Source organism: Streptomyces javensis (genome assembly GCF_039525925.1).
GTDB classification, from domain to species: Bacteria; Actinomycetota; Actinomycetes; order Streptomycetales; family Streptomycetaceae; genus Streptomyces; species Streptomyces asiaticus.
The window spans coordinates 1-46824 of sequence record NZ_BAAAIF010000078.1; the positions used below are offsets into that span (position 1 = coordinate 1).

General features: G+C 72.7%; 30 protein-coding genes. 16 read left to right on the top strand and 14 right to left on the bottom strand.

Translation table 11 applies throughout. The annotated features are described in order from the left end of the window. Positions 1 to 428: 428 nt before the first annotated feature. On the top strand, positions 429 to 875 hold the full coding sequence (locus ABD329_RS40765) for a PTS sugar transporter subunit IIA (RefSeq protein WP_044579320.1): 447 nt from the start codon (positions 429 to 431) through the stop codon (positions 873 to 875). A gap of 105 nt (positions 876 to 980) precedes the next feature. Next, a complete protein-coding gene (ptsP, locus tag ABD329_RS40770) occupies positions 981 to 2651 on the top strand; it encodes a phosphoenolpyruvate--protein phosphotransferase (protein ID WP_198281568.1) in 1671 nt (556 codons plus the stop codon). 100 nt (positions 2652 to 2751) lie between these two features. Here ptsP and ABD329_RS40775 read toward each other — a convergent pair whose 3' ends face one another. After that, a complete protein-coding gene (locus ABD329_RS40775) occupies positions 2752 to 3729 on the bottom strand; it encodes a hypothetical protein (protein ID WP_198281567.1) in 978 nt (325 codons plus the stop codon). A 22-nt stretch (positions 3730 to 3751) separates the two neighbouring features. Further along, positions 3752 to 5107 carry an MFS transporter gene (locus ABD329_RS40780; RefSeq protein ID WP_344317733.1) on the bottom strand — a complete coding sequence of 452 codons (1356 nt, stop codon included), beginning with the start codon at positions 5105 to 5107 and terminating at the stop codon, positions 3752 to 3754. Positions 5108 to 5155: 48 nt separating this feature from the next. Here ABD329_RS40780 and ABD329_RS40785 point away from each other — a divergent pair, with 48 nt between their 5' ends. Beyond that, positions 5156 to 6514, top strand: coding sequence for an aminotransferase class I/II-fold pyridoxal phosphate-dependent enzyme (locus tag ABD329_RS40785; protein ID WP_344317734.1), 1359 nt, complete (start codon positions 5156 to 5158; stop codon positions 6512 to 6514). Positions 6515 to 6743: 229 nt separating this feature from the next. On the opposite strand, the gene ABD329_RS40790 is transcribed toward ABD329_RS40785, so the two are convergent. Further along, a complete protein-coding gene (locus tag ABD329_RS40790; RefSeq protein WP_198280520.1) occupies positions 6744 to 8762 on the bottom strand; it encodes an acetoacetate--CoA ligase in 2019 nt (672 codons plus the stop codon). Positions 8763 to 8971: 209 nt separating this feature from the next. Here ABD329_RS40790 and ABD329_RS40795 point away from each other — a divergent pair, with 209 nt between their 5' ends. Next, the gene (locus tag ABD329_RS40795) at positions 8972 to 11605 is read left to right on the top strand and encodes a TIM-barrel domain-containing protein (RefSeq protein WP_344317736.1); all 2634 of its coding nucleotides are present in this window, start codon (positions 8972 to 8974) and stop codon (positions 11603 to 11605) included. 154 nt (positions 11606 to 11759) lie between these two features. After that, complete coding sequence (locus tag ABD329_RS40800; protein ID WP_198275396.1) at positions 11760 to 12560, top strand: M15 family metallopeptidase; 801 nt, start codon at positions 11760 to 11762, stop codon at positions 12558 to 12560. 6 nt (positions 12561 to 12566) lie between these two features. Here ABD329_RS40800 and ABD329_RS40805 read toward each other — a convergent pair whose 3' ends face one another. The 4 genes from ABD329_RS40805 to ABD329_RS40820 form a co-directional block, all read right to left on the bottom strand. Next, entirely contained in the window at positions 12567 to 13379 is an 813-nt protein-coding gene (locus ABD329_RS40805; protein WP_198275397.1) for an ABC transporter permease, read from the bottom strand. A gap of 59 nt (positions 13380 to 13438) precedes the next feature. Next, positions 13439 to 14284: an ABC transporter permease gene (locus ABD329_RS40810; RefSeq protein ID WP_198275398.1), complete on the bottom strand. Its 846-nt coding sequence runs from the start codon at positions 14282 to 14284 to the stop codon at positions 13439 to 13441. A 1-nt stretch (position 14285) separates the two neighbouring features. Beyond that, on the bottom strand, positions 14286 to 15467 hold the full coding sequence (locus ABD329_RS40815; RefSeq protein WP_198275399.1) for an ABC transporter substrate-binding protein: 1182 nt from the start codon (positions 15465 to 15467) through the stop codon (positions 14286 to 14288). A 91-nt stretch (positions 15468 to 15558) separates the two neighbouring features. Next, entirely contained in the window at positions 15559 to 16662 is a 1104-nt protein-coding gene (locus tag ABD329_RS40820) for an ABC transporter ATP-binding protein (protein WP_198275400.1), read from the bottom strand. Between the two features lie 140 nt (positions 16663 to 16802). On the opposite strand from ABD329_RS40820, the gene ABD329_RS40825 reads away from it, so the two are divergent. The 4 genes from ABD329_RS40825 to glpK all read left to right on the top strand — a co-directional run bounded on the left by ABD329_RS40825 (position 16803) and on the right by glpK (position 21117). Then, on the top strand, positions 16803 to 17306 hold the full coding sequence (locus tag ABD329_RS40825; RefSeq protein ID WP_309142613.1) for a Zn-ribbon domain-containing OB-fold protein: 504 nt from the start codon (positions 16803 to 16805) through the stop codon (positions 17304 to 17306). Next, positions 17303 to 18493, top strand: coding sequence for a lipid-transfer protein (locus ABD329_RS40830; protein ID WP_198275401.1), 1191 nt, complete (start codon positions 17303 to 17305; stop codon positions 18491 to 18493). The genes ABD329_RS40825 and ABD329_RS40830 overlap by 4 nt, the downstream gene beginning before the upstream one ends. A 312-nt stretch (positions 18494 to 18805) precedes the next feature. Next, the gene (locus ABD329_RS40835; protein WP_198275402.1) at positions 18806 to 19570 is read left to right on the top strand and encodes an MIP/aquaporin family protein; all 765 of its coding nucleotides are present in this window, start codon (positions 18806 to 18808) and stop codon (positions 19568 to 19570) included. 14 nt (positions 19571 to 19584) lie between these two features. Further along, positions 19585 to 21117, top strand: a complete 1533-nt coding sequence (glpK, locus tag ABD329_RS40840; protein ID WP_198275403.1) for a glycerol kinase GlpK — start codon at positions 19585 to 19587, stop codon at positions 21115 to 21117. A 65-nt stretch (positions 21118 to 21182) separates the two neighbouring features. Here the strand turns inward: glpK and ABD329_RS40845 are convergent, their stop codons facing one another. Genes ABD329_RS40845 through ABD329_RS40860 form a run of 4 tightly spaced genes read right to left on the bottom strand, consistent with a single transcriptional unit; the run spans position 21183 to position 25292 of the window. Continuing rightward, entirely contained in the window at positions 21183 to 21773 is a 591-nt protein-coding gene (locus ABD329_RS40845; RefSeq protein WP_198275404.1) for a GTP-binding protein, read from the bottom strand. Beyond that, positions 21754 to 22149 (bottom strand): DUF742 domain-containing protein, encoded by a 396-nt coding sequence (locus tag ABD329_RS40850; protein ID WP_198275405.1) that lies wholly within the window; start codon positions 22147 to 22149, stop codon positions 21754 to 21756. Before ABD329_RS40850 ends, ABD329_RS40845 begins: the two co-directional genes overlap by 20 nt. 15 nt (positions 22150 to 22164) lie before the next feature. After that, entirely contained in the window at positions 22165 to 22593 is a 429-nt protein-coding gene (locus tag ABD329_RS40855; protein ID WP_198275406.1) for a roadblock/LC7 domain-containing protein, read from the bottom strand. After that, positions 22590 to 25292 (bottom strand): nitrate- and nitrite sensing domain-containing protein, encoded by a 2703-nt coding sequence (locus tag ABD329_RS40860; RefSeq protein WP_198275407.1) that lies wholly within the window; start codon positions 25290 to 25292, stop codon positions 22590 to 22592. Before ABD329_RS40860 ends, ABD329_RS40855 begins: the two co-directional genes overlap by 4 nt. Positions 25293 to 25635: 343 nt before the next feature. On the opposite strand from ABD329_RS40860, the gene ABD329_RS40865 reads away from it, so the two are divergent. Beyond that, on the top strand, positions 25636 to 26085 hold the full coding sequence (locus tag ABD329_RS40865) for a hypothetical protein (protein WP_281062813.1): 450 nt from the start codon (positions 25636 to 25638) through the stop codon (positions 26083 to 26085). On the opposite strand, the gene ABD329_RS40870 is transcribed toward ABD329_RS40865, so the two are convergent. Together ABD329_RS40870 and ABD329_RS40875 are read right to left on the bottom strand one after the other, a co-directional pair. After that, positions 26033 to 27235, bottom strand: coding sequence for an NAD(P)/FAD-dependent oxidoreductase (locus ABD329_RS40870; RefSeq protein ID WP_198275408.1), 1203 nt, complete (start codon positions 27233 to 27235; stop codon positions 26033 to 26035). The genes ABD329_RS40865 and ABD329_RS40870 overlap by 53 nt on opposite strands. Then, positions 27232 to 27594: a bifunctional 3-phenylpropionate/cinnamic acid dioxygenase ferredoxin subunit gene (locus ABD329_RS40875; RefSeq protein ID WP_086880347.1), complete on the bottom strand. Its 363-nt coding sequence runs from the start codon at positions 27592 to 27594 to the stop codon at positions 27232 to 27234. The genes ABD329_RS40870 and ABD329_RS40875 overlap by 4 nt, the downstream gene beginning before the upstream one ends. A gap of 151 nt (positions 27595 to 27745) precedes the next feature. Between ABD329_RS40875 and ABD329_RS40880 the strand changes: the two genes are divergently transcribed. From ABD329_RS40880 to ABD329_RS40905, 6 genes are all read left to right on the top strand, one after another. Continuing rightward, complete coding sequence (locus tag ABD329_RS40880) at positions 27746 to 28543, top strand: IclR family transcriptional regulator (protein WP_044579287.1); 798 nt, start codon at positions 27746 to 27748, stop codon at positions 28541 to 28543. A gap of 323 nt (positions 28544 to 28866) precedes the next feature. Then, a complete protein-coding gene (locus tag ABD329_RS40885; RefSeq protein WP_198275409.1) occupies positions 28867 to 29952 on the top strand; it encodes an S-(hydroxymethyl)mycothiol dehydrogenase in 1086 nt (361 codons plus the stop codon). A 5-nt stretch (positions 29953 to 29957) separates the two neighbouring features. Beyond that, positions 29958 to 32396: a GcvT family protein gene (locus ABD329_RS40890; protein ID WP_309142614.1), complete on the top strand. Its 2439-nt coding sequence runs from the start codon at positions 29958 to 29960 to the stop codon at positions 32394 to 32396. A 127-nt stretch (positions 32397 to 32523) separates the two neighbouring features. Next, positions 32524 to 33681, top strand: a complete 1158-nt coding sequence (locus ABD329_RS40895) for an aromatic ring-hydroxylating oxygenase subunit alpha (RefSeq protein WP_198275411.1) — start codon at positions 32524 to 32526, stop codon at positions 33679 to 33681. Then, positions 33678 to 35144 carry an aldehyde dehydrogenase family protein gene (locus ABD329_RS40900; protein ID WP_198275412.1) on the top strand — a complete coding sequence of 489 codons (1467 nt, stop codon included), beginning with the start codon at positions 33678 to 33680 and terminating at the stop codon, positions 35142 to 35144. Before ABD329_RS40895 ends, ABD329_RS40900 begins: the two co-directional genes overlap by 4 nt. 243 nt (positions 35145 to 35387) lie before the next feature. Beyond that, positions 35388 to 45011, top strand: a complete 9624-nt coding sequence (locus tag ABD329_RS40905; protein WP_246618190.1) for an Ig-like domain repeat protein — start codon at positions 35388 to 35390, stop codon at positions 45009 to 45011. 10 nt (positions 45012 to 45021) lie between these two features. On the opposite strand, the gene ABD329_RS40910 is transcribed toward ABD329_RS40905, so the two are convergent. After that, positions 45022 to 46824 (bottom strand): coiled-coil domain-containing protein (locus ABD329_RS40910; protein WP_486388710.1); only part of this gene is annotated, 1803 nt, incomplete at its 5' end.

Consider the following 46824-nt stretch of genomic DNA (forward strand, 5'->3'; position numbering starts at 1 on the left):
GGCGTTGACTTTTGGCACGCTGTTGAGTTCTCAAGGAACGGACGCTTCCTTCGAAACCGTTTCACCGGTTTCTCCGGGCGCTTCCCTTCGGTGTTTCACACGCTATCAGACTATTTCCGGCTCTCCGTACCCGTGTCTCTCGCAAGGCATGCGAAAGCGGACCCGAGATTTGGATCAAGTAGCTGATGGCGCCGCCCTGAACCTTGATGTGCACGCAGATGTCCGCAGTGCTTCATCCGGTGGGCAGGGATACGACAGTACAGCGCCCCGCGCGGCCGTGGCAAATCGATTCCCGGCCCGGGCACCCCCTCCTGCCTGCGCCACGTGTGCGGAATCCGTAGTTCCTATGACTTACTCTTCTGGGCAGTGCGCTGTCCGGGACAGGTGGTGACGGCGCGTGATGAATCTTCACCTCCCGGGAGGCTCCCATGACCAGCGTGACCTCACCGGTCGCCGGCCGCGTGATCGGACTCGAAGCGGTGCCCGATCCGGTGTTCTCCGGCGCCATGGTCGGTCCGGGCACGGCGATCGACCCAGTACTCGAGCCCTTCGTGGCCGTGGCCCCGGTCGACGGCATCGTCGTCTCCCTGCACCCTCACGCGTTCGTCGTCGTGGACGGGGAGGGGCACGGTGTGCTCACCCACCTCGGCATCGACACCGTGCAGCTGAACGGTGAGGGCTTCGAGGTCCTCATCAACAAGGGGGACACCGTCAAGCGCGGTGACGCGATCGTGCGCTGGGACCCGGCCACCGCCGTGGCCGCGGGCAAGTCGCCGATCTGCCCGATCGTGGCGCTCGAGGCCACGGCCGATGCCCTGTCCGACGTCAAGGAGGACGTCGATGTGAAGACGGGCGACACACTCTTCAACTGGTGAGCCGGGCGTGCGCCCGGCGGACGATGGGGACCGGGCCGGGCGGCGCACCGCGGGTACGACATCCACCATGGCGGGGTTCCGCCGTATCGACCGGGGACGGGTGACATGGAGACAACGCTGCGAGGCGTCGGCGTGAGCCACGGGGTGGCCATCGGCGAGGTGCGCCATATGGGGACGGCGGTCCTGGAGCCGCCGGCGAAGCAGATTCCGGCCGATGAGGCGCCGCGTGAGCAGGGGCGGGCGCGCCAGGCGGTGGAGGCCGTGGCGGCCGATCTGGTCGCGCGCGGCAATCTGGCGGGCGGCGAGGCCCAGGCCGTGCTCGAGGCGCAGGCCATGATGGCGCAGGACCCGGAGCTGATGGCCGATGTCGAGCGGCGCATCACCGTGGGCAGCACCGCCGAGCGCGCGGTGTACGACGCCTTCGCCGCCTACCGGGCGCTGCTGGCGGGGGCCGGTGACTATCTGGCGGGCCGGGTGGCCGACCTCGACGACGTCCGGAACCGGATTGTGGCCCGGCTGCTGGGTGTGCCGATGCCGGGTGTGCCGGACAGCGATGAGCCGTATGTGCTGATCGCCCGGGACCTCGCCCCGGCCGACACCGCGCTGCTCGACCCGACGCTGGTGCTGGGGTTCGTGACCGAGGAGGGCGGGCCGACGAGCCACAGCGCGATCCTCGCCCGTGCCCTGGGGGTACCGGCCGTGGTCGCGCTGCCCGGTGCCGGAGATCTGGTCGAGGGAACCCTGATCGCCGTCGACGGCAGCACGGGCGAGATCTTCGTGTCCCCGAGCGAGGAGAAGCGGGCCGAGCTGACGCGCGCCGCCGAGGAGCGCCGGGCCGCGCTGGCCGCCTCCTCCGGTCCGGGTGCGACGTCGGACGGGCACAAGGTGCCGCTGCTGGCGAACGTCGGCGGACCGGCCGATGTGCCGGCGGCGGTCGAGGCGGGCGCCGAGGGTGTGGGGCTGTTCCGCACGGAGTTCCTCTTCCTCGACGACAGCACTCAGGCGCCGTCGGAGGAGAAGCAGGTCACGGCGTACCGGCAGGTGCTGGAGGCGTTCCCCGAGGGCCGGGTGGTGGTGCGGGTCCTGGACGCGGGCGCGGACAAGCCGCTGGACTTCCTCACCCCGGCCGATGAGCCCAACCCGGCGCTGGGCGTGCGCGGTCTGCGCACCCTGCTGGACCACCCCGAGGTGCTGCGGACGCAGCTCACGGCGCTGGCCAAGGCGTCGGAGGGGCTGCCGGTCTACCTCGAGGTGATGGCCCCGATGGTGGCCGACCGGCTGGACGCCAAGGCGTTCGCGGACGCGTGCCGCGAGGCGGGGCTGCGGGCCAAGTTCGGCGCGATGGTGGAGATTCCGTCCGCCGCGCTGCGGGCTCGCTCGATCCTCCAGGAGGTCGAGTTCCTCTCGCTGGGCACCAACGACCTGGCGCAGTACACCTTCGCGGCCGACCGTCAGGTCGGTGCGGTGTCGCGGCTCCAGGACCCGTGGCAGCCCGCGCTGCTCGACCTGGTGGCGGCGTCGGCGGAGGCCGCGCAGGCCGAGGGCAAGAGCTGTGGTGTCTGCGGTGAGGCCGCCTCCGATCCGCTGCTGGCGTGTGTGCTGGCCGGTCTGGGTGTCACCAGCCTCTCCATGGGTGCGGCCTCCATTCCGTATGTGCGCGCGACGCTGGCCAAGCACACGCTGGCGCAGTGCGAGCGGGCCGCCTCCGCGGCGCGCGCGGCGGACACCGCGGAGGATGCCCGCCGGGCGGCGCAGGCGGTGCTGTCCGGCGAATGAGCCGGTGAGCCGTCAGCCTTGAGCCTCGGGTGCTGAAATGTGAGCTTTGGGTTCTGAGCTGTTGATGAAGGCGTCCCGCCGCGTGGCGGGACGCCTTCGGTCATTCCGGGCGGCTGAGCGGGATGCCCGCCCGGTATTCGACGCCGTGCTCCGGAGGGATGGGTTCACCGGTCTCGGCGTCGGTGCAGTACGCGGTGAACACCTCCGCCTCGCTCAGCGGGCGCAGCCAGCCGTCCTGGAGCGCCCAGCCGCGGACCGTCTCCGGGGAATCCGCCACGATGGTGCGCAGCACCAGGCCGCCGGGGCTACGCAGGGCGAAACCACAGGCCAGGACGGTACGGAAGACCAGCCCCGAGGGCTCGGCCAGCTTCGGCGGGCCCGCTTCCCGGGCGTCGGCGTGGACCACGGCGACCAGTGAGGTTTCGTCCGCCGGGACGCTACAGACCAGATGGTGGACGCCCGGCCCGACCGCCTCGACGACGGCGCGCAGCGCGGCCCCGGCGCGGTCGAACGCGGCACGGGCGGTGGTGTCGTCGCGGCACTCCCCGTCGTGGCCGGCGCGGGAGAGCAGCGCCGTGGCGTACTCCCAGGTGGCCTGCTCCTCGGCCACGCCGATGAGCCGTGGCACCAGGCGGGCGATCGGCTGGCCCTCGTAGGTGACGGTGCCGCCCCCGGCGGCCAGCTCCGCCGTATAGCGCGTGCGGCTCGCGGCGGTGTCCGGGTCGAGCCGGGTGTCCGCGCAGAACTCCTCGTAGGCGACGGGGTCGAAGAGGGCGACGGTGGTGTGGACGCCCTTGGCGGCGAGCGCCTTCAGCAGCCCCTCCATCTCCCGTAGATACGCTCCGTGGTCGTCGAACGCGAATGACGCGTAGTGCCGCATGGCCGCGAAGTCCCGCTCGTCGGCGAGCAGGGCCACGGTGCTCGGCACCTCTCTGCGGAGGGCGCGCCGGGTGGTCTGCCTGCTCCTCGTACGCTGCCGCGTCGTCGGCTTCTGTGTCCTCGGCTTCTGTGTCTTCGGCTTCCTGTGGCCCCCCGGGCTGTTCCGGTTCCGGTGGCTTCTGCGTCCGGTGTGCGCCATGACTCCCCCTCAGCGCGGATGTTCAGTGCTCACTCACCGTAACCGGGGCCACTGACAACGCTCCGTCACCACGGTCCCGTACCAGGTGGCGCTGGGCGCCGCACATCGCGGCGAGCCCGGCGCCGAGGCCGAGCCAGCCGAGGGGGCCCGCCGCGATCGCCGCCGTCACCGCGAGCGGACCCACACTACGCTGGACGGCCTGGGCCAGGCCGTGCACGCCGAGGTAGGCGCCCTGTGCGGTGGACGGGGCGAGGACCACGGACAGCTCCCAGGAGATCGTGGCGTGCAGCATCTCCGCGACGGTGAAGGCGGTGGCCGCCAGCACCAGTGTGGTGGCCGCGAACCAGGGCGCGCCGACGGCCGAGGCGGCCAGCGCGGCCCCGCCGGCGAGGAAGGCGGCGGCCAGCGGCCACAGCGAGGTGCGTGCGGTGTGCGGGGTGGCGCCGAAGCGGGCGAACGGGACCTGGAAGAGCACCACGAGCAGGTTGTTGAGGACGAGCAGTAGGGGGACGAGTTGGTGCGGTGTGCTGGTGGCCGTCACGGCCCACAGCGGCAGGCCGACCTTGAAGACGGAGTCGTCGAGGAAGAGGACGGCCTCGCTGGCGGTGTAGGCGAGATAGCGGCGGTCGCGCCAGGGGTTGGGGGCGGTGGTCCTCCGGGGCGCGGACGCGGATTCCGCGGGGGCGGGTGCGGACTCGGAGGGAGCGGATTCACCGGGTTCCGCGGGGGCTGATCGGCCGGGTTCCGCGGATGCGGATGTGGCCGCGATACGGGAGGCCGAGGGCGGTTCGGCGCAGCCGAGGGTGAACAGTGCGGAGGCGACGAAGGAGAGCGCGTCGCCGATCAGCAGCCAGCGGTAGACGGTGACCGTGCCGCCGGTGAGTGCCGCGGCCGCCGCGAGGCCGCCGACGGCCCAGCCGACGTTCATGGCGGTGCGGCTGATGGCCTGGTAGCGGACGCGTTCGGGGCCCGCGACCCGGGTCGCGTACAGCTTGGTCAGTACGGAGGCCGCGCGGTCGCCGAGGCTGCCCACCGAGGCGATGGCGAGCAGGAGCCGGAGGTCGGTGGTGGTGAGGAGGGCCAATGAGGCGGCGGCGCGCACCAGTTGGACGGTGATGAGGAGCGGGCGCAGTCTGACGTGGTCGGCGAGGAGGCCGCCGAGGGGCGGCCCCGCGATGCCGATCGCTCCGGATACGGAGAGCAGTACGCCGATCTCGGCGGTGCTGAGCCCGGCGGCGAAGGTGAAGTAGAGCGTCGCGGTCGCGCCCCACAGACCCGAGCCGATCCGGTCGACGAAGGTGACGATCAGCATGCGTCGGCCGTCCCGGCCGCCGGGGATGCGGTCGTTGAGCGCGGTGCGGCGCGTTGGCTTGCCCACCCTGGTCCCCCTTGACATTCTCTTTTGTATTGATACAGAGTTACTTCTGTGGCGACACAATATGAGATCACCGGTGCGTCGGCCAAGGGGATTGCCGCGTCCGTCGAACAGGGCGTGGTGGAGGGGGCGTTGGCGCCCGGTACCGCGCTGCCCCCGGTGCGGCGGTTGGCCGAGCGGCTGGGCGTCAGCCCCGGCACCGTCGCGACCGCCTACAAGGAGCTGCGGCGGCGCGGGATCGTGGTGACCCAGGGGCGGGGCGGCACGGTGGTCGCCCCGACACCCGCCGTCGCCTCGCGTCGCCCGCCGCCGGTGCCGGACGGGGTGCGCGATCTGGCGGGCGGTCATCCCGATCCGGCCTTCCTGCCCGCTCTGCTGCCGACCGCCCGGCTCTCCCCCGGAGTGCGGTCGCACCGCGCCCAGCCCCGGCTGGCCGGTCTGGAGGAGCTGACCCGCGCCTGGTACGAGCGCGACGGCGTACCGACCGAGCACCTGACCTTCGCCCATGGCGCGCTCGACTGCGTGGCCCGGCTGCTGTCCGTCGAGCTCAGGCCCGGTGACGCCGTGGCGATGGAGGACCCCGGCTACCACCATCTGCTGGACCTCGTCCCGGCGCTGGGGCTGCGGAGCGTGCCGGTGGCCGTGGACGACGAGGGGATCCGGCCGGACGCGCTGCGGGCTGCGCTGCGGGCGGGGGCGCGTGCGCTGATCTGTAGCCCGCGTGGGCAGAACCCTTACGGCGGCTGGTTCTCGGCGGGGCGGCGGGATGCGCTGCTGAAGGTTTTGGGTGAGGCGGCGGGTGAGGTGCTGGTGATCGAGGACGATCATGCGGCGGATGTCGCGGGGGTGCCGTTGTACAGCCTCACGGCGGGGGGTGGTGGTACGGCCGGTGGCTTGGGGGGCTCGGGTCGTCCGGCGCGGTGGGCGCAGGTGCGTACTGTCTCCAAGCACCTGGGGACCGATCTGCGGTGGGGCGCGCTCGCCTGCGACCGTACGACGCTGGCGCGCCATGACGGCCGCATGCTGCTGACATCGGGCTGGGTCAGCCATGTGCTCCAGGAGACGGTCGCCCGGCTGATGACCGACCCGGAGACCCAGGGTCTGGTGGCCGCGGCGCGGTCCGCCTACGCCCGGCGGCGTGAGGCCCTGCTGGCGGCGCTGTCGGCCCGGGGGATCGCAGCGCACGGGGCGAGCGGAATGAATGTGTGGGTGCCGGTGCGGGACGAGGCGGCGGTGGTCAACGGGTTGCGGACGCGGGGGTGGTGGGTGGCGGCCGGTGCGAGGTTTCGGCTGGCGGCGGGGGCGGGGGTGCGGATTACGACGGCGGGGTTGGGGGAGGTGGACGCGGGGGTGTTGGCGGGGGATTTGGCGGGGGTGTTGGGGGAGGCGCAGGCGACGTATGGGGGGTAGGCGGGGTTGTTCCCCCACCCCGCCCCTTCCCGAAACCGGGGCTCCGCCCCGGGCCCCGCCGGGGCTCCGCCCCTGGACCCCGCTCCTCAAACGCCGGAGGGGCTGGAATATGGGCCGATCCACTCCCTCGGCCCGAGCAAGGCTCAACCCCTCGGCCCCGCTCGTCGAACGCCGGAGGGGCTGGGAAGCACGTCGGAGAAGCTGGGAAGTACGCCCGTGCGGCTGAAGGCTACGCCCCCGCCCCGCCCCTCTCCCGGGCCAAGCGCTCGTAGTACCGCAGCAGTTCCACATCATCCACCGACCCCGGGTTCACCGCCTTGTCCAAGGACGTGCCCTGGAGGAGGCGCTTGACCGGGACCTCGATGCGTTTTCCGGTGAGGGTGTGGGGGACGCCGGGGACCTCGATGACCTCGTCGGGGACGTGGCGGGGGGAGAGTTGGGTGCGGATGGTGGTTTTGATGCGGGTCAGGAGTTCCTCGTTCAGGGTGGCGCCGGGGGCCAGGTGGACGAAGAGGGGCATCCAGTAGCCGCCGTCGGGTTGTTCGACGCCGATGACGAGGGATTCGCGGATCTCGGGGAGGCGTTCGACCGCCTCGTAGATGTCGGCGGAGCCCATGCGGACGCCCTGGCGGTTGAGGGTGGAGTCGGAGCGGCCGTGGATGATCACGGTGCCTCGGGAGGTCAGGGTGATCCAGTCGCCGTGGCGCCAGGCGCCGGGGAACATCTCGAAGTAGCTGTCGCGGTAGCGGAGGCCGTCGGGGTCGTTCCAGAAGCGGACGGGCATCGACGGCATGGGGCGGGCCACGATCAGCTCGCCGACCTCGTCGACCACCGGTTCGCCCCGCGGGTCCCACGCCTGGAGGTCGGTGCCGAGGCCGGGGGCCTGGAGCTCGCCGATGTAGACGGGGAGGGTGGGCACGGCGCCCGCGAAGCAGCTGCACACGTCGGTGCCGCCGCTGACGGAGGCGATCCACATGTCCTCGGCCACCTCGTCGTGGATCCACCGGAAGCCGTCCGGCGGCAGGGGCGAGCCGGTGGTGGCCACGCATTTCACGGTGGAGAGGTCGAAGTCGCGGCCCGGGTGGACGTCGGCCTTGCGGCAGGCCATGACGTACGCGGCGGAGGTGCCGTAGAGCGTGGTGCCGGTGCGTTCGGCGACGCGCCACTGGGCGGCGGTGTCCGGGTAGCCGGGGCTGCCGTCGTAGAGGACGACGGTGGCGCCCACCAGCAGGCCGGACACCAGGAAGTTCCACATCATCCAGCCGGTGGAGGTGTACCAGAAGAAGCGGTCGTCGGGGCCGATGTCGCAGTGGAGACCGAGCTGCTTGAGGTGTTCGAGCAGGATGCCGCCCTGGGACTGGACGATCGCCTTGGGCAGGCCGGTGGTGCCGGAGGAGTAGAGCACCCACAGCGGGTGGTCGAAGGGGAGCTGTTCGAAGACCGGTTCCGCCGGTTCGCGGACGATGTCGTCCCACACCAGCGTGGACTCGGGGGCGGGGGTGCCCAGCAGCGGGATGTGGACGACGGCGCGCAGGCTGGGCAGCTCGGCGCGCAGCTCGGCCACGGTGGCGGTGCGGTCGTGGGTCTTTCCGCCGTAGCGGTAGCCGTCGACGGTGAAGAGCACCACCGGTTCGACCTGCTGGAAGCGGTCCAGGACGCTGCGGGCGCCGAAGTCGGGGGCGCAGGAGGTCCACACGGCGCCGACGGCGGCAGCGGCCAGGAGAGCCACGGTGGCCTGGGGGATGTTGGGGACGTAGCCGCTGACCCGGTCGCCCGGGCGGACGCCGAGGCGGCGCAGCTCGGCGGCGACCGCGCCGACCTGGCCGCGCAGCTCGGCCCAGCTGACCGGGCGCGGGTCCTGGACCTCGTCGACGTGGAGCAGCGCGGGGTCGTCGGCGCGGGCGGGGTCCTCGGCGGCGCGCAGGGCGTGCTCGGCGTAGTTGAGGGTGGCGCCGGGGAACCAGTGGGCGCCGGGCATGGTGGCATCGGCGAGCACCCGCTGGTACGGGGAGGCGAAGCGCACCTCGAACCACTCGGCGACCGCCCCCCAGAAGGTCTCCAGCTCCGCCACCGACCACCGGTGCAGCGCGGCGTAGCTCGCGGTGGGGTCGTCCGGGACGGGCGCGGGGGCACCGTGCCGCTCGGCCGCCCAGGCGTGGAAGGCGGTCAGCCGGGACCGGGCGATCCGGTCCGCGCCGGGCTGCCACAGGGGGTGCGGCCGGTGGTCGGAGTGGGCTGCGGTGGTCATGGGTGTCGGCTCCCGGGCTGTCCGCGTCGGATGTGTCCGTGGGTGGCACATCCGCCTCGTATGCGTCCGGTCGTGACGATGCCATGTGATCGACTCCCGCACCAGGGGCGCCACTCCACATCACAGGGCGGGATCATGTGCGAGGACCACAGGTGAACGGCAGTTGAACCATGTCTCTGCCGGGCGTCGGCAATGGCAGGCTGATCAGTATGGATGCGCGTGACCTGGTGCGGTCGGAGAAGCTGGTGCGGTCGGTGAGGGTGCTCTGCACCGCGCAGGGGCTGCGGTCACTGCGCTCGGCGTGGCGGCGTCGGCGTTCCGACGCGGCCGCGCTGCCCCGCCGGGGCGCCGAGCTGGCCCGGGTGCCGGGTGCGGTGCAGGGGGCCGATCCGGAGCCGGGGGGCGGGGTGGTGCGGTTCGCGCGGTCCTCGCTGCGGGTGCGGGTGACCACGGGCGGCGCGGTGTTCTGCGGCTGGGACGGGGCCGAGCCGGAGCCGTCGTACGCGCTGGACGGGCCCTGTCCGGAGGCGGACGAGCGGGCCGAACTGGAGCCGGACACCGGTGGCGGCTGGCGGGTGGTGTCGGAGCGGGTCACGGTGACGGTGGGGCGGACCGGCACGGTGGAGGTGCGTACCCCGGGCGGGGTCGTGCTGCGGCGGGATCTGCCGCCGCGGTGGTGGGAGCCTGCCGGGGCGCGGGGGCCGGCGGGGCCGAGCGCGGGAGCGGGGTCAGGGCCGGGGGTGGGGCTCGCGGAGCCGGGGCTGGGGGTCGGATCCGCCGAGCCACGGCTCGCGGAGCCGGGGGCGGGGGCGGGAGCCTCGGAACCAGGGGCCTCAGGGCCGGGAGCCTCGGAACCGGGATCCGCTGAGCCGGGTGCGGGGCCCCGGCCCGCTGATGCCGGGCTCGGGCCGGGGCTGGTCGGGGAGGGCGCACGCTGGCTCCAGCTGTCCGAAGTGGCCGCGGACGCGCGCTTCTTCGGGCTCGGCGGACGGGCCTCCGGGCCCCGGCTGCGGGACGGGGTGTACCGGCTGTGGAACACCGATCCCGGCGGCAGCTTCGAGCCGGGGGACGATCCGCTGTATCTGACCATGCCGGTGCAGCTGGTGGTGGCCGACGCGGGCACCCACCTGGTGTTCCACGACAACTCCTGGGACGGCACGGTCACCCTGCGGGAGGGCGAGGAGGGCGCGGGCTCCGGCCATGACCGGCCCGGCTGCTGCCGTACGCGGATGGAGGGCGGCCCGCTGCGCTACTGGGTGATCGTGGGCACCACCCCGGCGCGGGTGCTGCACGGCTGGACGGCGCTGACCGGCGCCCCGGCGGTGCCGCCGAGGTGGGCGCTCGGCCACCACCACGCGCGCTGGGGATTCCGCGACGCGGAGGAGGTCCGGCGGGTGGTGGCGGGCTACCGGGAGCGGGATCTGCCGCTGTCCGCGCTGCACCTGGACATCGACCACCTCATCGGCCACCGGGTGTTCACGGTGGACGGCGCGCGCTTCCCCGATCTGCCGGGGCTCGCCGCCGAGCTGCTCGAGGACGGGGTGCGGCTGGTGTCGATCGTCGACCCGGCGGTGAAGGCGGAGCCGGGCAACGCGGTGTACGAGAGCGGGGCGGCGGACGACGTCTTCGTGCGCGACGCCCGGGGGCGTGAGGTGCGCGGCGTGGTGTGGGCGGGCGAGTCGGTGTTCCCCGACTTCACCGATCCGCGGGTGCGCAAGTGGTGGGGCGGGCTGTACGCGGAGCGGCTGGCGCAGGGCTTCTCCGGGGTGTGGCACGACATGAACGAACCGGTGTCGTTCGCCGCCTTCGGCGAGACCACGCTGCCGCGCTCGGCCCGGCACGCCCTGGAGGGCCGGGGCGGCGACCACCGGGAGGCGCACAACGTCTACGGGCTGGCGATGGCGCGGGCCGGCTACGAGGGGCTGTGCGAGCTGCGCCCCGACGAGCGGCCGTTTCTCTTCTCGCGCTCGGGGTGGGCGGGGCTCCAGCGGTACGGGGGCAGCTGGTCCGGTGACGTGGCCACGGGCTGGGCGGGGCTGCGGGCCTCGCTGTCGCTGGTGATCGGGCTGGGCCTGTCCGGGGTGCCGTATTCGGGGCCCGACATCGGTGGCTTCACCGGCTCTCCCTCGCCGGAGCTGTATCTGCGGTGGTTCCAGCTGGGCGCGTATCTGCCGCTGTTCCGCACCCATTCGGCGATCTCGGCGGGGCGGCGGGAGCCGTGGGAGTTCGGGGCGCGGGTGCTGGAGCACGCGGCGGCGGCGCTGCGTGAACGGCAGCGGCTGCTGCCGTACTTCACCACGCTGGCGCAGCTGGCCGCGCGCACCGGCGCCCCGTATGTGCGGCCCGTCTGGTGGCGGACGCCCAAGGACCGGGCGCTGCGCGACTGCGAGGACGCCTTTCTTCTGGGGGACGCGCTGCTGGTGGCGCCGGTGCTGGAGGAGGGCGCCCGGCGCCGCCCGGTCCGGCTGCCGCGCGGCCGCTGGTACGACACGGTGACCGGCCGGGCGTACCACGGGCCCGGCCAGGTGGTGCTGGACGCTCCCCTGTCGGGCATTCCGGTGCTGGCGCGGGCCGGTTCGGTGGTGCCGGTGGCGGCGCCCGGCGGCGGGGTGGAACTGGAGGTGTGGACCCCGTGCGCGGGCCGCAAGGGCGCGGGCGCGGGCTCGCTGGCCGTGGACACCGGCGACGGCTGGGAGAAGCCGGAACTGCTGCGCTTCACCACCCGGCTGCGGGACGGCGAGGTGACGATCGAGCGCGAGGGTGGCGGCGAGGTGGGCTACCCGGTACGCGTACGGGGCGAGGCCCCGCCCTCCGAGGACCGCCGCGGCCCCCGAGCGAGCTGACCGCGACGCGGCCTGCCCAGTGCGCCGCCCCGGGCGGCGATCGGGCGGGCCGCCGCGCGGCGGCCCCGGCGCGACGGCTCCCAGGGATATCCGCGGACGCGGGCTCGCGGACGCGGGCTTGTTTTCGCTTCCCCGGCTGGGATAAGTGATGGGCATGCCAAGACTCGCCGTCGCACTGCGTGCGCTCGCTCTGCCCGTTGCCGCTCTGCTGGCCGTCGCGCCGTACACCCCGGCGCAGGCGAAGGCGGAGCCCAAGGCCCCGAAGGAGTTCGTGGCCCTCCAGGACGTCGATCCGACGATTCGCCAGGAGATCCGCTACTTCACGCCGCACAACTTCACCGGCGATCCGGTGGACGGATACCGCCGGCCGATGTGCATCCTGACCCGCCCGGCCGCCGAGGCGCTGCGTCGGGCGCAGCGCCAACTGCTCCGGCGCGGCTACACCTTGAAGGTGTACGACTGCTATCGGCCGCAGCGCGCGGTGAACGACTTCGTGGAGTGGGCCAAGGATCTGGGCGATCAGCGGATGAAGGGCGAGTTCTACCCGGAGGTCGACAAGACGCGGCTGTTCGAGGACGGCTATATCGCCGAGAAGTCGGGGCACAGCCGGGGCAGCACCGTGGATCTGACGATCGCTCGGCTGCCCGCGCCGCCCACCCGCCCGTATGTGCCGGGCGAGAAGCTGGTGCCGTGCTACGCGGCCAAGAAGGACCGCTTCCCGGACAACTCCGTGGACATGGGCACCGGTTATGACTGCTTCGACACGCGCTCGCACACCCTCGACCCGCGGATCAAGGGGGTGCAGCGGGCCAACCGGCTGCTGCTCAAGGGCACGTTGGAGAAGCTCGGGTTCGTCAATCTGGCCGAGGAGTGGTGGCACTACACCTTCAAGCCGGAGCTGTTCCCGGACACCTACTTCGACTTCCCCGTCTCGCGCCGCTCGCTGACCGGCTGAGCGGCCTCACAGCCGTCCCCCCGCCGTGTCCGAGGACAGCCGCTGGGCGATGTACACGGGCACCACGGACACCAGGATGAGCAGCGCTGCGACGACGTTGACGACGGGGGCCTGGTGGGGGCGGGCCAGGTTCTCGTAGATCCAGATGGGCAGGGTGCGGGTGCCGGGCCCGGCGGTGAAGGTCGTGACGACGATCTCGTCGAAGGAGAGCGCGAAGGCGAGCAGCCCGCCCGCGAAGAGCGCCGAGCGCATGGCCGGGAAGGTGACGTACCGGAAGGTCTGCCAGGAGCGCGCCCCGAGGTCGGCGGACGCCTCGGCCAGGGAGGGTGCGATACGGCGCAGCCGGGCGCCGATGTTGTTGAAGACGATGACGACGCAGAACGTGGCGTGCCCGACGACCACCGTGAACAGGCCGAAGCCGATGCCGATCGGGTCGAGGACGGTGCGGAAGGCGGCGTTGAGGGCGATGCCGCTGACGATGCCGGGCAGCGCGATCGGCAGGACGAGCAGGAAGGACACGGTCCGCCGCCCGAAGAAGCGGTGCCGGTGGACGGCGTACGCGGCGAGGGTGCCCAGGCCCAGGGCGATCGCGGTGGCGGCGAGCCCGGCCTTGAGCGAGGTGAGCAGGGCCTCGCGGGCGCCGTCGCTGTGCAGGGCCGCCCGCCACCAGCGGCCGGTGAGGCCGCTGGGCGGCCAGCCGAAGGAGCGGTCGGCGTTGAAGGAGTTGAGCAGCACCAGCAGCAGGGGTACGTAGACGATCGCGAGGCCGGCCGCGGTGACACAGCCGAGGACCACTCGGGCGGTGCGCGAGAGGCGCATGGGCCCACCTCCTGGGGCGACTAAGGCAATTACTCAGGCAACTGGGGCGGCTGGAGCGGCTAGAGCGAGTCGAGGGCGCCCGCGCGGCGTACGGCGGCCAGGTAGCAGACGATGAGGACCACGGGTACGGCGGAGAGCGCGGCGGCCATCGGCAGATCCAGGGTGACCTGTGAGGCGATCACATTGCCCAGCAGCTGGGTCTTGCCGCCGACGATCTGCACGGTGAGGTAGTCGCCCAGGCTGAGCGAGAAGGTGAAGACGGATCCGGCGAGCACGGCGGGGCGCACGGCGGGCAGGACGACGGAGCGCAGGGTCCGCCAGGCGCCGGCGCCGAGGTCGGCCGAGGCCTCCAGCATCCGCTCGGGGAGCCGTTCGAGGGCCGCGTACACCGGAAGGATCATGTACGGCAGCCAGAGGTAGGCGAGCACGATGACGACGGCGGTGGTGCCGTAGCCGGGCCCGTGCAGCCCGAACGGGTCGAGGGCGGCACCCACGACGCCGCCCTCGCCGAGCATGACCCGCCAGGCGTACGCCTTGACCAGGTAGCCGGCCCACAGCGGGGTGAGCACGGCGACCAGCAGCGGCCGCCGCCAGCGCCGCCCCGCGACCCGCGCCATGCAGAACGCCATGGGCAGGGCGAGGAGCGCGTCGATGACGGTGACGGCGGCCGCGATGGACAGGGTGCGCAGGGCGATGGTGCGGTAGACGGGGGTGGTCAGCAGCTCGTGGAAGTTGTCGGTGTTCCAGGTGTGGACGACGTCGGAGGTGAAGGAGTCGGTGGCCCAGAAGGCCGACAGCAGCAGGATCGCGAGCGAGCCCAGATAGGCCAGGGTCAGCCAGAGCAGGGGCGGGGCGAGGAGCGCGGTGAGGCGCAGCCGCGAGCCTGAGGTGGGCGCGGCGGGCATCTCAGCCCTTGACCTCCGTCCAGGCCCGGGTCCACTGGGCGTAGTCGGTGCAGGTGGCGTCCTTACGGCCGTCGAGGCAGTCCTTGATGGGCGTGGTCCAGAAGTGGACGCGCTGGAAGTACTTCTCGTCGTCCGCGTGGAAGATCGCGCAGTGGTTCGGGTCGGAGGTCTCGGCGCACGCCTTACGGTTGGACGGAGCCTCGCCGAAGTACTCCGCCACCTGGGCGTTGACCTTGGGCGAGACGATCCAGTCGAGCCACTTGTAGGTGCAGTTGGGGTGCTCGGCCTTGGCGGACACCATCCAGGTGTCGGACCAGCCGGTGGCACCCTCCTTGGGGAGCACCGCCTTGACCGGGGCCTTCTCGGCCTTGGTGAGGTTGGCGATGACCTGCCAGGTGGTGCCGATGACGCTGTCGCCGCCCTTGAAGGCGGTGATCTCCTTCTGGTAGTCGCTCCAGTACTCCCCCACCGCCTTGTGCTGCTTCTTCAGCAGGGACACGGCCGCGTCGAGTTGCTTCTGGTCGAGCGCGTAGGGGTTCTTGATGCCGAGCGAGGGCTTGGCGCGCATCAGATAGAGCGCGGCGTCGGCGATGTAGATGGGCGAGTCGTAGGCGGTGACGTGTCCCCCGTACCGCGCGGAGTCGTCGAAGACGGCGCGCCAGGAGTCGGGCGCGGGCTTCACCTTGTCGGTGCGGTACATGAGGAGGTTGGCGCCCCGGCCGTGCGGAATGCCGTACATCCGGCCGTCCTTGGAGTTGAACGGCTGCTGTTTGAGGGCCGGGAAGATGTCCTTGTAGTTGGGGACCAGCTTGGTGTTGACGGGGGCCGCGTCGCCGGAGGCGATGAGGCGCAGGGTGGCGTCGCCTGAGGCGGAGACCGTGTCGTACTGCCCGGTCTTCATCAGCGAGACCATCTCGTCGGAGGTGCCGGCCGTCTTGGTGTTCACCTGGCAGCCGGTCTTCTTCTCGAACGGGTGAACCCAGTCCACCTTGGGGTCGTTGGAGCCGTCCTCGGCGTAGCCGGCCCAGGCGATGATGTTGACCTTGCCTTCGCCCTTACCGAGCTTGTCGGGTGCGTGGCCGCCCTTGTCGTCACCGCCGCCCGAGCCGCATCCGGCCGCGGTCAGCAGCAGCACGCAGACCGCGGCCGCGGACCTCCACGCAGACGTCTTCCGTTTCCGCATCCGGTCCTCCTCGTCCCACTAGGCACTTGAGGCCCGGCCAGTATCGGGCGGGCGCCAGGCCCTCGCCAGGGTGCCGTCGGCAATGACAAGGTCAACTCGGTACCGGGAAGGCGTCCTTCTCGTCCCAGGACAGCCCGATCTCGCCGTCCAGGCGGGCGGATTGGGGGAGTCCGTCGAGGTTCTGGCGGAGCACGGTGAGCCGATCGCCGTGCGGAAGCGCGATGGTGAAGCGGGTGTGCGCCCCGGCGTGCACGATATCGGTGACGCGCCCCGTGACGGCCCGTCGGCCGTCAGCGGCCGCCGCGGCTTCGGCGGGCGGCTCAGCGGACCGTTCCCCGGGCGCTTCCAAGGGCTCGGTGAGCAGGATCCGCTCGGGCCGTATGGAGTACGTGCCGGGGCGGCCCACGACACGCACCGCCGCCTCGCCGCGCAGCAGGTTGGTAGTGCCGACGAAGCCCGCGACGAAGGCGGTGGCGGGGCGTTCGTACACCTCGACCGGCGGGCCGGTCTGCTCGATGCGGCCGTCGCGGACCACGGCGATGCGGTCGCTCATGGTCAGCGCCTCGTCCTGGTCGTGGGTGACCAGGAGGAAGGTGATGCCGGTGGTCCGCTGCAACTCCTTGAGCTCGGTCTGCATCTCCTGCCGCAGCGCCAGGTCGAGCGCGCCGAGCGGTTCGTCGAGCAGCAGCACGGCGGGCCGGTCGACGAGGGCGCGGGCGAGGGCGACGCGCTGGCGCTGGCCGCCGGAGAGCTCGCCGGGGCGGCGGGCGGCGAAGCCGTCCAGCCGTACGGTGGTCAGCGCCTCGCGGGCGCGGGCGAGCCGCTCGGCCTTGCGGACGCCGCGCACGGTCAGGGCGTAGGCGACGTTCTGCTCGACGGTCATGTGCGGGAAGAGCGCGTAGTCCTGGAAGACGGTGTGCGCGTCACGGCGGTTGGGGGGCGTCGCGGTGACGTCCTGTCCGGCGAGTTCGATACGCCCCGCGGTGGGCTGTTCGAACCCCGCGACCAGCCGCAGCAGCGTCGTCTTCCCCGAGCCGGAGGGCCCGAGCAGCGAGAAGAACTCGCCCTCGCGGACGGTGAGATCGACGGCGTCCACCGCGCGCACCGCCCCGAAGTCCTTGGTGACGGCCTCGAGCCGGACGGCCGTGCGCGTCGTCGTGGTTCCGGTCCGCGTCCTGGTCTCCGTCTCCGTCACCGACCGCTCCCCTCGCCCTTCGGCTGATCAGGCCCGTGATCGCGGCCTGTGATCGCGGTCACTGTACCGGGGTTACGCGCGCCGCGGTCCCCGTGCCACACTTCTGACACATCGTCAGTTACGAGGTATCGGGAGGGGCCGTGTCCCCCACACGTGTGCCCGTGGTCGAGGGGTGGTTCACCGCCGAGGGCGGGGAGTTCCGGCTGCTGGGGACGTGCTGCCGGGACTGCGGGGCGGTGTACTTCCCCCGGGAGGACACCTTCTGCCGCGCCCCGGGCTGCGCGGGCACCGAGCTGGCGGAGGTCCCGCTGTCCCGCCGCGGGCGGGTGTGGTCGTACACCGACGGCCGCTACCGGCCGCCCGCCCCCTACCCGTCCGACCCCGAGCGCACCTGGCGCCCGTACACGCTCATCGCCGTGGAGCTGGCCGCCGAGCGGATGGTGGTGCTGGGCCAGGGCGCCCCCGGGGTGACCGTGGCCGATCTGGCCATCGGCTTGGAGGTGGAGGTGGTGCCGGGGGTGCTGGCCGAGGAGGACGGGCGCACCCTCACCACCTGGCACTGGCGGCCGGTTCCCGGGGAGGGGCGCGTCCCCGGGGAGCGGCCGGTTCCCGACGGGCGGCCCGGTCCCGGGGAGGCGTCATGACCGGTGAGGTGGCGGTGCTCGGCGCCGGGATGCACCCCTGGGGGAAGTGGGGCCGCGGCTTCGTGGAGTACGGCACGAAGGCGGCGCGGGCCGCGCTGGCGGACGCCGGGCTCGAGTGGTCCGCGATCCAGTCCGTGGTCGGCGCCAACACCGTGCGCTGCGGCTATCCGGGGCAGGTCGCGGGCGCGACCTTCGCCAAGGCGCTGGGCTGGCAGGGCGCCCGCGTCACCAGCGTGTACGCGGCCTGCGCGTCCGGCGCGCGGGCCATCGACACCGCCCGCGCCCAGATCCTGTCGGGTATGGCGGACACGGTTCTGGTGGTGGGCTCCGACGCGGCGCCCAAGGGGTTCTTCGCCCCCGCGGGCGGTGAGCGGCCGGACGATCCGGACTGGCTGCGCTTCCGGGTGCTGGGCGCCACCAACCCCGCCTATTTCGCGCTCTGGGCGCGCCGCCGGATGGCGCTCTACGGCGACACGGCCGAGGACTTCGCGCGGGTGAAGGTGAAGAACGCGGCTGCGGGCGCCGCCAATCCGTACGCCCGCTACCGCTCCCCCGTCACCGCCGAGGAGGTCGCCGCGTCCCCGGTCGTCGCCGATCCGCTGCGGCTGCTGGACATCTGCGCGACCTCCGACGGGGCGGCGGCGCTGGTGCTCGGCAGCATGGAGACGGCGCGGCGGCTCGGGATGGCGCGCCCGGTCCGCGTCCGCGCCGTCTCGTCGGTCTCCCCCACCCATCCGCGCACCGCGCTGGACCTGCCGGACATCGCCACCGACTCCGCACCGCCGGGCTCCCCCGTCCCCGATCCGTTCCGGCCCTCCATCGCGCGGGCCGCGTACGAGGAGGCGGGTCTCGGACCGGAGGATCTGTCGCTGGCCGAGGTGTACGACCTGTCCACCGCCCTGGAGCTGGAGTGGTACGAGGACCTGGGGCTGTGCGCGCCCGGTGAGGGCGCGAAGCTGCTGCGCGAGGGGGCCACGGCGCCGGGCGGGCGGATCCCGGTCAATCCGAGCGGGGGGCTGGCGTCCTTCGGGGAGGCGGTTCCGGCGCAGGCCATCGCCCAGGTGTGTGAGCTGACCTGGCAGCTGCGCGGGCAGGCGGGCGAGCGGCAGGTGCCGGGCGCGCGCGCCGGGATCACCGTGAATCAGGGGCTGTTCGGACACGGCTCATCGGTCGTCGCGGTCCGCTGAGCGGCGTCCGGGAAGCGACTCCGCGGTGGCTACCGGGTGGCTGTGCGGTGACTGCCCGGTGCCCAAGTGGCGCCCTGGTGGACGGCGATACCAGGGCAACGCCCTTACGGTTGTCACGAACACCGTTGCCGTCCATCACCTTGACGCTCCCTGACCACCGGTGAACACTGCTGCGGTGTCAGTCGGCGTCGCCGCGCGCAGGCTCTCTCCACGGTCACCCCCCATGGGCGATTCCGATGCACCCGCACGCTCGAAACGACCCAGCACGGAGGACCGGGGCCACCCGCCCCGGGCGAGGTCCTAGGAGCCGCCATGAGCAATGGGGACATCTTCACCGGTGAGGTCATCGGCACCGCGATACTGATTCTCTTCGGCGCCGGCGTGTGCGCCGCCGTCACCCTGAACCACTCCAAGGCCAAGTCGGCCGGCTGGATCGTGATCGCCTTCGGCTGGGGCTTCGGCGTCATGGCCGGCGCGTACACCGCGGCACCGCTGTCCGGCGCCCACCTCAACCCGGCGGTGACCGTGGGAGTCGCCGTGGACACCGGCGACTGGGACAAGGTGCCGCTCTACATTCTCGCGCAGCTGGTGGGCGCGGTGATCGGCGCGGTGCTGACCTGGGCGCTGTACTACGCGCAGTTCGCCGCCAACGCCGATGAGAAGACCGCCCTGCCCACGCTCGGGGTCTTCTCCACCGTCCCGGAGATCCGGAACCCGGTGGCCAACCTCGTGACCGAGATCATCGCCACCGCCGCGCTGGTGCTGCCGCTGCTCGCGTTCGGCCAGGTCGACGGCATCGGAATCGGCCCGGTCACCGAGGGCGGCGGCACCGTGGTCCTCGGCTCGGGCATCTCCGTCCTGCTCGTGGCCTTCCTGGTGGTCGGCATCGGCCTCTCCCTGGGCGGGCCCACCGGCTACGCCATCAACCCGGCGCGCGACCTCGGGCCGCGCCTCGCCCACGCCCTGCTGCCCATCCCCAACAAGGGCACCTCGGACTGGGGTTACGCCTGGATACCGGTGGTGGGCCCGCTGATCGGGGCCGTGCTGGCGGGTCTCGTCTTCAACGCAGCCTTCTGACCGAAGGAGACGCCATGCCGCATCCGACGGACACCTACGTCGCCGCGATCGACCAGGGCACCACCTCCAGCCGCTGCATCATCTTCGACCGGAACGGCGCGGTCGTCGCCGTCGACCAGCGCGAGCACCGCCAGATCTTCCCCAAGCCCGGCTGGGTGGAGCACGACGCCACCGAGATCTGGTCCAAGGTGCAGGCCGTGGTGGCCGGTGCGCTGGCCAAGGCGGGGCTGCGGGCCGACGAGCTGACCGCGCTGGGCATCACCAACCAGCGCGAGACGACGGTCCTGTGGGACCGCCGCACCGGCAAGCCGGTGCACAACGCGATCGTCTGGCAGGACACCCGCACCTCCGGCCTGTGCGAGGAACTCGGCGGCGAGGTGGGCCAGGACCGCTTCCGGGACACCACCGGGCTGCCGCTGGCCAGCTACTTCTCCGGGCCCAAGGCCGCCTGGCTGCTGGACCACGTACCCGGGCTGCGCCGCCGCGCCGAGATGGGCGAGATCGCCTTCGGCACCATCGACTCCTGGCTGATCTGGAACCTTACCGGCGGCACCGACGGCGGAGTGCATGTCACCGATGTGACCAACGCCGGACGCACCCTGCTGATGGATCTGCGCACCCTCCAGTGGGACACCTCGATCCTCGCCACGATGGGCCTCCCCGAGGCGATGCTGCCGGAGATCCGCTCCTCCGCCGAGGTGTACGGCACGGCGGTCGGGCAGCTGGCCGGTGTGCCGGTGGCCTCCGCGCTCGGCGATCAGCAGGCCGCCGTCTTCGGCCAGACCTGCTACGGCGTCGGCGAGGCCAAGAACACCTACGGCACCGGCAGCTTCCTGCTGCTGAACACCGGTGACCGCCCGGTGCCGTCCAAGAGCGGGCTGCTGACCACGATGGGCTACCGGCTCGGCGGCGAGCGGCCCGTCTACTGCCTGGAGGGGTCGATCGCGATCACCGGCGCGCTGGTGCAGTGGTTCCGCGACCAGCTGGGCATCATCCGCTCCGCCGACGAGATCGAACCGCTCGCCGCGAGCGTGGACGACAACGGCGGGGCGTACATCGTCCCGGCCTTCTCGGGGCTGTTCGCCCCGTACTGGCGCTCGGACGCCCGCGGTGTGATCACCGGCCTCACCCGCTATGTCACCAAGGCCCATCTGGCCCGTGCCGTCCTGGAGGCGACCAGCTGGCAGACGCGCGAGGTGGTCGACGCGATGTACCAGGACTCCGGGGTGCGGATCAGCACGCTCAAGGTCGACGGCGGCATGACCGCCAATGACCTGCTGATGCAGCATCAGGCCGATGTACTGGGCGTCCCGGTGATCCGTCCGGTGGTCGCCGAGACCACCTGCCTGGGGGCCGCGTACGCGGCCGGGCTGGCCACCGGCGCCTGGCAGGACCTGGACGAGCTGCGGGCCCACTGGAAGCGGGATGCCGAGTGGACCCCGCGGATGACCGAGGAGGAGCGGACGCGCGAGTACGGCAACTGGCGCATGGCGGTGGAGCGCAGCTTCGGCTGGCACAAGGAGGGGCAGCGGGCCGCGGACTCCTGAGCCGCGCCCGGCAGCCGCGCACACGGCGGCCCGTACCCCGGACGGCGGGGTACGGGCCGTGCCGTTCAGCCCCGCGCGGCGGCCAGCATCGCGTGCTCCACCACCGAGATCAGCACGTGCTTGGCCGACTCGCGCTCCCGGGCGTCGCACAGGACGACCGGGGTGCCGGGGTCGAGGTCCAGCGCGTCGCGCACCGACTCCTCCGGATAGCGGTCGGCCCCCTCGAAGCAGTTGACCGCCACGGTGAAGGCGATGTCCCGCCGCTCGAAGTAGTCGATCGCGGCGAAGCAGTCCTCGAGACGGCGGGTGTCGGCCAGCACCACCGCGCCCAGCGCGCCGGTGGCCAGCTCGTCCCACAGGAACCAGAACCGGTCCTGGCCCGGCGTGCCGAAGAGGTAGAGCACCAGGTCCTCGCGGAGCGTGATGCGCCCGAAGTCCATGGCGACGGTGGTGGTCGTCTTGGACTCCACCCCCGCGATGTCGTCGACCGGCCGGCCCGCCTCGGTGAGGATCTCCTCGGTGCGCAGCGGTCTGATCTCGCTGACCGCGCCCACCAGGGTCGTCTTGCCCACCCCGAAGCCGCCGGCCACCAGTATCTTCAGCGTGACCGGTTCGACGATATGAGGGCGGCCCAGGTCAGAGTGCCCGTAGCCCATTGATCACCTCGCGCAGAATCCTCTCGTCCGGCAGTTCCGCCGGAGGTACGGGCCGGGACACTCGGACGAGTGCGGCGTGGAGCAGATCGCCGATGAGCACACGGATCACGCCGATCGGAAGGTCGAGTTCGGCCGCCAGCTCGGCGACCGACTGCGGGCTGTCCCGGCTCAGCTCGACGATGTCGATGTGCTCCGGGGACAGCGTCTGGTCGGCGACGGTCCGGTGGCCGGCGCCGTCGGCGACGACCACCGCGATCAGATCCAGCTTCTCCTCGGCGGCGCTGCGGGTGCGTCCCCGCGTCATCGCATAGGGCCTGACCACCGGTCCCGCCGCGTCGTCGAACCACCGGGCGGCGCGCTCCGGGTCTCCGCTCATTTCCCCCGGCCTCCGTCACCCGGTGGAGCGCGGGGCCGAGCCCAGATGCACGCCGACCCGCTTGACCAGCAGCGTCATCTCGTACGCTATCTGGCCCACATCGGAGTCGGCGTCCGCCAGGACGGCGAGACAGCTGCCGTCGCCGGCCGCGGTGACGAACAGGAAGGCGTCGTCGAGTTCGACGATGGTCTGCCGGACCCGGCCGACCTCGAAGTGGCGGCCGACGCCCTTGGCAAGGCTGTGGAAGCCCGAGGCCACGGCGGCCAGGTGCTCACCGTCCTCCCGCGACAGATCGCGTGAGCCGCCGGTGAGGAGCCCGTCCCCGGAGAGCACCAGCGCCTTGCGGATGCTGCCCACTCTTCCGACCAGTTCGTCCAGCAGCCAGTTCAGCTCGCCCGAAGCGTTGGGCGATCCGTTGGACGCTGCGGCGTTCGATGCGGTCATCGACCGTCCCCCTCATGTGTCGTTCCCGGTGCTGTATCCGCGCCTCCGGATCCGCCGGCCGACTGCCGCCGACCGCGCTGCCAACCCCGTTGGAGCGAGGCCATGGTGGCCCTCGCCTGCTCGGCTTCGCGCTCGGGATCGATCTCGGCAGGGGTTCGGTCGTCGGTCGGAGGCGCGGGGTCGTTCTTCAGCTGCGGGGCCAGGCTGGCCTGCCGTACCCGCTTGGGGAGGCCGGAGGCCGCCCGCTGGGTGGGCACCGGGCTCTGCTCGGGGCCCCGGCGCTCCGGCCCCGTGCGCCGCGGGCCCTGGTCGCGGCCCTGGGCCTGGCCGCGGCCCTGGCTCTGGCCCTGGCTCTGGCCTTCGGAGCGCTCGGCCCAGGACGGCTGCCCAGGGCCCTGCGGACGGCTGTGCCGTCCGCCGGACGTGCCCTCGACCGGCCGGCCGTGGTCGGCGACCAGGACCGGCGGGACACGGCGGGGCAGCGGCGCGGGGCCGCCGCCCGGTTCGGGGTCCGGGCCGTCCGGAGCCTGCTGGTGCTGCTCCACGGTGGACGGGACGGGTCCGGTGCGTGTGGACTGGCGCGCCTTGAGGCCGCGGGCGCGGAAGATGCCGCCCATTTCGTCGTCCTCGTCGGCGTCGTCGTGGTGGGCCTCGTGCGTCAGGGACGCGGCCAGGGAGGCGAGCGCGGAGACCGGCTCGGCCTCGTCGGCGGGTCCGAGCCGGACGTCGCCCACGCCGCGCCGCGCGGTGTCGGTGTGACGGCCGCCGGTGTCGCGGTCGTCGGTGTCCCCCCGGGTGCCTTCGTCGGTGAGCAGGTTGGAGGGGATGAGCACGATGGCCGTGGTGCCGCCGTACGGGGAGGGCTGGAGCGAGACCCGCACCCCCTGCCGCTGGGCGAGCCGGCTGACCACGAACAGCCCGAGCCGGTCGGTGTCGGACAGCTCGAACTCGGGGGTCTCGGTGAGCCGGAGGTTGGCCTCCAGCAGCGCGTCGGGCGTCATGCCGAGGCCGCGGTCGTGGATCTCCAGGGTGAAGCCCTTGGCGACCCGCTCGCCGTGCACCTGGACGGCGGTGTGCGGGGGAGAGAAGACGGTGGCGTTCTCCAGCAGTTCGGCGACGAGGTGGGTGAGGTCGCCGACGGCCGGGCCCACGACCGCGATCCGCGGCAGCCGCCGGACCTCGATCCGCTCGTAGTCCTCCACCTCGGCGACGGCGGCGCGCACGACGTCCATCAGCTGGATCGGCTTGCGCCACTGCCGGGAGGGGGCCGCGCCGGAGAGGATGACCAGACCCTCGGCGTGCCGCCGCATACGGGTGGTCATGTGGTCCAGGCGGAACAGGTCGGACAGCTCGTCGGTGTCCTCGGTGCGCCGCTCCATGGTGTCCAGGAGGGTGAGCTGACGGTGCAGCAGCACCTGGCTGCGACGGGCGAGGTTGACGAAGACCTCGGAGACGCCCTGGCGGAGTTCGGCCTGTTTGACGGCGGCCTCGACGGCGGCCCGCTGGAGGGTGTTGAGGGCCTGGCCGACCTGGCCCATCTCATCGGGGCCGTAGTCCAGCCGGGGTGCCTCGGTCTCCACGTCGATCTGCTCGCCCGCGCCGAGGCGGCGCATCACGCTCGGCAGCCGGACGCTGGCGACCTCCTGCGCGTCCCGGCGCAGCCGGGACAGATCGCGGACCAGGCTGCGGCCGATGCGGAACGAGACGAAGACGGAGACGATGAGGGCGACCAGGCCGAGGATGCCGGCGATGCCCGCCTTGAGCATCACGCTGTTGGCCACCGGGTCGATGCGCTTCTGGAGCCGGTCGGTGGCCTCCTCGCCCAGCCGGTCGTAGTCGTTGAGGACGGGCTGGGCCGCGGCCTCCCAGTGCTCCTGGTCCAGCGACTTGATGGCCGTGGCGGGGTCCATCGAGGAGAGGGCCTTGCCCTCGGCCACGCGCAGGGCGGCGGGGGCGGCGTTGGTCCGCCGGTAGTCGGCGAAGACCTTCTGCTCGGAGTCGGGGAGGATCGGCAGGTTGATCTCGTAGAGCAGGGTGCGCTCGGCGATGAGGTCGGACATCGCCTGGAGGTCCGCCAGCGTCATCTTGCGCGCCGTCAGCGCCGAGACGTACAGCGCGTCCTCGCGGGAGAGCGCCTCCCGGGCGCGGATCATGGCGACCAGCGCACGTCCCTGTTTGTCGAGGTCGGTGTCGGGCACCGCGTGGAGGGAGCTGCGGAAGGTGTAGCAGAGGTCGACGAGCTTGTTGTAATACTCATACGCCTGGGTCGAGGATATGCCGTCGTCCTCGACCTTGCGGCGCAGACTGTCCAGTCCGTCCGCGGCCTTGAGGATGTTGTCGAGCTGTTCCTCGGAGTCGTCGTTCATCTTGCCGTGCACATCGCCGTCCGACTCGGCGGCCCGCAGCTTGTCGATCGCCTGGTCGGTCTTGCGCTGTAGGGAGTGGAGCACGGGCAGGGCGTCCGACTGCCGCGGATCGGCCAGCAGGATGAGCGTCTGCCTGCGCTCCTTCTGGACGGCGTGCACCGCGTCCTCGGCCGGCTGGCCCGCCTTGTCGATGATGTCGGACGCGTCCAGCAGTTGCATTGCCTCGCGACCGGTGATCACTGTGGCGAACGCCCAGATCGCCGTCAGTGACACGAGCGGCACCAGCAACAGCGCCACGATCTTCCTGCGGATGGACTTACCGCGAAAGCGCATGGCCTCCCTAACGTCAACCCCGATTCCAGGGGCGGGGTTCCGAGTTCCGACATCGAGCGGGCGCGAGCCTACTACTGCCGGTTGGACAGATCGAAGGCGTGTCCACTTGATGCAGGGAGTCCCTTACGGTCCGTGATCAGGAGTTGTCGGGCGATTCCCCGACTTACCCCCCACCTCTCGGCACTCCTCCCCCGGACGCCGCATACGGCTATTCGGCCGCGCTTGGCTTGTTTTCCCCTCCCCAGGGGAACCCGTGGTCGGTGCCATTCGTGATCCAACGGGGCACACTAGGGGGCATACGACCCAAGTCCCGCTATCTGGCTCGGCCGCGCCGGGGCAGAGCATGGAAAGGGGTGGGAGCGTCATGGACGCGATGGACAAGGATCGCGACATCCCGGCGCACGGGGTCCGGCCGTTGTGGACCGAGGAGCCGGCGCGCAGGCGGCGGCTGCCCGATCCCGTTCGTACGGCGGCGGTGCGGGCGGTCATCATCATCGCCGTGACTCTGGTGGAGGTGATGGTCGCCCTGCTGTGCACCCTGGCGGGCTCCTGGTCGGCCTTCCCCGTCGTGCTCGCCACGGTGGCGAGCACGGTGGTGGCGACCTGGGGGGTGCTGGACGTGTGGGTGACCCGTCAGGTCTGGCGCCAGCGCTACGGGGTGGTGTCCCGGCCCAGCAGCACGGCCCGCGAGATGCGCCGCCAACGCCGCCGGGAACGGGCCCGGGAGGCGGATCCGACGGTCACCTCCCGGCCGGCTGCGGAGCGCGGGCCAGCTCGCGGCGCAGCCGCATGAAGGGCCGGGGCCGGTCCACGCCGAGGGCGGCGGTGGGAATCCCGTCCCGTTCGTAGACGGCGAGGAAGCCGCCGCCCTCGGCCGGGTCCCCCTCGAGGATCCGGACCGTGTCCCCGGGCTCGCGCCGCCCGGCGTACTGGATGCGCGCGCCGTACTGGTCGGACCAGAAGTAGGGGAGCGCGTCGAAGCGTTCGACGGTGGATCCGGCGAGCAGATTGCGGGCGGCCACATCGCCCTGGAGCATGCCGCTGGTCCAGTGCTCGGCCCGGACGGTACGGGCGGTGCCCGGCTGGGCCAGCCGGGCCACGTCCCCGACGGCCACGACGTTGGGCAGCGCGGTGACACAGCCCTCGTCGCACCGCACCCCGTCGTCCAGGGCCAGACCGGAGCCTTCCAGCCACTCGGTGACGGGGCGCACCCCGACGCCGACGACCACCACATCGGCGGGCAGCACCCGCCCGTCGGTGAGCTCCACACCGGTGACCCGGCCGGCTCCGCGCAGACCGGCCACACCGGTGCCGCACAGCAGGGTGGCCCCGCCCCGGGTGTGCAGCCCGGCGCACACCCGGGCCATCTCCTCGCCCAGTTGGGGCACCAGCGGCAGCGGCGCGGCCTCCACGACGGTGACGTCGAGCCCGAGGGCGGCACAGGAGGAGGCCACCTCGGCGCCGATGAAGCCCGCGCCGATCACCACGGCCCGCTCGGCGCCCGCGCGCAGCTCGGCGCGGAGCCGGAGCGCGTCGTCGAGGGTGCGCAGGGTGTGCACCCCGTCCAGCGGCGGGAGGGGCAGCGTTCTGGGCGTGGCGCCGGTGGCGATGACGACGCCGTCGGTGCGCAGGGCGCGGCCGCCGGTGAGACGGATCTCCCCGGCGGCGGTGTCCAGCGCCTCGGCCCGGACGCCGAGCAGCCACTCGGCGTCCAGCTCGGCCTCCTCCTCGGGGTCGGTGAGGGCCAGGGGCCCCAGACCCCCGCCCGGGTCGCCGTCCCCGGTCAGGAACTCCTTGGACAGCGGCGGGCGGTCGTAGGGGCGGTGGTGCTCCTCCCCGACGACGACCAGCCGCCCGTCGTAACCCTGGGTGCGCAGGGCCCGCGCCGCGTGCAGACCCGCGAGCGAGGCCCCGACCACGGTGACCGTCCTGGCCGCCGTCATGCCACGGCTTCTTCCGGCGCCGCGTGCACGGGCTGACCGGGAACGATCTGGGTCGCGGGGTGGACATACAGCATTCCGTCCACGACCGTGACAGCGTGGGTCCGTACGGGCTTACGGGCGGGCAGACAGGTCGGCTCGCCGGATCGCAGATCGAACAGCGCGGCGTGCAGCGGGCATTCCACGTAGCAGCCTTCCAGCCACCCGTCGGAGAGGGAGGCGTCCTGGTGGCTGCATGTGTCGTCGATGGCGTAGAACGCACCGTCGGTGTGGAACACCGCGATCGGCGCGGTGGCGTCGCCGGCCTCGATGCGCACCGACTCACCCTCCGGCAGGTCCTCGATACGGCAGACGGGAATCATTGGCCCCCCTCACGTTGATCGGTATCATGCGTTGTGGATAGTGCACTGAAAAGCGCGATGCGCAACAGAATCCAGATCGGAAAGGCAGCCGTCAAGAGTTCCCCGGCCCGAGGGGCCCCACGCAGAGCCGTCGGATGGTGAGATCAGAACCATGACGAACACGACCGAGGATCGGGCCGAGGAGAAGCGGGGGGCCGCCGGGGCAGTGCAGTCGGTGGACAGGGCGGTCAGCGTCCTGGAGATCCTTGCCAGACTCGGCGAGGCCGGAGTGACCGAGATCGCCGACGAGCTGGGGGTCCACAAGTCGACCGCCTTCCGGCTGCTCGGCGTACTGGAGAACCGCGGACTCGTCGGACAGGAGCGGGACCGGGGGAAGTACTACCTGGGCGCCGGGGTGCTCAGACTCGCGGGCGCCGCCGCCATCCGCCTGGACATCTCGCAGGAGGGCGCCCCGGTGTGCCGGGCGCTGGCCGACGAGACCGGCGAGACGGCCAATATCGCCGTCCTGGACGGGGACGCGGCGGTCAACATCATGCAGGCGCGCGGCGCCGCAGCGGTGACCGCCTTCAACTGGCTGGGGCGGCGCACCGCGCTGCACGCGACCGCGAGCGGCAAGGTGCTGCTCGCGCATCTGTCGGGCGAGCGCCGGGAGCGGCTGGTGACCCGGAAGCTGCCGCGGTTCACCGAGCACACCATCACCACCGCCGCCGAGCTGCGGCAGCAGCTGGAGACGGCGGCCGAGCGCGGGTTCGCCTACTCCTGCGAGGAGCTGGAGATCGGCTTGAACGCGGTGGCGGCGCCGGTGCGCGGCCACGACGGCGCGGTCATGGGGGCGATCGGCGTCTCGGGTCCGGCGTACCGGATGGCCCAGAGCCGGCTGCCCGATCTGGCCGAGTACGCCGTGAAGACCGCCGAGGAGCTGTCCCGGCGGATGGGCTTCCCCGGCTGAGCCGCCCCACCACCCCACCCACCCGACGAGGGGGCCGGATGACTCCGGCCCCCTCGTCACGTCTGTGACCAGGGGCGCCGAGCGACGTGCGAGCTACGCGAAATCCCCCGTCAGAGCCGGTTCACAGACGGTTTACGCGCACCCCTTGACCGCACGGGGCGGCGACTTTCAGGATGTCTCCCATCGCGCAACACGCCGCGCTATACGCAACTGGGGGGTAACCGGGGGCCGTTGAACGGCCTCGGCCTCACCCTCCTTCGAGGCAGTCATGCCAGCTCCCGTGCACCGGTCCCTGCGAGCGCAGGAGAACAGAGGAGTGAGCCATGCCGCAAGAAGCCCGCGCCGTCGTCGCGGTCAAAAAGGGCGCCCCGGTGGAGGTGGTGCCCGTTCTCGTGCCCGAGCCCGGCCCCGGTGAGGTGCTGGTGGGAGTGCAGGCGTGCGGGGTGTGCCACACCGACCTGCACTACCGGGACGGCGCGATCGGTGACGAATTCCCGTATCTGCTCGGGCATGAGGCGGCCGGGGTGGTCGAGGCGGTGGGCCCCGGCGTCACCGCACTCGCCCCCGGTGACTATGTGGTCCTGGCCTGGCGGGCGCCGTGCGGCGGCTGCCGCTCCTGCCGCCGGGGCCGCCCGTGGTACTGCTTCGACAGCCGCAATGCGGCCCAGCCGATGACCCTGACCGACGGCACCCCGCTCAGCCCGGCGCTGGGCATCGGCGCGTTCGCCGAGAAGACGCTGGTCGCGGCCGGGCAGGCGGTGAAGATCGACCCCTCGGCACGCCCCGAGGCGGCGGGTCTGATCGGCTGCGGGGTGATGGCCGGGTACGGCGCGGCCGTGCACACCGGCGGGGTGTCCAACGGCGACACGGTCGCGGTCATCGGCTGCGGCGGCGTCGGCAACGCCGCGATCGCCGGGGCCTCGCTGTCCGGGGCGCGCCGGGTGATCGCCGTGGACATCGACGACGCCAAGCTGGACGCGGCGACCCGCTTCGGCGCCACCGACACCGTCAACTCCCGTGGTACGGACCCGGTCGAGGCGGTGCGCGAGCTGACCGGGGGCTTCGGCGCGAATGTGGTCATCGACGCGGTGGGCCGCCCCGAGACCTACACCCAGGGCTTCTACATGCGCGATCTGGCCGGGGTGCTGGTGCAGGTCGGGGTGCCGGACCCGGAGATGCGCATCGATCTGCCGCTGATCGATCTGTTCTCGCGGGGCGGTGCGCTCAAGTCGTCCTGGTACGGCGACTGCCTGCCCAGCCGGGACTTCCCGGTCCTGGTCGACCTCCACCTCAGCCGCAAGCTGGATCTGGAGGCGTTCGTCAGCGAGACGATCACGCTGGACGAGGTCGAGGCCGCGTTCGCGAAGATGCAGCGCGGCGAGGTGCTGCGGTCGGTGGTGGTCCTGTGAATACCGTGGATGCGCGAGTCGTGATCGTCGGGGCCGGGATCGTCGGCTGCTCGCTCGCCGATGAGCTGACCGCCCGTGGCTGGCGGGACGTCACCGTCCTCGAGCAGGGCCCGCTGCTCGCCCCCGGCGGCTCGACCTCGCACGCCCCCGGTCTGGTCTTCCAGACCAGCCCCTCCAAGACCCTGACCGACCTCGCCCGCTACACCGTGGAGAAGTTCTCCTCCCTCGAGGTCGACGGGCTGCCCTGCTTCAACCCGGTGGGCGGTCTGGAGATCGCCACCAGCGAGGAGCGCTGGGCCGATCTGCACCGCAAGGCCGGTCTCGCGGCCTCCTGGGGCGTACGGGCCGAGCTGCTCGGCCCGGCCCGGTGCGCCGAGATGTGGCCGATGCTGGACCCGGAGCGGATCCTCGGCGGCCTCCACACCCCGGACGACGGGCTGGCCCGGGCGCTGCTCGCCTCCCGGGCCCAGATGGAGCGGGCCACCTCGCACGGCGCCCGGTTCCTGGACCGGCACACCGTGACCGCCATCGAGCGGGAGGGCGGCCGGGTGACCGCCGTCGTCACCGACCGGGGCACCTTCCCGGCCGACATCGTGGTTTCCGCCGCCGGCTTCTGGGGCCCGCTGATCGGCGACATGGCGGGGGTCACCGTCCCGCTCCAGCCGCTGGCCCACCAGTACGCCAAGACCGGGCCGCTGCCCGAGCTCGCGGGGGTGAACGACCCCCGTACGGAGGCGAGCAAGCCGATCCTGCGGTTCCAGGACCGCGATCTGTACTACCGCGAGCACACCGACCGCATCGGCATCGGCAGCTACGCCCACCGCCCGCTCCCCGTGGACCCGGCGCGGCTGCCCGCGTACGACGACGCCCCGGTGATGCCGTCCTCGCTGCCGTTCACCCCGGAGGACTTCGCCCCCAGCTGGGAGGAGAGCGTCGGGCTGCTCCCCGCGCTCGGCGCGGCCCGGGTCGAGGAGGGCTTCAACGGCGTCTTCTCCTTCACCCCCGACGGTATGCCGGTGATCGGCGAGTCCCGCGAGGTGCGCGGCTTCTGGCTGGCCGAGGCGGTGTGGGTGACCCACTCCGCGGGCGTCGCCCGGGCCGTTGCCGAGTGGATGACGGACGGGCGGCCGGGCACGGACGTCCATGAATGCGATCTGTACCGCTTCGAGGACGCCCAGCGCTCCCCCGCCTACGTCACCGAGCGGGGTCAGCAGAACTTCGTCGAGGTCTACGACGTCATCCATCCGCTCCAGCCGATGGAGCAGCCCCGTCCGCTGCGGGTCAGCCCGTTCCACGTGCGGCAGCGGGAGCTGGGCGGATACTTCCTGGAGGCGGCGGGCTGGGAGCGGCCGCACTGGTACGAGGCGAACGCCGCGCTCGCCGAGTCCGTCGAACTGCCCCCGCGCGACGCCTGGTCGGCCCGCTACTGGTCGCCCATCGCCGCCGCCGAGGCCAGGGCCACCCGGGAGCGGGTAGCGCTGTACGACATGACCCCGCTCAAGCGGCTGGCGGTCACCGGGCCCGGGGCGCCGGCCTTCCTCCAGCGCATGACCACCAATCAGCTGGCGAAGAAGCCCGGCGCGGTCACCTACACCCTGCTGCTGGACGAGGCCGGGGGCATCCGCAGCGACCTCACCGTCGCCCGGCTCTCCGAGCACCACTTCCAGGTGGGCGCCAACGGCGGGCTGGACATGGACTGGCTGCTGCGCCACGCGCCGGATGACGTGCACATCGCGGACATCACCCCGGGCACCTGCTGCGTCGGCGTGTGGGGCCCGCTCGCCCGGGAGCTGGTCCAGCCGCTGACCCGCGACGACTTCTCGCACGAGGCGTTCGGCTACTTCAAGGCCAGGCAGACCTTCATCGGCCATGTCCCGGTGACCGCGATGCGGCTGAGCTACGTGGGCGAGCTCGGCTGGGAGCTGTACACCACCGCCGACATGGGGCTGCGGCTGTGGGACACCCTGTGGGAGGCAGGACAGCGCCACGGGGTGATCGCCGCCGGGCGCTCGGCCTTCAACAGCCTGCGGCTGGAGAAGGGCTATCGCGCCTGGGGCCATGACATGACCACCGAGCACGATCCCTACGAGGCCGGGGTCGGCTTCGCCGTCCGGATGAACAAGGGCGACTTCATCGGGCGCGCGGCGCTCGAGGGCCGCTCCGAGGAGACGGCGGCGCGCAGGCTGACCTGTCTCACCCTGGACGACCCGGCCGCGGTCGTCATGGGCAAGGAGCCGGTGTACGCCGACGGCGTCCCTGCGGGCTATGTGACCAGCGCGTCCTACGGCTACACCATCGGCCGGACCGTCGCCTACGCCTGGCTGCCCGCCGCGGCCGCCGTGCCCGGCACCGCCGTCCACATCGAGTACTTCGGCGAGAAGGTGCCCGCGACCGTCGCCGCCGAGCCCCTCTTCGATCCGCGCATGGAGCGCATCCGCCGCTGACACCGAGCGCCGAGAGAGCGGGAAGCGACCGCTTGGAGGCCCCCTTGGCACTCACCGGTGACACCGCCCGTCCCATCGAGCTCTTCGACCCCGTCGGCTGACCGCCGCGACCCCTTACGGAGAACCCATGACTGTGGCTCCCGAGTCCCCCGCCATCACGCCCCCCAGTCTGCTCGCCACTCTCCCCGGCCACTGGTACACCGCTCCCGGGGTCTTCCGCCGGGAGCAGGAGCACCTGTTCGAGGCCATGTGGTTCTGCGCGGTGCGCGCGGCCGACCTGGACCGGCCGGGCGCCTTCCGCACCGTGCGGATCGGCCGGGAGAGCGTGCTGATCACCCGCAACCGGCGGGGTGAGCCACGGGCGTTCCTCAACATCTGCCGCCACCGCGGCGCCCGGCTGTGCACCGAGGAGTCCGGTACGGTGCGGCGCTCGCTGCAATGCCCGTACCACGCCTGGACCTACGATCTGGACGGCCGGCTCACCGCCGCCCCCAACCTATCGAAGATGCCCGATGTCGACCGGGTCGAGCGCGGACTGGTGCCGGTACGGCTTCGCGAATGGCTCGGCTATGTCTGGGTCTGCCTGGCCGAGGAGCCACCGTCGTTCGAGGAGACGGTCATCGGGGCGGTGGCCGAGCGGCTCGGCGACACGGACTCCGTGGAGCGCTACGACGTGGCGGGGCTGGCGCTGGGCCGACGGGTCTCCTACGACGTCAAGGCCAACTGGAAGCTGATCGTCGAGAACTTCATGGAGTGCTACCACTGCGCGACCATCCACCCCGAACTCACCGAGGTGCTCCCGGAGTTCGCGGACGGCCTGGCGGCGCAGTACTTCGTGGGGCACGGCGCGGAGTTCGCCGAGGAGGCCCAGGGGTTCACGGTGGACGGCAGCGAGGGGTTCGACCGGTTCGCGGGGATCGCCGACGAGCAGGACCGCCGCTACTACGCGATCACGGTACGGCCGCAGGTCTTCCTCAATCTGGTCCCCGACCACGTGATCATGCACCGGATGTTCCCGCTCGCCGCCGATCGCACGCTGGTCGAATGCGATTGGCTCTACGCACCCGAAGTGGTGGCGTCCGATTCGGATCTGTCGAAGTCGGTGGAGCTGTTCCACCGGGTCAACACCCAGGACTTCGACGCCTGTGAGCGCACCCAGCCCGCCATGGACTCCCGCGCCTACCGCGACGGCGGGGTGCTCGTCCCCAGCGAACACCACATCGGCGCCTTCCACCGATGGGTGACCGACCATGTCCCGACCCCGGAAGCGGAGGAATGCCCGTGACGGACCTCTTCATCGGTGGCCAGTGGACCGGCGCGATCGACGAGCGCACCCGGGAGATCCGCTGCCCGGCCGACGGATCGCTGGTGGCGGTCGTCGACGAGGGCGGCGGCAAGGACGCGGCCGAGGCGGTGGGCGCCGCCCGGCTGGCGTTCGACCAGGGGCCGTGGCCCCGTACCCCGGTCGGGGGGCGCGGCGATCTGCTGCTGCGCGTCGCCGGTCTGGTGGAGCGCGACAAGGCCGCGCTCGCCCGCGCCGAGTCCCTGGACACCGGGAAGCGCCTCGCCGAGAGCGACGTCGACATCGACGCTGTGGTGGCGTGCTTCCGCTACTACGGACAGCTGGTGCGCACCGAGGCGGACCGGGTCGTGGACACCGGCAGCGAGCACGCGGTCAGCCGGGTGGTCTATGAACCGGTCGGGGTCTGCGCGCTGATCACGCCATGGAACTATCCGCTGCTGCAAACCGCGTGGAAGGTCGCGCCCGCGCTCGCCGCGGGCAACACCTTCGTACTGAAACCCAGTGAGCTGACCCCCAGCACGGCGATCGCCCTGATGCGGCTGCTGGCGGAGGCCGGACTGCCGGACGGGGTGGCCAATCTGGTTCTCGGCCCCGGCGCCGAGGCCGGGGCCCCGCTCACCGACAACCCCGATGTGGACATGGTGTCCTTCACCGGGGGCCTGCGGACCGGGCGCCGGATCATGGCCGCGGCCGCGGGCACGGTCAAGCGGACCTCGCTGGAGCTGGGCGGCAAGAACCCCAATGTGGTCTTCGCCGACGCGGACTTCGACACCGCCGTGGACTACGCGCTCAGCGCGGTGTTCCTCCACTCCGGGCAGGTCTGCTCGGCCGGGGCCCGGCTGCTGGTGGAGGACCCGGTGCACGACGCCTTCGTGGAGGAGGTCGTGCGCCGGGCCCGCCGGATCCGGCTCGGCGGGCCGTTCGACGAGCGGGCCCAGACCGGCCCGCTGATCTCGGCCGCGCACCGGGCCAAGGTCGAGGCGTATGTGGCGGCCGGGCTCGCGGAGGGCGCCCGGCTGCGCTGCGGTGGCACCCGCCCCGACGATCCGGCCCTGGCCGACGGCTACTACTTCCTGCCGACCGTCCTCGACCGCTGCCACAGCGGGATGTCGGTGCTGGCCGACGAGTCCTTCGGCCCGGTGCTCACGGTGGAACGTTTCGCCGGTGAGGACGAGGCGGTGCGGCTGGCCAACGACACCGTGTACGGGCTCGCCGGGGCGGTATGGTCCGGCGACGAGGAGCGGGCGCAGCGGGTGGCCTCCCGGCTGCGTCTTGGCACCGTCTGGATCAACGACTACCACCCCTGTCTCCCGCAGGCGGAGTGGGGCGGGTTCAAACAGTCCGGTACCGGGCGGGAGTTGGGGCCCAGCGGGCTCGCGGAGTACCGGGAGGCCAAGCACATCTGGCGCAATACCCGTCCGCGTCCGCAGGGCTGGTTCGCCTGACCCCCACGGGGCCGGTTCGCCCGGCCGGGGAGTGCGCCGGGGCCCGGGGCCGAGCGGAAGACAGGGCGGGCAGGGCGGCGGCGCGGTGCGCGCTGCGCCATTCGGGTGAGCCGCGGTCAAGGATATTGCCCGGGTCCCACCGGGATGGGTTACTGAATCCGTCCGATTCCGGTGGGCTGCCCATCCTTTCCGGCGGAGTGGAAGACGCCTTGCCAGATCGGAGCCGTCATGCCCTGTCGCCCGTTGGGACTCATCCTCGTCACCGATCCCGGTGAGAACTGCATCGCCGTCGTCGATCCGGAATCCCTCGGGCTCGTGCCGACGCTCAGCGCGCCGATCCCGATCCCGGCGCGGAGCCTGCCCGACCGGCTGGTGGTGCGCACCGCGGTCGACCGCCTCGACGCGCTGGCCGCCCTCCGCCGCGGCACCCTGCTGGATCCCCTCCCGGGCGATCCGGACCGGCCGGTGCTCCCCGGGGCGCGCACGGGCCTCGGGGCCGTTCGCCCGCTGGGCACGTACGAGCTCTTCAACCAGTTCGCCGGCATCTTCCCCGACCAGGGTCCGTACAGCGGCGGGACCCTGGTGACCGTCATCGGCAGCCACTTCTCGGGCGCCACGGACGTGTTCTTCGGCACCCGCCGGGCGGCGAGCTTCTCCGTCCTCGACGACCAGACCATCGTCGCGGTGAGCCCCTCGGGGACGGGCTCGGTCCCGGTGTATGTCACCACCCCGAGCGGAACGGCCCCCATCGGCTCGTTCTTCTACCTCCCCTGGCCCACCCTCACCGACATCGCGCCCATCGCCGGACCGCTCGGCGGGGGCGACATCGTCGAGCTCACCGGCGTCAATCTGAGCACCGCGCGGCTGGTGCACTTCGGCGACTCCGTCGCCCTCCCCACGGCCGTCTCCGACCAGCACCTCCTGGTGACCGCTCCCCCGGCCTCGGGGCCCGGCACCGTTCCGGTGTACGTCATCACGGTGGGCGGGGTGAGCAACCGGCTGCTCTACACCTACGCCGCGGTGCCGGTCGTCAGCGACGTCAGCCCGACCACGGGTTCCACCGCGGGCGGCGAGCCCGTCGTCCTGACCGGCACCGGGCTCAGCCATGTCACCGGCGTCACCTTCGGCGGCGTCCCCGCCACGTCCTTCGGGTCGATCTCCGACACCCTGCTGGTCGCAGTGGTGCCCCCGAACGTCCCCGGCCCCGCGGACATCACCGTCACCACCGCCGGGGGCAGCGTGACGGTCCCGAACGGCTTCGGCTATGTGGCGCCGTCCACCACGACCGTCACCTCCGCGCCCGACCCCTCCGTCGTCGGCCAGCCGGTGACCTTCACCGCCGTGGTGGCGGGCGTCCCGGCGGGCACCCCCACGGGCACCGTCACCTTCGACTTCGGCGACGGCAGCCCGACCGTGGCCGTCTCCCTCACGGGTGGTACGGCCACGGTCGGCCATGTCTACGCCGCGCCGTCGGTCGCCCCGTACGCCGTCACCGCCGAGTACGGCGGCGATCTGTACTTCACGGCCTCGACGGGCACGGACACCCAGACCGTCGGCCAGGCATCGACCACCACCGCGGTGAACTCCGCCCCCGACCCGTCCGTGCCCGGACAGCCCGTCACCTTCGTCGCCCAGGTGGCCGCCGCGCCGCCGGGGGCCGGTGCGCCGACCGGGACGGTGACGTTCGACTTCGGCGACGGCACCCCGGCCGTGGCCCAGCCGCTGACGAACGGCGTGGCGACGGTGACCCACGCCTACCCGGACGTCTCCGGGAGCCCGTACCCGGTCACCGCCACCTACAACGGCGACACCAACTTCACCGCCTCCACGGGCACGGACGCCCAGATCGTCGAGCAGGCGAGGACGGCCACCGCGGTGAGCTCCGCACCGGGTCCGTCCGTCGTCGGCCAGCCGGTGACCGTCACCGCCACGGTCATGGCCGTACCGCCCGGTGTGGGCACCCCCACCGGGACGGTGACCTTCGACTTCGGCGACTCCACCCCGACCGTGACGGCACCCCTCGCCGGCTCCACGGCGACCACCGGCCACACCTACACCGGCGCCACCGGCAGCCCCTACACCATCACCGCCACCTACAACGGCGACACCGACTTCACCGCCTCCACGGGTACGGGCCTCCAGTCGGTGGGGCAGTCCTCGACCGCGACCGCCGTGTCCTCCGCGCCCGATCCCTCGGCGGTGGGTGAGCCGGTGACCGTCACCGCCACGGTCACGGCGGTCTCCCCGGGGGCGGGAACGCCGACGGGCACGGTCACCTTCGACTTCGGCGACGGCACCCCGACCGTCACCCAGCCCGTGTCCGCGGGCCAGGTGACGGCCACGCACACCTACACCGGCGCCGCCGGCAGCCCGTACGCCATCATCGCCACCTACAACGGCGACACCAACTTCCTGACCTCCCTCGGCACCGACTCGCAGACGGTCCAGCCGGCCGCCACCGCGACCGCCGTCACCGCCGCGCCCGACCCCTCGGCGGTGGGCGACCCCGTGACCTTCACCGCCACGGTCACGGCCGTGCCGCCCGGCGCGGGCGCCCCCACCGGGACGGTGACCTTCGACCCCGGGGACGGCACCCCGCCCCTCACCGCGCCCCTCACCGGCGACACCGCGACCGCCACGTACACCTACACCGACACCGCGGGCAGCCCCTACACGGTCACCGCCACCTACAACGGCGACGCCAACTTCACCGCGTCCAGCGGCACCGACACCCAGACCGTCGAACCGGCCACCACCGCCACCGCCCTGACCGCCGCGCCCGACCCGTCCAGCGTGGGGCAGTCCACGACGTTCATCGCGAAGGTCACCCCCGACACCCCGGGCGCCGGTTCGCCCACGGGCACGGTGACGTTCGAGTTCAGCGACAGCACGCCCCCCGTCACGGCACCCGTGACCGGCGGCACGGCCACGGTCGACCACACCAACCCGGAGTCGGCGACCCCGTACACGGTCACGGCCACCTACAGCGGCGACGCCAACTTCCTGACGTCCTCGGCGGCCGACACCCATCAGGTCGTCCAGGGCGTGTCGACCACGGTGCTCACCGCCTCGCCGTCCCCCTCGGTGACCGGTGAGACGGTGACCTTCACCGCGACCGTCGCGGCCGTGCCCCCCGCCTCCGGCACCCCGACCGGCACGGTCACCTTCGACTTCGGCGACGGGACCGCGCCCGTCGCCCTCGCCCTCACCGGCGGTACGGCGACCACCGATCACGCCTACGCCACCGCGGTCGGCAGCCCGTACACGGTCACCGCCACCTACGACGGCGACGCCAACTTCGTGGCGTCCGTCGGCACCCGTCTCCACACCGTCGACCCGGCCGCGACCATCACCACGATCACCGCCACGCCCGACCCTTCCGTCACGGGGGAGCTGGTCACGGTCACCGTGGCCCCCACCGGGCCCGGCGCGGGCACCCCGACCGGACCCGTCACCATCGACTTCGGGGACGGCACCCCGCCGGTCACCGCCCAGCTGGTGAACGGCTCGGCCGCGGTCACCCACGCCTACGCCAGTACGGCCGGCAGCCCCTACACCATCGCGGCCGAGTACGGCGGCGACGGCGACTTCGCCCCGTCCGAGAACACCCTCGTCCACGCCGTCACACCGGCCGCGACCACCACCGTCGTGACCTCGTCGCCGACTCCGTCGGCGGTGGGCCAGACCGTGACGCTGATCGCGCGGGTGGCGCCGGTGCCGCCGGGCGCGGGCGCGCCGACCGGCACCGTGACCTTCGACTTCGGCGACGGCACCACGACGGCCACCGTGCCGGTCGCGAACGGTGTGGCCACGACGACGCACGCCTACGTCTCCACCGCGGGCAGCCCGTACACCATCACCGCCACCTACGGCGGCGACGACAACTTCGCCACCTCCACCGTCACCACCGTCCAGCCGGTGGAGATGGACGTCTCGGCCACCGCGACGACGGTGAGCACCACCCCGGACCCGTCCACCGTCGGCGAGGCGGTGACCGTCTCCGCGACCGTGACGGTCCTGCCGCCCGCCGCGGGCACCGCCACCGGGACCGTGACGTTCGACTTCGGTGACGGCACCACGACCGTCACCGTCCCGCTGACCGGCGACACGGCGACGACCAGCCATGCCTACGCCTCGACGGCGGGCAGTCCGTACACCATCATCGCGGTCTACAGCGGGGACGACGACTTCACCGGGTCGACCGGGCTGGACATCCAGACGGTCACCCCGGCCTCGTCGTCCACGACGCTGAGCTCCGCGCCGAATCCGTCCGTGACCGGCCAGCCGGTCACCTTCACCGCGACCGTGGCGTCGGGGCAGGTGGGCGCGGGGACGCCGCCCGGCACGGTCACCTTCGACTTCGGCGACGGCACCCAGGCGGTCCGGGCGCCCCTCACCGACGGGACGGCGATCGCCGTCCACGCCTACCCGTCCACCGCGGGCAGCCCGTACACCGTCACCGCCACCTACGACGGGGACGTGAGCTTCACCGGATCCACGGACACCCTCGACCAGAGCGTGAACCCGGCGGCCACCTCCACCACCGTCTTCTCCTCACCGGACCCGACCGAGGTCGGCCAGCCCGTGACCGTCACCGCCAACGTGGCGGTTCTCGCCCCGGGTTCGGGCACCACCAACGGCACGGTCACCTTCGACTTCGGCGACGGCACGCCGACCGCCACCGTCCCCAGCGTGGCCGGAGTGGCGACGGTGACCCATGCCTATACGGAGACGTCCGGCAGCCCGTACACCATCAGCGCCACCTACGGCGACGACGGCGACTTCGCGCCCTCCACCGGCGCCGACGTCCACACCGTGCATCCGTCCTCGACCACCACCACGGTGACCGCCGATCCCGATCCCTCGGTGGTGGGCGAGGAGATCACCGTCACCGCGACGGTCGCCGCGGTGCCGCCGGGGGCCGGGGTGCCGTCCGGCACGGTCACCTTCGACTTCGGCGACGGCACCCAGGCTGTCGACGTGCCCCTGGCCGGAGGGGCCGCCGTCCTTCCGCACACGTACACGAGCGGCCTCGGCAGCCCGTACACGATCACCGCGACGTACGGCGGCGGCGACGACTTCCGGTCCTCGGCGGACACCGAGCCGCAAACCGTCCTCCAGTCCGCGACGACCACCACGGTGAGCCCCGCGCCGGAGCCGTCCGTCGTGGGCCAGCCGGTCACCTTCACGGCGACCGTGGCGCCGGTGGCACCGGGCGGGGGCTCGCCCACGGGTACGGTGACGTTCGACTTCGGCGACGGCAGCACCGCCGCGGCCCCGGTCGTCGGCGGCCTGGCGACGGCCGTGCACGCCTATGCGACCACGGCGGGCAGCCCGTACCCCGTCACCGCCACATACGGCGGCAGCCCCGACTTCACGGGCTCCGCCGACCTCGTCACCCACTCCGTCGGCCGGGCCCCGACCGCGACGGCGGTGGTCTCGGCGCCGGATCCCTCGGTGACGGGCCAGCCGGTGACCGTCACCGCGACCGTCTCGGCCGTGTCCCCGGGAGCCGGAACCCCCACCGGAACCGTCACCTTCGACTTCGGGGACGGCACGGCCCCCGCCACCGCGCCGGTCACGGCCGGGGTGGCCACGGTCACCCACGCCTGGCCCGACACCTCGGGCAGCCCGTACACCATCACGGCTGACTACGGCGGCGACACCGACTTCAACGCATCCACCGGCACCGACACCCAGACCGTGAACCCGGCCGCCACCCACACCGATGTGGCCTCCTCGCCCGATCCCTCGGTCACCGGCCAGCCGGTGACCCTCGCCGCAACCGTCTCGGCCGTGTCCCCGGGAGCCGGAACCCCCACCGGAACCGTGACCTTCGACCCCGGCGACGGCAGCCCGGCCGTCACCGCGTCCATGAGCGCGGGCGTGGCCACCGTCACCCACACCTACACCGGCGCCTCCGGCAGCCCGTACACCATCACCGCCACCTACGACGGCGACGCGGACTTCCTGACGTCCCTCGGCACCGACACCCAGAGCGTGGGCCGCGCCTCGACCACCGTCGCCATCAGCGATCTGCCCGAGCCGTCGGTCACGGGCCAGCCGGTGACGTTCCTCGCGCGGGTGGCGCCGGTCGCCCCGGGCGCGGGCGCGCCCACGGGCACGGTGACCTACGACTTCGGCGACGGCAGCCCGACGGTCGACGTCCCGGTGGCGGACGGTGTGGCGACGGCCGCGCACACGTACGCGACCGCGGCGGGCAGCCCGTACACGGTCACCGCCACCTACGGCGGGGACGCCCACTTCACCGGCTCGGTGAACACGGAGACGCACCTCGTCGAGCGGGCGTTGTCGACGACGACGGTGGACTCGTCGCCGAATCCGTCGGTCACCGGCCAGCCGGTGACGGTCACCGCCACCATCGCGGCCGTCGCGCCGGGAGCCGGAACCCCCACCGGCACGGTCACCTTCGACTTCGGCGACGGGACGGGGGCCGTCACGGCGCCGGTCACCGGCGGGGTGGCGACCATCGCCCACGCCTATCCGATCGCCTTCGGCAGCCCGTACACCATCACGGCCAGCTACAGCGGCGACGCCGACTTCACCGCCTCCACCGGAACCGACACCCAGACCGTGGACCCGGCCGCGACCGACACCACGGTGACCTCGGCGCCCGATCCCTCGGTGGCCGGTCAGGCGGTGACCATCGGCGCCACCGTCGCACCGGCCGTGCCGGGGGGCGGAATCCCCACCGGCACCGTCACCTTCGACCCCGGCGACGGAGGCCCGGCCGTGACCACGCCGCTCGTCGGCGGGGCGGCGAGCATCACCCACACCTACGCGAGCACCTCCGGCAGCCCGTACACCATCACCGTCTCCTACAGCGGCGACGCCGACTTCACCGCCTCCACCGGAACCGACACCCAGACCGTCGGCCAGGCGGACTCCGTCACCTCCCTGGTCACCTCGCCGGACCCGTCCGTGCCGGGCGAGCAGGTCACCTTCACCTCCAGGGTCTTCGCCGCGGCCCCGGGGGCGGGCAGCCCGACCGGCACCGTCACCTTCGACTTCGGCGACGGCTCGCCGACCGCCACCGCACCGGTCAGCGGCGGGGTGGCCACCGTGACCCACCCCTACCCGACCTCGGTCGGCAGCCCCTTCACGGTCACCGCCTCCTACGGCGGCGACGCCGACTTCGCGCCCTCCGCCGCCACCGGAACGCATACGGTGTCGGTGAGCGCCGCCACCACATCGACCACCGTGACCTCCTCGCCGGACCCCTCGGTGACCGGCCGGGCGGTGACCTTCACCGCGACCGTGGCACCGACCCCGCCCGGTGCCGGGGTGCCCACGGGCACGGTGACCTTCGACTTCGGCGACGGCACGGCGACCGCCACCGCGGCGCTCTCCGCCGGGGTGGCGACCGTGGTCCACGCCTACCCGACCGCGGTGGGCAGCCCGTACACGGTCACCGCCTCCTACAGCGGGGACGTCAACTTCAGCTCGTCCTCGGGCACGGACACCCAGACGGTCGCCCCGGCGTCCACGACCACAACGGTGGCCTCCGCGCCCGATCCCTCCGTGGTCGGGCAACCGGTGGCCCTCACGGCGACCGTGGCCCCCGTCGCCCCGGGGGCGGGGGTGCCGACCGGCACCGTCACCTTCGACTTCGGTGACGGCTCCCCGGTCGCGTCGGCCCCGCTGACCGGCGGGGCGGCCACCATCAGCCACACCTACACGAGCGCCGCCGGATTCACGGTGACCGCCACCTACGACGGCACCCCCAGCTTCCTCTCGTCCAGCGGCACCGACGCCCAGACCGTGAACAAGGCGGCCACCACGACGGCGGTGGTCTCCGCACCGGATCCCACGGTCAGCGGTCAGCCCACCACCTTCACCGCGAGGGTGGTGCCGATCGCCCCGGGGGCCGGGGTGCCGACCGGGACGGTCACCTTCGACTTCGGCGACGGCACGCCGACCGCCACCGCGCCGCTCACCGACGGCCTCATCTCCGTCACCCACTCCTACCCGGGTACCTCCGGCAGCCCGTACACCGTGACGGCCACCTACAGCGGGGACGCCGGCTACACGGCGTCCAGCGGCACCGATGTGCACACGGTCAACAGGGCGGCCACCACGACGGCGGCGTCCTCCTCCCCCGACCCCGCCGTCACCGGCCAGAACGTCACCCTCACCGCCACGGTCTCCGCGCTCGCCCCGGGCGCCGGAACGCCCACCGGCACCGTCACCTTCGACCCGGGCGACGGCACCCCGGCCATCACCGCGCCGCTGTCCGGTGGCACAGCCACCGCCACCCACGCGTACGCCGGCACCACGGGCAGCCCCTTCGCCATCACCGCCACCTACAACGGCGACACCGGCTTCGCGCCCTCCACCGGCACCGACACCCAGACGGTCAACAAGGCGGCCACCACCACGACCGTCGCCTCCTCCCCCGACCCCACCGTCACCGGCCAGAACGTGACCCTCACCGCCACCGTCACCGCGGTGGGGCCGGGCTCCGGAACCCCGACCGGCACCGTCACCTTCTCCTTCGGGGACGGCGCACCGTCCGCCACGGCGCCGGTCACCGGCGGCGTGGCCACCGTGACCCACGCCTACGCGGGGACCTCGGGCAGCCCGTACACCATCACCGCCACCTACAACGGCGACAACGGCTACACCTCGTCCACCGGCACCGACACCCAGACGGTCAACAAGGCGGCCACGACGACCACCGTCGCCTCCGCGCCCGACCCCAGCGTCACCGGCCAGACCGTCACGCTCACCGCCACCGTGGCATCGGTCCTCCCCGGCGCCGGGGTCCCGACCGGGACGGTCACCTTCTCCTTCGGGGACGGCGCACCGACCGTCACCGCGCCCCTGTCCGGCGGCACGGCCACCACCACCCACGCCTACACCACCAGGACCGGCAGCCCCTTCCCCATCACGGCCACCTACAACGGGGACACCAACTACACGCCCTCCACCGGCACCGACAGCCAGACCGTGGGCCGGGCCGCCACCACCACGACCGTGGTTTCCGCACCCGATCCCTCGGCGACCGGGCAGTCGGTGACCCTCACCGCCACCGTGGCCGCCGTCTCCCCCGGCGCCGGAACCCCGACCGGCACGGTGACCTTCAGCTTCGGGGACGGTACGAGCAACAGCACCGTGGCCCTCTCCGGCGGCGTCGCGACCGTCAACCACACCTACACCACCAGGACCGGCAGCCCCTTCCCCATCACGGCCACCTACAACGGGGACACCAACTTCAACACGTCCAGCGGCACCGACACCCAGACCATCAACGCCAAGGCCGCGACCACCACCACGGTGACCTCGATCCCCAACCCCTCGGTGGTGGGCCAGTCGGTGACCATCAGGGCGACGGTCTCGTCCGCCTCCGGCACCCCGGTCGGGGCGGTCACCTTCTCCTTCGGCGACGGCACCAACACCGCCGTGGGCATCCTCTCCGGCGGCATCGCGACCGTCACCCACACCTACACGGCCACCACCGGGAGCCCGTTCACCATCACGGCCACGTACAACGGGACCGAGAACTTCGCCACCTCCAGCGGCACCGACACCCAGACCGTGAACAAGGCGGCCACCACGACATCCGTGAGCTCCTCCCCGAACCCCTCGACCACGGGCGACCCGGTGACCGTCACCGCCACCGTGGCGGCCGTCGCCCCCGGCGCGGGGACGCCCACCGGAACGGTCACCCTCGCCATCACCGGGCGGAGTCCGCAGACCGTGCCGCTCGTGGGCAACACGGCCACCGCGACGTTCAATCCGCTGCCGAAGGGGACCCACACCGTCACCGCCAACTACAACGGCGATGTCAACTACGCGACCTCGTCCGCGACCACGACCCAGACGGTGAACACCGGTCAGGGATAGTCCGCCGGGCTCACGGCCGGTCCGCCGCCTCGGCGGGCGCCTCCTCGTCCGCCTCGGGGCGACGGTACATGCGGGTCGCGGTGATCTGGCCGTGGACCTGCTGCTCCTCCTCCGGCTCCCGGGCCGGAAGGCCCGGCCGCAGATGTTCCTCGACGCTGATGTACTTCAGCCCGGCCCGCAGGTCCGCGTCATTGCGCAACCGGATCACCAGCGGGAACTCGGCCAGCGCCGTGGTGTCGAACAGCCCCGTCGTATAGAGGAGCTGGACCCCGAGCGCGTCCGCCACCGCCCGCTGGAGCTCCAGCAGATAGGTCGCGTTGGCGCGGCCGATGGGGTTGTCGAGGAAGAGCGTGCCCGCGTGGCGGTGCTTGTCCCGGCCCCGGTCGTTGCTGCGCAGCGCGGCCATGGTGCAGTACAGCGCGATGGCGGCGGTCAGCAGCTGGCCACCGGAGAACACATCGCCCATCTGCCCCACCGGCACCCGCTCGGCCCGCAGCACCGCGTCCGGCTTGAGGATCTCCACCGCCACCCCGCGCGGCTGGAGCGCGGCGTGGACCCCGCGCAGCAGCAGCGACATGCCGTCCCGGCGCAGATCGGAGTTCTTCCGGACGGCGGAGCGGGTGGCCTCGTCGATGACCTCGCCGAGCCGCTCGGTGAGCGTGGCCTGGTCGGGGTCCTCGAAGCGGATCCGCAGGAACTCCTGGCCCGACCACTCGCCGAGCCCCTCCGGGAGCCGGGAGAGCCGCTGCGCCGAACGCAGCGTGGCCAGGCAGGACTCGACGAGGCCGCGCAGCCGGTCCACGATCGAGTCGCGGTTGCGCTCCAGCTGCTCCAGCTCGTCGGTGAGCACGCGCAGCCGGGGCGCGAACGCATCGGCCCAGGCGGCGGCGTGCTCGGGCAGCGCGGCCGCGGGGAGCTCCCGGATCTGCTGGCGGGCGGGGGTGCGCACCTGCTCGTAGCGAGTGGAGTTGGCGTGCCGTACGAGGACGTCGCTCGCCTCCCGCACCGAGGAGTCGGCCGCCGACAGATCGGCGGCGCAGCCGCGCAGTGAGCGGCGGGTCTCGGCGGCGGCCTGGCGGGCCTCGGCGAGGTCCCCGGCGTACGGCTCGGGCCGCTCGCCGTCGTCCTCCGCACCGGGGCCGTCCCGCAGCAGATCCCGCAGCAGGGCGGCGGTCTCGTCGAAGCCGCCCGCGGCGTCCTCGGCGGCGCGGTGGGCGCGCACCAGGTCGGCGTGGGCGGTGCGGGCGGTGTCCAGGGCGTCCGTACGGGCGGCCAGTTCGCCGTTGGCGGTGCGCAGCAGCTCCTTCGCCTGTTCGGCGTCGGCCGGGACCATCTCCTCCGGCAGCTCGGTGTGGGCGTCGCCGTCGGCGGGGGCGAGCCGCTCCGCCTCGCCGCGCAGCCGGCCCAACTGCTCGCTCGCCGCGGACGCGCGGCTCTCCAGCATCTGGACCAGTGACTCGGCGCGGGCGGCGGCGGCCTGCCGGGAGGGTCCGTCGGCGCCGTCGGTGCCCTCCAGGAGCTGGGCGGCGCGGGTGCGGACCTTGTTGGTGAGCCGGTCGAGGGTGGCGAGGGCCGCGCTCTCGTCGCTTTCGGCGCGGGCCTGTTCGGCGCGGAGGTCGGCGCCGACACCGACCTTCTCGTAGACCTGGGAGGCGGCCCGGTACGCCTCCCGGAGCGCGGGCAGCGAGGCGGAGGGCGGCTGGGCCGCCTCGCCGAGGTCGTCGGGGACGTCCGCGATCTCCGCGCCCTCGGAGCGCAGGGCGCGGGCGGTACGGCGCGCGTCGTCGGCCGCGCGCTGGACGCCGCGCCGCGC

Bases quoted from the DNA above. Each gene is read 5' to 3' on its own strand.
- ptsP (WP_198281568.1), top strand. From the start codon at position 981: ATGGAGACAACGCTGCGAGGCGTCGGCGTGAGCCACGGGGTGGCCATC.
- ABD329_RS40850 (WP_198275405.1), bottom strand. From the start codon at position 22,149: ATGAGCGGAGACCCGGAGCGCGCCGCCCGGTGGTTCGACGACGCGGCG.
- ABD329_RS40880 (WP_044579287.1), top strand. From the start codon at position 27,746: ATGACGAACACGACCGAGGATCGGGCCGAGGAGAAGCGGGGGGCCGCC.
- glpK (WP_198275403.1), top strand. From the start codon at position 19,585: ATGCCGCATCCGACGGACACCTACGTCGCCGCGATCGACCAGGGCACC.
- ABD329_RS40795 (WP_344317736.1), top strand. From the start codon at position 8,972: ATGGATGCGCGTGACCTGGTGCGGTCGGAGAAGCTGGTGCGGTCGGTG.
- ABD329_RS40800 (WP_198275396.1), top strand. From the start codon at position 11,760: ATGCCAAGACTCGCCGTCGCACTGCGTGCGCTCGCTCTGCCCGTTGCC.
- ABD329_RS40835 (WP_198275402.1), top strand. From the start codon at position 18,806: ATGAGCAATGGGGACATCTTCACCGGTGAGGTCATCGGCACCGCGATA.
- ABD329_RS40810 (WP_198275398.1), bottom strand. From the start codon at position 14,284: ATGCCCGCCGCGCCCACCTCAGGCTCGCGGCTGCGCCTCACCGCGCTC.
- ABD329_RS40865 (WP_281062813.1), top strand. From the start codon at position 25,636: ATGGAAAGGGGTGGGAGCGTCATGGACGCGATGGACAAGGATCGCGAC.
- ABD329_RS40860 (WP_198275407.1), bottom strand. From the start codon at position 25,292: ATGCGCTTTCGCGGTAAGTCCATCCGCAGGAAGATCGTGGCGCTGTTG.
- ABD329_RS40775 (WP_198281567.1), bottom strand. From the start codon at position 3,729: ATGGCGCACACCGGACGCAGAAGCCACCGGAACCGGAACAGCCCGGGG.
- ABD329_RS40790 (WP_198280520.1), bottom strand. From the start codon at position 8,762: ATGACCACCGCAGCCCACTCCGACCACCGGCCGCACCCCCTGTGGCAG.
- ABD329_RS40885 (WP_198275409.1), top strand. From the start codon at position 28,867: ATGCCGCAAGAAGCCCGCGCCGTCGTCGCGGTCAAAAAGGGCGCCCCG.
- ABD329_RS40870 (WP_198275408.1), bottom strand. From the start codon at position 27,235: ATGACGGCGGCCAGGACGGTCACCGTGGTCGGGGCCTCGCTCGCGGGT.
- ABD329_RS40895 (WP_198275411.1), top strand. From the start codon at position 32,524: ATGACTGTGGCTCCCGAGTCCCCCGCCATCACGCCCCCCAGTCTGCTC.
- ABD329_RS40765 (WP_044579320.1), top strand. From the start codon at position 429: ATGACCAGCGTGACCTCACCGGTCGCCGGCCGCGTGATCGGACTCGAA.
- ABD329_RS40875 (WP_086880347.1), bottom strand. From the start codon at position 27,594: ATGATTCCCGTCTGCCGTATCGAGGACCTGCCGGAGGGTGAGTCGGTG.
- ABD329_RS40845 (WP_198275404.1), bottom strand. From the start codon at position 21,773: ATGGGCTACGGGCACTCTGACCTGGGCCGCCCTCATATCGTCGAACCG.
- ABD329_RS40805 (WP_198275397.1), bottom strand. From the start codon at position 13,379: ATGCGCCTCTCGCGCACCGCCCGAGTGGTCCTCGGCTGTGTCACCGCG.
- ABD329_RS40855 (WP_198275406.1), bottom strand. From the start codon at position 22,593: ATGACCGCATCGAACGCCGCAGCGTCCAACGGATCGCCCAACGCTTCG.
- ABD329_RS40815 (WP_198275399.1), bottom strand. From the start codon at position 15,467: ATGCGGAAACGGAAGACGTCTGCGTGGAGGTCCGCGGCCGCGGTCTGC.
- ABD329_RS40830 (WP_198275401.1), top strand. From the start codon at position 17,303: ATGACCGGTGAGGTGGCGGTGCTCGGCGCCGGGATGCACCCCTGGGGG.